Genomic DNA, 57671 nt, shown 5'->3' with positions numbered 1-57671 from the left:
ACGAAGGAACCTGTCGTTGAAAAAAAGACGGTACCCGCTCCGACTGGATTACAAGCATCTTACGATGAAGACACAAAGAGCGGTGAACTGACTTGGAACTATAATGATGCTGCGCTTCGTGCCAATGGCTATGATGATGTATCGTTCGAAGTGACGATGACAGATGCTGACGGCGAAACATCAACGATTGGTACGAGTACGACGAATCGAATCGCCATCAATGGATTGAAGCCAGGACGATCGACGTTCCAAGTCGTAGCAAAAGCTTCTGGAGAAGAATCAGGTCCGGTCTCGACAACGGTCACGGTCACGGATCCTGAAGCAGAAGAACCGACAACGGATGAACCGACAACGGACGAACCAGCGACGGATGAACCAGCGACGGATGAGCCAACGACGGACGAACCAGCGACGGATGAGCCAACGACGGACGAACCGACGACGGACGAACCAACGACGGATGAGCCGACAACGGACGAACCGACAACGGACGAACCGACAACGGACGAACCGACAACGGATGAGCCGGTAACAGACGAACCGACGACGGACGAACCAGCAACAGATGAACCGAATTCAAATGATGGCGCAAATACGCAAAACAATTCGAATGGTTCGACGGAACGAAATAACAACAATAATTCGAATAACAGTGGAGATGACTCTGAAGATTAATAAAGGAGCATCACTTGTAAAGTAGACAAGACCAAAGGCGAGTAGTTCGTTCTTTGGTCTTGCCTCTTTTTTTGTATAATGAGAAGTGGAAGGAAGTGAAGGTATGCAAGCGAAACAAACGCTCGTTGCATTTCTCGAAGAACTGAAACAGGACCGCTCGTTCATGGAGCGGATTACGTATATGAAAACGATGGAAGCGACAGCTGGACGCTACGTCGATTTTCCAGAACAACTACCGGAACGTTTGCGGCAAGCGCTACGTACACGTGGAATAAACCAGTTATACCGTCATCAAGGGCTAGCGTATGAACGTGTACAAGCGGGAGAGTCGACGGTCATCGTCACGCCGACCGCTTCAGGAAAGACCTATTGTTTTAATTTACCGGTCTTATCACATTTGCTAGAGCATCCGAACGCGCGAGCGTTGTATCTTTACCCGACAAAAGCTCTCGCACAAGATCAAAATAGTGAGTTACTGGAACTGATTGATCAATTAGAAGCGCCAATCCGTTGTTTTACTTATGATGGCGACACATCTCCCACGATTCGGACAAAAGTGCGAAAAGCAGGAAACATCGTCATTACGAATCCGGATATGCTACATTCCGGCATTTTGCCACACCATACAAAATGGATCGAACTATTTGAGAACTTAAAATATATCGTCATTGATGAGCTTCACACGTACCGGGGTGTCTTCGGCAGTCATGTCGCGAATGTCATTCGGCGCTTACGACGGATTTGTCGTTATTACGGCAGTGACCCGGTCTTTATCATGACGAGTGCGACGATTGCCAATCCAAAGGAGTTAGCAGAGCGGTTAACAGAAAAATCAGTCGGTCTGATTGATGACAACGGTGCACCGACTGGTCGTAAACATTTTCTCGTTTATCAACCGCCAATCGTCAATGCACAACTCGGGATACGACGTTCAGCGACACTCGAGACGAAACAATTAGCGATGCGTTTCATCAAAAAAAAGTTCCAAACAATCGTCTTTGCGCGCTCCCGCGTCCGCGTCGAAGTCTTACTGACGTATTTGCGAAGCATATACCCACGTGAACTTGGTCCACGATCAATCGAAGGATATCGAGGAGGCTATTTGCCAAGTGAACGTCGCGATATCGAACGTCGGTTACGCCAAGGAGAAATCACGGGTATCGTCTCGACGAATGCTCTCGAACTTGGTGTTGATATTGGTCAACTGCAAGTCTGTATCATGAACGGTTATCCGGGAACGATTGCTTCACTCTGGCAACAAGCAGGACGAGCGGGGCGCCGCCAAGATGATGCGTTGATCATTCTTGTCGCTTCTTCCGGGATGCTCGATCAATACGTCGCAGAACGTCCAGAACTGTTCTTGAACCAGTCACCTGAAGCAGCACGACTTGACCCGGATAACCTGATCATTGCTGTCGATCATGTCAAATGTGCAGCGTTCGAACTCCCCTTTACAAAAGGAGAATCATTCGGGTCGCTTGAGACGGAGGATATCCTTGAATACTTAGTCGAGGAACGCGTCTTGCACGAACGAGGCGATCGCTTTTATTGGATGAACGATGCGTTCCCAGCACACGGGATTTCGCTTCGATCGAGTGATCAAGAGAACGTCATCATCGTCGATCAGACCGAAGTACCGAATCGGGTCATCGGTGAGATGGATACGTTCAGTGCAATGACGTTGTTGCATGACGAGGCGATCTATTTGCATGGAGCCGATCAATATCAAGTCGAACATTTGGATTTTGAAGAGAAAAAAGCCTTCGTCCGTGCTGTAGACGTCGATTATTATACAGATGCTAATTTTTCAGTCGACCTTTCCGTACTCGAAGAAGATGAACGATACGCAGAGGGAGAATATAGTGTTGCCCGTGGCGATGTCAGCGTTCGTGGGATGGCGACGATGTTCAAGAAAATTAAGTTCGGAACTCATGAGAATATCGGATCGGGTCCGATTCACCTACCGGAACGAGAAATTCATACGACGGGTGTCTGGTTCACTTTACCCGATCATGCACGCTCCTCGACGGAACTCGAGCAAGTGTTAGAGGGCGTCGCGAATAGTCTACGGCGTGTCGCACCGCTTTATTTGATGTGTGATGCTAGTGATGTCTTCGTCGTGCCGCAAGTCAAAGCGACACACACACAACAACCTACCGTCTATCTGTATGATCGTTACCCTGGTGGAGTTGGACTTGCGCAGTCGATCTACAAGCAACGCGGTGTCATGTTACGTGCAGCACGGGATTCGATCGTCACGTGTCCTTGTCAGGACGGCTGTCCTGCTTGCATCGGTATGGTAGGTGTCGCAGATGAAAAAGAACGAACGATTCAGTTATTAGCAGAAATGGAGAAGGAACTATCATGAAAAATCGTCTTAGACGAATGCTGAAATCTACATCAGACATCGCACCAGATGCTCCTGCGTCCTCCGCTTCTGAAGCGGAAATAGCGGAGACCACAGTCGGATGGACCGACGAGCAGCAGGCTTGGATTGATCGAGGGGCCGACATCTTGACGTTTGAAGAAGAGTGGATTGTTCGGATCGACAAACGGTATGCGTTAACGGACCGACATGGAGACCGAAGCTTTGCTGAAGTGTATGAGTCCTTACAGCTTCCTCATCCGCCACTTGCACTGGATGTTCCGCTTGAGCAAGTCATTTTCTTTGATACGGAAACGACAGGATTACGAGGAACCGGAACGACGATCTTTTTACTCGGGTTCGCGCGCTTTGAGCAGGGTGGATTGCTGATGCGGCAATATTTCTTACCGCATCCGCACTTTGAAGCTGCCTTTTACCATCACTTCCTGCATGATATCGGAGATGATGTCCGCTTCGTGACCTATAACGGGAAAAGCTTTGATTGGCCGCAAATCAAGACACGTCATGTCTTCGTTCGGGAACGTGTTCCTCGTTTGCCGAAAGTCGGTCATCTTGATTTACTTCATGTTGCGCGACGGATCTTTAAAGGAATGTATGATTCCTATCGGTTGACAGCGATGGAAGAGCGGATCGGATTCGAACGGGAAGGGGATTTACCTGGATTTTTGGCACCCATGCATTACTTCCAGTACGTCGAACACCAGCATCCGGATATCATGACAGGGGTCTTGCAACATCATCTGGATGATTGTTTGACGCTTGTCGGACTCTATGATGCATGCAACCGACTCGTCACACATCGAGCGGAGGCACCTTCTCCGATTCAAGAAAACATCGCGATTTGGCTGGCAGATCTCGGAATTCATGAAGGATCACACGCTCATTTTCAACAAGTCAAAGAACTATCCGCAGAAGGATGGTTGCGCCAAGGTTATTTGCATAAAAAAATGAAGAACTATGAACTAGCTCGAGATTGTTTCTTGAAGAGCAACAGTTATTTAGGGTATGTCGAACTTGCGAAGTGGGCAGAGCACATTGCAAAAGATCCAGTGCTTGCTTATGATTATACGGAACGAGCACGACAACACGTCGAGCGACATCATTGGTTGATTACTAAAAAAGAACGAATCTTGGCAGAGCTAGATCATCGAGGACGTCGGTTAAAAAGGAAGTGTGACGCGTGAAAGTTATCGCCATCACAGGTTACAAACCCAATGAACTAGGTATCTTTGATCAAAAACATCCTGGTATCCGGGTCTTAAAGGCAGCATATCGAGAGCGGATGATTCGCTTGATTGAGGATCGAGGTACAGAGTGGTTTATCACGAATGCCTCACCGGGTTGCGAAATCTGGGCATGCGAGGTCGTGCTTGAATTAAAGGAAGAGTATCCACATATTCGTCTCGGTATTCTTTTGCCGTTCTTGGAACAGGAAGCACGCTGGAAAGAGCCAGTTCAAGCGCAGTACCTCTCCATTCTTGAACAAGCGGACTTCGTCGAAGCAATCAGTCAGAAACCGTATACGGATCCATCGCAGTTACGCAATAAAACCGAGTTCATGATTCAAAAAAGCCAAGGATTATTGTCGGTTTTTGATGAAGAACATGGAGGATCGGCGAAATTTTTAGTAGAGCGTGCTAGAATAGAAATGGAACAATCCGATTATCAGTTGTTTTTAATTACACAAGATGATTTATCTTGGCTCGAACAAGAATTACAATACAATGATCAGTGGGAGTGAAGAGGATGTATAAGCCATTGTTGACAGCGGACGATATTTACAAAAAGGAATTCAAAACCGGCCTCCGTGGCTATGTCATCGAGGATGTCGATGGATACTTGGATCAAATCATTAAAGATTATGAAGGATTCGAACGTGAGATCGAACGTCTGAAGAAAGAGAACGAGGCGTTAAAACAAGCACCAGCACAACCGGTAAAACGTGAAGAACGCCGCGTCGAACAAGCGGAGCCACAAGTATCAAGTTCATCGAACTATGACATGTTACGTCGTATTTCGAATCTAGAGAAGGCCGTTTTCGGACGTCCGCACCAAGATTGACGCATCAAAAAAGACATTTCTGTCAAATCAGAAGTGTCTTTTTTATTTCCTTCTTTTTGAAAGAATCGTCATCTGAACGAAAACGGTGTTAAGATAACTAATAATACATACTACAAAGGATGATGAACCATGTTACAAGTCATGACTGCTTCTGTTCCTGAACCACCGCGCCGTCGTTTTTTTGCAAATAAACAAGTGAGTACGACGACGAGTGAAACGGATGCACTCTGTAATGAAATCCGTCATGTTTGTCGTTTTGATTGGATGTTGTTTGATCGGATTCGTCTTTCTGACACGATTGTCATTCCTTTTGCACTGATTGGTCCAAAAGGATTGTTCCTCGTGTTACAAAACGATGCGGTCGTAGAATGGATGACGGAGGAATCTTGTCATATCATGGATTCTGAGCATGGAAGAAAAGTGTTTGAACCTCATCCAATCAATCAGTCGAAAAAAATCGTTCAAGCGGTTCGAAAAACGCTAAAAGAACAAGGGATCATCATTCCGATTCATGGCATCACACTTTTTCCGAATGCACCACAGATGCGAACGGAACGAATTAAATTCCCGACGGGGCATAGCTTCAAGGATGTGCGGGCGTTCATCGTCTCAAAAAAATCCTCCCCTGTTCTAGAGCAAGAACGAAAACAAGTTGCATTTTATCTTGCACAGCAGCAGGAATGAACAAAGGCAGTGAAGCGCTCGCTTCACTGCCTTTTCGTTTGAATTCATCGTCTTGGTCGAGAAGCAAGAATGTCTTCAGCTTGATCCAAGTCTTCTTTCAAGACATACACCGCTACGCGATCATCCAAGTCTTTACTGAAACGCCGGAATAAAAACGAAGTCTTGACGCCGCGTTCGACTCGAATGTCTAAGTCAGCTGCTTCAAGTCGAGCAGCATCCTTTAATAAATCTTCTCCTTTTTCACCAAATGCTTCCCCGATCAGTGACCATCGAAGATTTTCCTTAGTTCGTCTGCTGACGATGACGAGAAATGCAATGACTAAAAGAATGATTAAAACCGTTCGAACTAGCTGTATATCCATCTTTACCTTCACCTCACCTACTATCATACCGAGTTAACGCGCATAAAGTAAACGTTCAACATACCGGGCGAATGATTTACTTTTCAAACCTTGTTGGCGATACGCAATATAACCGTCAGGGCGAATCAAATATAATCCGGATTGCTTGATGCCAAAGCGTCGTGCAAGTTCACCGCCTTGATCGACGACACCATCCTCTTTAAGGGATTGATGGATCGGTACCGTCTCAAATAGATCGGGATAGGTATAGGCGAGTTCCTTGAATGGCTCAAGAAGATCATCGGTTGCGTTTTTTGGTAAGAACAGCAGCAATAAGAAATTCCGATCGGCACGACGTAACAATAGTTCGTTCTTTTTCGTCCGCGGGTGGACGACTTCACTGTAAGGCATCGGTTCACCTGGTTTTGGTGTCAATGGACTAAAGTGTCCTTGTGTGACGAAGGTCGAACTCGCTGGGTAGTGGCTGTTGAGCTGAGCAATCCGGTTTGTCACGAAATGATGTAAGGGTGCGATTTTGAGACTATTCCGAATTACTTTTTCCTGCAAGGGTAATAAAAAGGGAATGTTGATTTGCAAGAGTTCCGTCGCAAGGTTTGTTGATCGTAAGATACCTTGTGCCGCTTCTCGACGTTCGACGCTGTAAGAATCAAGTAACGGAAAACTCGCCTTGAACTGATGGACACACCATAGTTTCCAAGCGAGGTTCATCGCATCAGCAATTCCGGTGTTCATTCCTTGACCACCGACGGGTGAATTGATGTGTGCGGCATCCCCAATCAAATAAATCCGATGGTGACCAAATTTCTCGATAATCCGGTTATGGACACGGAACATCGAATACCAATGGACTTTTTTTAGCTCAAACGGTACTTTGGCTCGATTTTGTAAAAAATCATCAATCGCTTTATGGTCGGTCGGAACAGGTCCGCTCGTTAGATTACCAGTAATACGGAACAAGTTCGACTGGAGAGGAAACGACTCGATGACGCCATGATCAGAGAAGAAGATATGAACCTCTTCTGAAGAGAGCGGCCAGTCGACCTCGATGTCAGCCAGCGCCCACGATTCTTTAAACGACTTCCCGCTGAATGGAAGCCCGAGCTCACGACGAACGAAACTGTTCGCACCATCTGCTCCGATGATGAAGGAAGCATCGACCGTCTCTGTTTCCCCTTTATGTTGTAAGGAAGCAGTAACAAAAGTCGGGAATTGAGCAAACCCCGTCAATTCCGTCTCTCGTTCCACTGCATGACCGTAAGTGGCGAGTTGCGCTTCAAGAATCCGTTCTGTCTCACTTTGAGGTAACAGCGTGACGAACGGAAAGGGTGTATTCAAATCAGTAAAATCAAGTTTTGCCTGCCATGCACCATTGACATAGAGGTTTCCTTGATTGATTTTAATCGCATTCTCCATCAAGTCTTCTGCGACACCAAGCCTTGCGAACAACTCTAGAGAACGCGCTTGAATCCCGATTGCTTTTGAGACGACGGATGGTCCGCTTGCACGTTCGACGATGCGAAAGGATAATCCATAGCGCGAGAGTGCGAGTGCGAGTGTTAAACCGGTTGGTCCGGCACCGATAATGAGGACATCTAATTTTTTATTCACGGATAACCCCCCTTAATTTACATCTTAGCCAAAACTCGGTACCATTAAACTATTGATGACACGCTGGACGTGTGAAAGGATGAAACTTGTGAACGAACAACTTTTTACGACAGAACGATTGATTGCGAATTTTAAGGAATATATCCGGCAGAATGAAGCGCATTTAACAAAAAGACATGCGTTAAACGCCTATTACAAGACGGTAGCAGGATCGATTTTATCGGACCGGATTGCTAAGAATGCGGATCTCATCGTCCGTATGCGCCATCTGGAAGAGGCGTACCATCACGTTGCACAAGAAGGGCGATGAAACAGGTGAACTTAGCCGATATCCGAAAGCAATACGTAGATTCTGAAGAACGTTTACCTCGTCATGCGGCAGCCGTACTCGTTCCGTTAGTCGAGCAGAATGGCGAAGTGTACCTGTTATTTCAAGTGAGAGCCAAAACACTACGTTCGCAACCAGGTGAAATCGCTTTTCCGGGTGGTCGGATCGATGCGGGTGAATTACCGAAAGCAGCAGCTGTTCGCGAAACGGTCGAAGAATTAAATGTCAATGCTTCTGAGATCGAAGTGATTGGAACACTTGAACCACTCGTGACACCGAACCGGTCGATCATTTACCCGTATCTTGGCATTCTCCATGCGACGGACTTTAATCCTTCACCAGCAGAAGTCGATCATGTGTTTCTCGTGTCATTAACGGAATTGATGACTTCGAAGCCGATTAAAGGAGATATGGAGTGGCGGATTCGCCCTGGCAAGGAAGTGCCGACCGAACGAATGGCGAATCGAGAAGCATATCTGGATCGTACGTATACGGTCACGGAGCATTTTTATGAGCACGGGGATTATCTGATTTGGGGATTAACCGCTAAAATCTTGCGCCAGTTCTTAGCTCAATTGACGCGTGACTAGCTTTTTCGGTCGTTATTTTATATGATTAACTGTAATTGAACGTGTCAGGAGATGAGTCAAATGGAAGAAACAGAAGAGTTATTCGATTATATCGTTGGCGATATGGTGAAAACAAAAGAAGGTTGGGTTGCGGAAGTAACGGCTGTATTGACAAATACGGTCGTCGGTGATGTATCCCACACGAAAAACTTTGAGTCACTCGGCTTAGAGTTTGAAAAACAAGTCTTATTAAAGTCAGAGATCGAATTGTTAGAACGTAAAACAAAATAATACATGAAAGCACACCAAATAATTGGTTTGCTCAGACTTAAGACAAAGCGTAATTTTTCTCTTAACGAGAAAGATTGCGTTTTTTTTGTTCATCTCGAATCGTTTTCCTGGGACAAGCATCGCGCCGCTTCACTTCGTTGCAGGGTCGCTCCTGCTTGTTTTTCCCTAGGAAGCGATTTCGATTGAACAAAACGCTTCTCGCCTCTTTCTTTCGGTATAAAAAAGTAGAAACGAAGAAGGAGGAAGACTTTCAATGATAGGTAAGAGAGATCACCATCATATTGGAACAACTGGTTCCGCAGGACCATCTTGTTTGCAAACTCAGCACACCACATAATTGGTGTGTTTTTTATGTTCATTCAGAGATCTGAATAATAATAAAATCCTATATTCTTATATTCTTTGAAGAATTGGATAAAATAACTGAAAACATCGAAAAGATACATTTATTACAAAAGAGTAACAAGAACTAATTCGTAACAGAACGGTTACAAAATATAAAAACGTTGATACACAACAATTGAGAGCGTTTTTTGTAAGCGTGTAACCATTTCGTTACTTTTTGACAGATATATTTCAATTCATAGTGTTCGCTTTTCAAACTATTTGTCACCGTGATACGTTGTGCGGGTCGTAAAACGGCGAGAAAGGTTGGCATCAACATGAAACGAACATCATTCCTTTTATCCCTATGTTTAGCGGGATTCATATTTATTCTTTTGCCGCATCATGAAGCGTCGGCAGCACAAATCGGGATCGGTACGGAGAAAACAATCGTACAAAATCCATTAGAGATGAAACGTCAAGCTGCTCAAGAGAAGCGTGAACAAGCAGAGGCGAAAAAGCAAGCGCGTCTAAAAGCCTTGGCTAAGCAAAAAGCAGAAGCAGAGCAAAAAGCAAAAGCAGCGCAAGAAGCCAAAAAGGAAGCACAACAGGTAAAGAAACAAAGTCGAACACAAGCAAACGCTGACCGTTCCACAAAGCGTACGGAAACATTTGAGACGACAGCGTATACGACGAATCCAGAAAACAATGGAAGCCGCTTGTATAATGGTCGTGCCTTAACGGCATCAGGTTATGACGTCACAAACACGATTACATACGAAGGACGTCGCATTGTTGCTGTCGATCCATCGGTCGTACCGCTTGGAACTAAGGTACATGTAGAAGGTTTCGGCGATGCGATTGCGCTCGATACAGGTGGTGCGATTCGCGGAAAAATCATGGATCTTCTTGTCGGTTCAAAACAAGAAGCCTTAGAATGGGGTCGCCGTCAAGTCACGGTGACGTTCGAATAAGAGAAGTATACGATTAGGCGGTGGATAGTTTCCATCGTCTTTTTTGTTTTGATAAAGAATTAAAAACTTGCCTGTTCGATAATGGATTCAGAAAACAGGGAAAAGAGTGGATGGAATAGGTTTTGGAATGTCCAAGAAAGGGGAATTTTACAAAGATAATAAACCGGGAAACGAGGGATGGTTCGTGATTGAATTCAAGGATGTCGGCAAAACGTATGCAGACGGAACAAAGGCAGTGCAACATGTGAATTTTACAGTTGAACAAGGCGAGATTTTTTGTTTGATTGGTCCTTCAGGATGCGGTAAAACTACAACGATGAAAATGGTCAATCGATTGATTGATCATACGGAAGGGCAAATTTGGATTGATGGTGAACCGATCATGTCGATCAATGAACATGAACTGCGTCGGCGAATTGGCTATGTCTTACAACAGATTGCCCTTTTTCCACACATGACGATTGAGGAAAATGTTAGCGTCGTACCTGAGTTATTAAAGTGGGATAAAGAGAAAGTAGTACAACGAGTCGATGAATTATTTCGGTTAACTGGGTTGAACACCTCACTTAAGAAAAAATATCCAAGCGAACTCTCTGGGGGACAACAACAACGGGTCGGGGTTATGCGGGCACTCGCAGCAGAACAAGACGTCATCTTGATGGATGAACCATTTTCTGCTCTTGATCCCATTTCACGTGAACAATTACAAAATGATTTGTTGCATCTAAACGAAGAGCTTGGTAAAACAATTTTGTTCGTCACGCACGATATGAACGAAGCGTTGAAACTAGGCAGTCGCATCTGTCTGATGAACGCTGGAGAGATCGCTTTCATCGGTACGAAGGAAGAGGTACTAGCAAGTAACGACCCGTTCGTTCAAGAATTCATGCGTCAAGTCAGGGGGAATATCGAATGAACGGATTGCTTGAGACGTATCAGGACCGAAAAAGCGAACTGCTTCAAGCGTTGATCGAACATATCCAATTATCTGTCATCTCCTTGCTCATTGCATGTGTTATCGCTATTCCGCTTGGGATTTACTTATCACGTAACAAACGTCTGAGTGAGTGGTCGATTGGTGTGACCTCAGTCATCCAAACGATTCCATCACTCGCATTACTTGGTTTGATGATACCGCTTGTCGGGATTGGTACAGTACCGTCGATCATTGCACTTGTCTTGTATTCTTTATTACCAATCGTTCGAAACACTTATACAGGGCTTGCCGAAGTCGATCCCTCGATTAAGGAAGCGGCACGCGCATGTGGGATGACTCCGATGCAAAGCCTTTGGAAAGTCGAACTCCCGCTAGCCTTACCTGTCATGATGGCAGGGATTCGGACCGCGATGGTACTGATCATTGGTACAGCAACGATTGCGGCCTTGATTGGTGCTGGAGGATTAGGCTCCATCATTCTCCTTGGAATCGACCGTAACGATAACTATCTACTGTTGCTTGGTGCGATTCCAGCAGCACTACTCGCCCTTCTATTTGATGGCTTATTACGTCAAACGGAAGTCGCGACTCGTAAACGACAAACAGCCCGTCTCGTAACAGCAGTCGTATTGATGGTCGCAATTGTCGCCGCACCTTTTGCCTTTGGTCGCAGTGAACGACCGGATCTCGTCGTTGCTGGAAAATTAGGTGTAGAACCTGAAATCCTGATGAATATGTATAAAATCGTCATTGAAGATGAAACAGATTTGACAGTTCAAGTTAAACCAAACTTTGGTAAGACGACATTCGTCTACAAGGCACTCGAGTCAGGTGATATCGACGCGTATCCTGAATTTACGGGAACGGTACTTGCTAGTTTGACGAATGAAAAACCGAAGTCAAACGATGCAAAAGAAGTGTATGAACAAGCGAAAGCCGGTCTTGAAAAACAAGAATTAGCCTTGCTACCACCTATGAACTATAACAACACTTATGCTGTAGCCGTTCCGAAGAAATTAGCTGAACGATATGATCTGAAGACGATTTCTGACTTGAAACAGGTCGCGAATCAGTTAACAGCCGGCTTCACGTTAGAATTCAAGGATCGCCAAGATGGGTATAAAGGCATTCAAGAAAAATATGACGTCAATTTCAAAGAAGTCGTTACGATGGAACCGAAGTTGCGCTATAAAGCAATCGAATCAGGTGAAATCGATGTCATTGATGCTTACTCAACGGATCCAGAAATCGCGAAATACGACATGGTGGTCCTAAAAGACGACCAGCAATTATTCCCGCCGTACGAAGGGGCTCCTCTTCTGCGTCAAGAGACGATTGAAGAATATCCAGAAGTAAAACAGGCACTCGAACAATTATCAGGTAAAATTTCTGATGAAGAGATGTCCAAAATGAATGAAGCGGTCGCATATGGTGGGAAAACAGCGAATGAAGTCGCTCGTGATTATCTGAAGAAAGAAGGCATCATTCAATGAAGCTATTACTGATCAGTAATCCAACAGCGGGCACGAATGGTATGGGATTACTTGGAGAAGTCATCGAACCGTTAAGTACATTGTTCGATGAAATCGTCATTAAAAATACGAAACAAGCCGGCGATGCGATGCATTTTGCGGAAGAATCATCTTCGTTTGATGCCGTCGTCGTCATTGGTGGAGATGGAACGGTCTTTGAAACAATCAACGGCGTCGCAAAACTAGACGAGCGACCAATTCTTGGGATCATTCCTGGAGGTACTTGTAATGATTTCGCACGAACACTCGGGTTGCCGATGGCGCCACGCCTTGCCGCGGAAGCGATTGCGATGCAACATGTCGTTCAAGTTGATCTCGGACAAGTCGAAGATAGCTATTTCTTGAATTTCCTTGGCGTTGGTCTTGTCGCAGAAGCATCAATTGGAATCGATACGGAAGAAAAAGCACGTCTTGGTAAGATGGGTTATTATCTATCGACGATTCGTTCGAGTCTAGAAGCAAAACCATTTGAATATGAATTAATCTTAGACGAAGGTCGTCATATGACAGGCGAAGCGGTACTAATCCTTGCGGCAAATGGAGAATCGCTCGGTGGAATCGAAACAAACTTGTCAGATGGAGCATATAACGATGGGAAACTTGATTTAGTCATCGTCGATGAAGTAAACTTGACGACTATTCGTGATGTGATCCTTCAAAAAATCGGTCTTGCCAATGATCCTTCCTTTACGCATATCCTGACAAGCGGTTTTCAGTTGAAAACGAAAGATGCAAAAGTCATTGATACAGATGGTGAAAAAGCGATTCATACACCAGTGACAGTCAAAGTATTACCAGAGTTTCTCCGAATGTATGGAGGCACTCTATAATAAAATTGGAAGGAAGAGAAGGTCGTAAAAGTATACGATCTTCTCTTTTTTGATGCTTATTCAACACGCGTATGCGGTTATGCTTTGACGCTTTAAAGAAAATATTTGATAAAGGATGACTTTCACGGATTCTTTCTGTACAATGAAAAAGTATTTTGAAAAGGAGGTGGAGCACCATGAAAGGAAACGCATGGGCTTCAAAAGTTGGATTTATTTTAGCAGCAGCGGGATCCGCCATTGGTCTGGGGGCCATTTGGAAATTTCCGTACACGACTGGAACGAACGGAGGAGGCGCGTTTTTACTCTTATTCCTCGTGTTTACCTTACTGCTGGGACTGCCTGTCTTGATTGCCGAATTTTTAATCGGTCGAACGAGCGGGAAAACAGCACTTCGAGCATTCTCGGAGCTTGGCCATAAGAAGTTCACGTTCATTGGTGTCCTTGGTGTCATCGCATGTTTCTTGTTGCTCTCTTTCTACAGCGTCATTGGTGGATGGGTATTGATTTATACCATTCTAGGGTTTACTGGTCGTTTAACGACGATGGACAGTGGTGCGCTTGGTGAACTGTTCGGCACGATTTCTGCCTCACCGCTCTATGTCATTTCAGGACAATTGATTTTCCTCGCATTGACGTGTTGGATCGTCTTACGCGGAGTTCAATCTGGTATTGAAAAAATGAGTAAAATCATGATGCCTTTATTATTTGTTTGTTTCATTGTTCTTGTTGTCCGTTCTTTGACACTCGATGGTGCAATGGAAGGTGTTAAATTCTTCATACAGCCTGATTTCTCGGTCCTGAATCGAACATCAGTGCTCAGTGCACTCGGTCAAGCGTTCTTCTCACTATCGCTCGGTGTATCAGCGATGCTGACATACGCTTCCTATATGAAGGAACGTGGAGAGATTAATCGTTCTGCAGCTTGGATCGTTACAATGAATGTCGCTGTCTCGTTACTCGCAGGATTTGCGATTTTCCCAGCAGTATTTGCTTCAGGTCTTGATCCAGCAGAAGGACCAGCGTTACTCTTTATCGTCTTACCAACAGTCTTCAGCCAAATTCAGTTTGGTTCAGTCTTCTTGACGTTGTTTTTCCTTTTATTCGCTTTCGCATCGATCACGTCATCGATCGCGATGCTTGAAGTCGTTGTTGCTTCCTTAACGGATCGTAAAGAAAACGCGACGATGCGTGATAAAAAACGGACGACATGGCTTGCGACACTAGCGATTGCAATCGTCGGGATTCCGTCCGCGCTTTCGTTCGGAATCTTAGGTGATGCACAGCTCATGGGAAAAACGTTCTTTGATAGCGTTGATTTCCTAGTCTCGAATATTTTAATGCCAATCGGTGCATTATTAATTTCGATTTTTGCTGGCTTTAAGTTAGACCGTGCACTTGTCGAACAAGAATTGGTGACTAGCCCAATGATGAAAAAAATGGTTCCAATCTGGCGACTGAGTGTATGTTACCTAAGTCCAATCGCGATTCTCATTATTCTTGTCTGGCCATTGTTCGGATAACAAATCAAGTATTTTCCATAAGGTAGTCGATCAATACGGTCGACTACCTTATTTGTTGTGAGGTGATACCAAGAAGGAAAGTAAGAACAGTTCATTCTTCGGTCGGATGTCATTCGTTAAAAAGTATGGTGAAATATGAATACATGAGGCGTAACATTTCGCAAAAACGGGAAACTTTTTGTTAGACCATACGTAATGTTAAAATAAAGACACGTAAACCTGATAGAAGAATCAGCACGAAGGAAGAGGGGATGACATGAAGTCTTCATGGTGGATATTTGGTTCCATCGGTATGATGTTCGTATTTCTACAATTAGCCGATACGTTCAACTTCTCGGGAATCTTCATCGCTCTTGGTTTGTGGTTCATTTGGAGCGGTTACCGGACAAAACCAGGTCGACGATATCGGACAGAACGGAAGTCGACTGAAATCAAGCGGAAAAATGTGAAAAAGAAATTACTTCTTGACGATGAAGAGGAATTCGTCGGAAGTGTCATTTTAAAACCAGAACGGGCGACACGCCGTTTTGAAGAGACGGATGATTTGGAGCTTCAAGTATTGCAGCGGACAATCGAAGAAGGATTTGCGAAAATCCAGACGTACGATCAAATCGTTCCGTCCATTCGAGATAGCGAAATTAGAAGCGAGATGCGAATCGTCTCTCGTGAAGCGCATGTATTGTTCGAGGAATTATATGAAAGTCCACGCGACGTCAAAAAAGTTCGGGACTTCTTTACATTCTACTTGGATTCCTTATTGTCGATTTCAGAAAAATATGCCGATTTGGAACGCCGTGGTGCCCAAGTTCAATTGGATACGAAAAATCAATTGATTTCGAACTTAAAGATGATCGGTCAAAAGCTGAAACAGCAACAAACCTTGTTGCTTGAAGGAGACACCGTTGATTTAGAACGGGAACTTTTGACGATTGAAAAGGTACTGGCGCAAGAGACTGAACAACGAAAACAGGAGGAGAGTTACCGACATGACCCATTCTGATAAAGATACATGGCAACAATGGCCTGATGAGCAAGAGCAACCGACGATTTCTGATCCATCGGTCGATCTGAATGAAGCAGAGACACCACCTAAAATGTCGGCACGTCCGGTCGAAGAGATGATTCCTTCAGATGTTCCGTCAGAACAACGACAAAAGATCGAACGTCTACTACAGGTGATTGATCTTCAAAAAACGGATGCCGTCATGCAATTTGGCGCGCCTGTTCAACGTGAGTTATCCCAATTCTCTGATCAAGTCTTAAGTGAAGTGAAGATGAAGGATGGCGGCGAAGCGGGAAAATTGTTGAGTGATTTAATGCAACGTGTCCGCCAAATGGATCCAGACACGCTCCAAGAAAAAAAGAGTTTCTGGTCGAACGTACCGGTCATTGGTCGGGCGAAGAAAAAAGCGGAAACGTACTTCTTGCAATACGAGAAAATGAGTGCGTATCTGGAAGAAGTCGTACACAATCTTGATCGATCGAAATTTGGTTTAATGAAGGATATTACGCTACTTGATCAAATGTATCAAAAGAACAAGCGTTATTTCGAAGAATTGAACGTCTATATTGCAGCCGGCGAAACGAAAATTGCTCACGTTCGTCAACATGAAATCGAACCGTTACGAACAGAAGTCGAGGTATCGCGGGATCAAACGAAGTTACAGGAATTAAATGACTTGATTCAATTGACGGATCGTTTTGAAAAGAAAATCCATGATTTAAAATTATCTCGAACGATTAGCTTGCAGATGGCACCGCAAATTCGTGTCATTCAACAAAACAACCAAATTCTAGCGGAAAAAATTGAATCAGCCGTCGTCAATACGATTCCACTTTGGAAGAACCAAGTTGTCCTATCTTTGAGTCTGTCGCGTCAAAAGGCAGCGCTTGAAATGCAGAAGGATGTCACCAATACGACGAACCAGTTACTTGAGCAAAATTCGAAGCTGTTGAAGGAATCGTCAATTGAAATTGCGGAAGAAAACGAAAAAGGTATCGTATCTGTTGAATCGTTAAAGGTTGCACATCAAAACTTGATTGAGACACTCGATGAAACATTACGCATCCAACAAGAAGGAAAACAAAAGCGTCGTGATGCGGAGCATGAGTTAGAACGAATGGAAAACGAACTGAAACAAAAAGTCATCGAAGTCGCTTCAAAAAGCAGAGAATTACCGAATCGACCATACTAAGGAACACGATTTTTCGTGTTCCTTTCCTTCATGAAAGGAAGGATTAGGAATGAAAAGTGAAGAGAAACAGCTGCAATGGGATACGACATGGTTATTATTCGCACGGATGATGGCAGATCGTCATTCTAAATGTGCCTCGAAATCTGTTGCCTGTGTCATCGTCAAAGATGAAAAGCCGATTTCGATCGGAATAAACGGAACACCTAGTCAGCATGTGAATTGCAACGAAATTTACTTAAAGCAAGAGGGTATTCTCTATACATCACGACCTGACCACCCGGTGGTTGAAGAATCGATTGAACGAAACGGGATTCTTTTTTATCGGTGCGAAAATCAAGAAGAACACCATGAATGGTCGAAACAACACGAGATTCATGCTGAAATCAACGCGCTCGGTAAGCTGGCAGCCGATTCGACGAGTGCGCGTCATGCGACCGCTTATGTCACCCATAGTCCGTGTCATGCATGTAGTTTGGCGCTGATTGCCTCTAAAATCGATCGGGTCGTCTATTCGACAGGTTATGAATACGGGGACGGGTTGAACCTGATGAGGCAGAGTGGGATCGAAGTCATTCACTTGCCACTCGCAAACGAATATTTTCTTGAAAAAATTTAACGGAAAAGGGTTGTAAACGCTTCCATTGCATTGTATGATGAAATCAAGCATTGCCATGGTAATTATTCACTCTTCCATTCGGACTGATTTTCAATCGAAAATCGGTCCACTTTTTTTTAGAAAAGAATTGACAGGAATTGAATAGTTTGTCATGATGACTATAGAATATGACGAAGCGGAACGCCGCATTTTCATACAAAACCAATCAAGGAGCTGGAATGCCAGGTCGTTGAATGAAAAAATCCTGACTCACATGAGTCAGGATTTTTTTTATGGATGAACAAGTGTCGCTTCCTTGAAGCGTTTAGCACGGATTGCGCATTTCGTGGCGACCGCACCTGAAAGAATCGTCATGAATCGCTGACAAAGGATGTCTGGTTGCGATTGATGTAAAAACAGTTGATGCAATAGTCGATTAAAGGCAGCGTCTAGCGAGGACAAGTGTCGTTTGATTGCAGTGGGAGACATATCTTGAATTTCTTCTGCTTGATAGCCCGCATCACTTTGGAAGGCAGAGAGAATGAGAAGCTCTGTTTGCGCATCAGCCAACGTTAGCCCTTGTTCTTGGACATGCTGACAGGCCTCACGCAATTCATGAATCAACAATTGTTCCAAAGCATACGACGTATGCATTTGATATGGATCGTACAACTGAACAGCTTGCCGAATTTGATCGCGTGTCACGATTTCGGATACCGTCCATTGATCGAGTGTGCCAACAGCTTCACTGTATAGTTGAGTAAGTGGTCGAATCATCGTTTCTCCTCCTTAAGCATAAAATGGACTTCCAATTTCATCATAATTCATTTAGAAAACGCTTACAATATCTGCTTAATAGTAGTCGTGATGAAATCGTGTCTGCTATGATATGAATGAAGAAAAAGGAGTGAGATGACGTGATTCAATTATTTAAGGCACTTCCAGAAGTGACGATGCCTCCTTATGAAAATGTTGATTTTTCCATTAATCAGTCGAATCAACCGATTGGATTTTCGATTGATACATGTGCTCCCGGTGAACGAGTGGAAGAGGTCCTACTTGTTGCCTCTGGTGAAATCCGTACTGGTCAAACCGGACGAGAATGGTTACAATTCACGTTCAATTCGCCCGCTGGATCTTGTAAGGGAAAACAATGGATCAATCAAGGAACGGCAGAAGAAGCACTTCGTCCCTATCTCGAAACACGAATCGTTCGGGTCGAGGCAAAGGTAGAGGAATATCCGCCGCAATCCGGAAACAAATCATTGACCGTTCAGCGTGTCACTCCGATTCATGATGCCTCACCGACGCAGTTCTTGCCACAGTTACCTGCAGGTGAATCGCTTGAAACATACCGTGATCAGTTGCTTGGATTAGTCGGTCAGCTTGATTCTCCTCATCAAGAAATCGCGCTCTCGATTTTGCGACAGTACTGGGCAGATTTTTCGACACGACCGGCTGCTCTTTTTCATCACCATGCCTATATCGGTGGGTTGCTGAAACACACTGCTTGTATGATGACGATTGGTCGAGGAATTTGTGATAGTGAACAACCATACTTGACGCTACTCAAATGTATTCAAGAAGCAGAAGCCGATCATAAAAATGAACTATTCCAAGCAGCTGAACGAGAGATACGTCAATTTTCTTGGGATGATAGTTTTGATGCTCTCTATCAAGCGGCAAAAGGGATTGCACTGTTAGATCAACGTCCAAATCCGAACGAATTGTTACTCGGCATTTTATTGCATGACATCGGAAAGCTATGGGAGTATACACATGCAGGGGCTTCGGCAGATCGTTTTTCAAGACTGCTGCACGTAACAGAGGAAGAGGAAGAACTGGCGGGCATTGCGCTTGATCTGGACGGCGTGTTGATGGGGCATATGCCATATGGATGTTTTGTTCTCGAACAAACACTTCGAGAAGAAGATATCCGATTACCGCGTGCTGTTTATCACCGTCTCATGCATATGGTATTATCACACCATGGTAAACGCGAGTGGGGATCAAGTGTTACGCCGCAAACGACAGATGCTTGGTATCTCCATGCGATCGATCTACTCGATGCACGAAAAGAAAAATGGCGTCAGCAACAAGGACGCTAAGGAGTGAAATCATGCAAGACAAAATACGTACGACTGTCATTACTGGTTTTTTAGGTGCCGGTAAAACTACGCTACTCAATCATCTCGTTTCTCAACCGACAGAAAAGTTTGCGTTGCTCGTCAATGAAGTAGGTTCTGTTCATATTGATGAAGCATTGATTGAACGAAGTGACGAAGAGATGATCGAATTGACGAATGGCTGCATTTGTTGTTCGATTCGCGGTGATTTACGGGATGCGTTGCTACGGATCGCAAAACGCCGTCGAGATGGGGAGCTATCGTTTGATCGATTATTGATTGAGACGACAGGCGTCGCTGATCCAGGACCGATTCTACAGACATTCTATTTTGAGCCGGCTGTTGAACAGTCCTATCAGATTTCCAGTGTCGTCACAGTCATCGATGCATATCATTTAGAACGTCAACTGACGTTCCAAGAAAATGTGAAACAAATCGGTTTTGCTGATGTCCTTATCTTAAATAAGATGGATTTAGTTGATGTATCAGAGCGCGAAACGTTGACCGCTTTACTGCGCGAACGAAATCCTTCTGCAGCCATCATTGAAACGGAACAAGGTCAACTCGAATCAGATCGACTGTTTGAAACGTTCCATTTTCCAAAAGAAGAGCAAGTACGACTTAGTCAACAAACGGATCAGATTCATCAATCGGTTGAGGATTTCACGGCATTGACGATTGTCGAGGAACGACCGTTGAACCGGAATCGATTCGGAATGGTCCTACGTGAGGTGTTAGAGGCGTATGCGGAAGACCTCTATCGCTATAAAGGGATCATTCATTTTGCAGATACGGATCGAAAGGTCATTTTACAAGGTACTGGCATGATTTACGGAACAGCGATTAGAGAACCATTTAGCGAACAACCAAAGACGACGCTCGTCTTCATTGGGAAAGGTCTAGATGAACAAGCGATACGAAAAGGAATCGAGGCGGCAATTGAACATGGTTGAACTTTATTTTGACGGTACGGTCCGTCCTTCGAATGATGAAGCGGCGGTTGGAGTTTTTAGTAAAAATTCCGAGGGCGAAGTCACGGAAAAAATGTATCAAATTCAAGCAATCAATAATCATGAGGCAGAATTTATTGCTTTTTCGAAAGCTGTCGAGTGGGCGCACGAACTCATCGCACAAGGCGAGAGTGTCATTTCGTTTCGGACGGATTCAGAAGCAGTTGCACTCGCGGTCGAACGCGAATTCGTCAAGAATAAACGAACGCAGACGATCTTTGATCCTGCCTTTGCGCGTTATCAACTCTTACCACTCGCTTTTGTGAAGTGGATTCCACGGTCGGAGAATAAAGCAGATCGTGTCGCACGAGAGGCGTTACGATTATACGAAGCATGATTGACGACAAACACCCCTATCCTCATGAACTGAACCAAAAAAGTTAGACAATAAATAATTTGTCAGGCGACCTTGAGGACCTGAGTCCGGTATTCCACCGGGCTCAGGTTTTTTAGTCGTCTCTTGATACGACGATGGTTATAGTACTCGATGTAACGCTCGAGCTCACATTTGAAGTGGTCCATGTCATCGAACTCCTTGAGATACAGGAGCTCTGACTTGAGCACAGCGAAGAAGCTTTCGATGGCTGCGTTGTCGAGGCAGTTGCCCTTACGGGACATGCTTTGCGTAATGCCGTGCTCGTGAAGCGTACCGACGAACGCTCGATATTGATAATGCCACCCTTGGTCGGAATGCAGAATCGGTCGGGCTTTCCCGTCGAGCTTCCCGATTGCCTGATCCAACATTTCACCAACGAATTGATAGGTAGGGCGGTCCGATAGGGTATAAGCAATGATCTCACGATTTCCCAAGTCCATCATCGGCGAGAGGTAGAGTTTCTCCCCGAACAGGTGAAACTCAGTGACGTCAGTCACCCATTTCTGGTTCAGGCCGGTGGCCTTGAAGTCACGTTGGAGAAGATTCGGTGCGACCTTTCCGACCCGTCCTTTATAGGAGCGGTATCGCTTCATACGGACAAGACATTTTAGACCGAGCTCATTCATGAGACGGCGTACGGTCTTCGGATCGTGCCGGAAGCCTTGGCGTTCGAGAAGTGCGTGGATGCGACGATAGCCACATCGTCCCTCGTGTTCGTGGAAGAGAGTATGGATAGCTGTCTTCACCTCCGCATACTTGTCCTCGCCCGTCAGGCGCGTCCGCCAATAGTAATAGACGCTTCGTGCCATACCGAGCACGCGAAGGAGTCCCGGAACGGGATAGACTGACCGCAATTCGTCGATTACTTGTGCCTTGATCCGGTTCGTCGCGCATTCTCTTCTTGAACCAAGGCTTTCAATTTTTTTAACGCAGCGTTCTCCATCTCGAGATACTCGATCCGCTCTTTGAGCTTCTCGACTTCTGTCATCTCTTCAAATTCCTTCTTCTTGCGTCTCGCCATCGGGGCACGTCCTTTCGGTCTGGCGACCAGACCTGCGGTCCCTTCCCGTTCATACGTCGATCGCCATCTCGAGATCGTCCCTGGGGAAGAAATTCGGTACTTTACGGCCGCCTCTATATTGGACAGCCTGTTGGTCACCATGTCGTTTAATACCTCCAGTTTAAATGCCAGCGAGTGGCTTGTATAGGAAGGATCGAAGATCGTTTTCCCCCAACGCTCATAGAGACGCGACCACTCGCGGATCAGTTCACGTGCTATCCCGAATTCTATCGCTACACCTCGGTATCCGTCTCGTCCTGTCAGATAACGCTCAGCGACTTGGACTTTAAACGCCTTTGTATATTTGACCATAAAAAACACCCCATAAAAGTTGGATTTTTATGTCCAACTTTTATGGGGCAGTTCACTCACGGTAGGGGTGTTTGTTTATGTTCGATGCGCTCAATCAAAATTTGGTCGACGCGTCGTCCGTCTAAATCGACGACTTCAAACCGATACGGTCCAATTTCGACAGTACTCCCACGGGAGGGTACATCACCTAACGTATATAAAATTAAACCAGCAACCGTATGATAGGCGTTCAACTGTTCTCCAGGTAAGTCATCTGTATAACCGAGCGTTCGTTTCAAATCATCGATGTGCAATAATCCATCAGCGAGGAACGACCCATCTTTCCGCATGACGAGTTCCGGTTCTTCCTCGACGCTTGAAATCTCACCGACAAATGCTTCGAGAATATCAAATAAAGTAATCATACCGAGGAACCCCCCGTACTCGTCTAAAACGAAAGCAATTGATACAGTTTCCTTCCGCATCCGTTCGAGTAAAACGGTTGCTTTTAATTGACGGGGAACAATCAGCGGTGACTGAATCAGTCGTTCCAGTTCCTGGACAGGTCGTTCCGTTGATAGCACTTCTTTCGCATCAATGAAACCGACGAAGTGATCCAAGTCACCATGACCAACCGGTAAGTTTCGATGTCGCGCTTGCCGAAGCTCTTGTAAGATCGTGTCGGAGTCATCCGCTAAGTCAATCCATTCGGTAACGGTACGCGGCTCCATCAGTTCGTAAGCGTACAAATCATGAAAATCAAACACACGAGAGACTTGCTCCGCTTCAGACCGGTTGAAGGTTCCCTCTTGCGTACCACGAATCAGTAATTGCCGGACTTCGTCTTCCGTCTCGTCTTCTGTCTGTAGGCGATCCAAACCAATCAAACGGAAGATGGAACTCGTCGACTTACTTAGAACCCAAATGAATGGTCGAAGCACGATTGAGAAAAAACGCATCGGTGGGGCAAGCCACATCGTAACCCGTTCTGGACTGACAAGGGCGATACGCTTAGGAACAAGTTCACCGATGACAAGCGAAATATAGGTAATGATCGTTACGACGAGAATATAGCCAATTGTACTGGCATAAGGAGCCATCCATTCAAATTGAGCGAGCCAGTTGATGACAGGACCAGATAATGCGGCACCACCAAATGCACCATTGACGATTCCGATCAACGTGATGCCGACTTGTACGGTCGATAACAGATCGGTCGGGCGATCGAGTAACTCTAACGCGACATGGGCTGACTTCTTACCATTATTCGCTGCTTTTTCCAATTTCGAACGTTTTGAGGAAAGCAAAGCGAGTTCGGTCATCGCAAAAATGCCGTTTGCCAGAATCAATAACAAAACAATCATTAAATTTATCAACCACATAAAATCTTCACTCCTTTTTCGATAATAAACTATTCCCCAAAACTGTCTCCCTCATTCCCATTCCGCAAGCTTTCCGGTAAACTAGAAGAGAAGTAATCAAAAGGGGGAATTTGTTTATGGAATACCGTGTAGAACGTGACACGATGGGGGAAATTCGTGTACCAGAAGCGCAGGAATGGGGCGCACAAACACAACGTAGTCTAGAAAACTTTAAGATCGGAACGGAAAAAATGCCGATTGAAGTCATTCGTGCCTTTGCAGTCCTGAAAAAAGGAGCAGCACTTGCGAACCGTGACTTAGGCGTGCTTGAGGCAGAAAAAGCGGGTGTCATCGCTGAAGTATGTGACGAAATCATCGCGGGGAAATTCGATGATGAGTTTCCGCTTGTCGTTTGGCAAACGGGTTCAGGTACACAATCCAATATGAACGTCAACGAAGTGATCGCTCGGGTCGCGACACGCAAGTTAAAAGAACAAGGTAGTGAGACGACAATTCATCCGAATGATGACGTCAACAAATCACAAAGTTCAAATGATACATATCCGACAGCAATGCATTTAGCGGCAAAAACAGTCTTGCTGGAATCACTATTCCCAGCGATTGATGCTCTGCATGCGACACTTGACGAAAAAGCGAACGCGTTTGCGGATATCGTCAAAATTGGACGGACACACTTGCAAGATGCTACACCGATCACACTCGGTCAAGAAATCAGTGGTTGGGTCCGGATGCTTGCACTTTCGAAGCAAATGATCGAACGGACGCTTGATCCGTTAACGGAATTAGCAATCGGCGGTACGGCAGTCGGAACCGGCATCAACGCTCATCCTGAGTTCGGTGATTTGGCTGCGAAAAAGATGAGTGAAGAAACGGGATATGAATTCACAAGCGCGGAAAACAAATTCCATGCCTTAACGAGCCACGATCAACTCGTCTTCACACATGGAGCGGTCAAAGCGCTAGCGATGGACGCGATGAAGATCGCGAACGATGTCCGCTGGCTCGCATCAGGTCCACGAGCAGGAATCGGTGAAATCACGATTCCAGAAAATGAGCCGGGAAGCTCAATCATGCCGGGGAAAGTCAATCCGACTCAAAGTGAAGCGTTGACGATGGTCGCAGCGCAAGTTCTTGGAAACGATGCAACGATTGGTTTTGCTGCAAGTCAAGGGAATTTCGAACTAAACGTCTTTAAACCGGTCATCATGTATAACTTCATTCAATCCGTTCGTTTATTGACAGACGCCTTGCATTCGTTCAATGACCATTGTGCGATCGGAATCGAACCAGAACAGTCCGTCATCGCTGAAAACGTCGAACGTTCGTTGATGCTCGTCACTGCACTCAACCCGCACATCGGATATGAGAATGCGGCGAAAATTGCGAAAGCGGCGCATCAGTCAGGATCCACTCTAAAAGAAGCAGCACTTGCGACAGGTTTATTAACAGAAGAACAATATGATCAATGGATCGTACCAGCAGATATGGTCCGTCCGAACTTAAAAGCGTGAGTTGAAAAAGCGGGGGAATTCCCTCGCTTTCTCTTTATCCGAGGACGGTTCTTCGGATCTATAGAAAGAGAGGGGATTGGATGGAACGGAGTCGAAAACGGGCAGAAAAACAACTGCAACAAACGATTGTCATGGTAGAGACATTACTTCGAATGCCGAACGTACCACGGACAGAATTGCTAGCTTTAGCCAGCTGGCTCGAAGGACTCGGGAGAGAAGAGCTCTTTAAGGGACTCGCTGATCAAGTCAGCCGTGAAAAAGTGACGTGGGAACAAATGGACGCTGTCATTTCGCAGTCAAGCGTCAAAGAATTGCTGCAACCCATCGTCGATCAGTTGTCGGAACGCTCACGCGCCAATCGAATTCGAAAAGAATTGGTGGTCACTGTGACAAGACGTTTTCTTGAAAATATCAAATGGAAGAAATCGCTCGAACAGGAGCGCTATATGTCACGATTCTTCAGTTCGGTGGAAGACACGTTGTCGATATCACATGATATTGCGATGGATGCCGTCATCATCGACCATGCATCTATCGTGGATTCATTAGAGTTGTTTAAAAAACTGATCAAACAAATGGAGTCGGCATTCGTTCCCGTCATCATCGTAGGTCCGAACCGGTCTGAAATTCGTCAAGTCAGCTATGAGATGGGAGCCGATGACTACTGGGATGAAACAGTGCCGAATGAAGAACGGCATGTTCGTCTAGCGAGACTCTTACGAAAATTAAGGGTCGTATCTTCGACGATCTTGGTCGATGAATTGACGGGAGCTTATAATCGGAAATATCTCCAAAATGCTTTTGATCGTCGCGTAGCACGTCTCGAACGTGAACAGCGGACATTTGGGCTAGCGATTTTTGATATCGATCATTTTAAGCGGATCAATGATTTACATGGACATCCAACAGGGGATTTGGTCCTTTCCGAATTAGCTACCGTCGTTCAACAAGCTGCTCGTCTCGACGATGAATTCATTCGTTTTGGTGGTGAGGAATTCATCTTATTGTTTTCAGCAGAAACATTACCGCAAGCAGTTGCGAGTATGAATAAAATTCGCGAGCGCGTCGAGCGCCATATTTTTGCGAACGGATTAAGAGTAACGATTTCGATTGGTCTATCCTTTTCTTTTGATCTCCACACATCCCTGGCGCAAGCAACAGCGGAGGCAGATGAAGCTTTGTATCAAGCGAAACGTAACGGCCGTAATCAAGTGGTGTCCTATTCGACAGCGATATCCATCGAAAAAATACCGGTCTATATCCGTGTCGAGCAAGGATTGCTCAAACAGGTACATACTCTTGATATGCCGGATCATCCGAAATACCATATTGAGGTGATTCCGCTAGACGATCGACGGACGACGCAATTACAATTGGCGATTCTTTCACTTGATCAAGTAGTAAGAGAGAACTTTGTACGATTAGAAGAGTGGAGACAACAACGGGAATCGATCATTGATATTTTGGTCGTGACGGATCAAGAAGACGATCGTTTAGCCAATGCGCTATCATGCGGTGCGACAGACTATATCATGACCTCACAGATCGATTCTGATATGGAGGAATGGATTACTGAATGGATCATGCAAATTCCATAGAAAACCAGCCACATTCGTCCGTTACACGGAGCAATGTGGCTGGTTTTTGGTTACTGATCATATCGACGAATGATGAACGGATAATCGTTTCCCTCGACCGCATCATAATGTATTTCGGAAGTAATCTGAAATGAAGACGGGATTTCGGGATAATGTACATCTCCAGAAAGAACCGCATCAATTTCGGTGACATACAAGCGGCGAGCAAGAGGAAGCGTTTGAGCAAACAACTCTCCACCACCAATTAAAAAGACTTCTTCTTCTGAATCGACGTATGGTTGTAAAGCAGATAGATCATGCCATACCGTTACACCTTCGGCTGCAAACGTCTGATCGCGCGTAATGACGATGTTCTCTCGACCGGGCAACGGTCTTCCGATGGATTCGAACGTCTTTCGTCCCATGATGATCGGTTTGCCAATCGTCGTACGTTTGAAGTGAGCCAAATCAGCTGGAAGATGCCAAGGCATCGCATTGTCACGACCGATGACATGATTTTTTGTATACGCTACGATATGTGTGATCATACGGCTACCACACCTTTAATGTGAGGATCAGGATCATAGCCTTCAATGATGATGTCTTCGAAGCGGAAGTCTTCGATACGATCGACTGTTCGAGCAAAGCGCAGCGTCGGTAATTTTTTAGGGGTACGTGTCAACTGAAGATTGACTTGTTCCACATGGTTCGAATAGATATGAGCGTCACCGAGCGTATGAACGAAGTCTCCGACTTCAAGTCCACACACATGAGCAATCATATGTGTCAGTAACGCATAAGATGCAATATTGAATGGTACGCCTAAGAAAACATCAGCTGAACGTTGATACAATTGGCATGATAGTTTTCCGTCAGCGACATAAAATTGGAACAAGAGATGACAGGGCGGTAAAGCCATCTCATCGACTTGTCCAGGATTCCAAGCACTGACGATCAAACGACGAGAATCCGGATTCGTCTTGATCTGTTCAATGACTTGTGCCAGCTGATCAACCGTCGTGCCATCTGGACGTGGAAAAGAGCGCCATTGTGCTCCGTAAACAGGACCTAGATCTCCGTTCTCATCTGCCCATTCGTTCCAAATCCGCACACCATTTTCCTGTAGATAACGAATATTCGTATCACCCGAGATGAACCAAATCAACTCATGGATGATCGACTTCATATGTAACTTTTTCGTCGTAATGAGAGGAAAGCCATCTTGAAGGGAGAAGCGCATTTGGTGACCAAACACGCTGAGCGTTCCCGTTCCCGTCCGGTCTTCCTTTTTTGTTCCGTGTTCCAAAATGTGTTCGCAAAGTGCATGATATTGTTCCATCGGATGACAGCTCCTTTTCAAAAAATCCAAATTTCATTGTACCATAAATTAAGATTTTGAGGATGTCGGTAAATGTCTTGCGAATAGATAGCGGAATAAACCAAAGAGCGGAATCACGTCTTGCCACTTTAATGACTGTGCATTCCGAAGACGAATGCGCCGGAGCAAATAGACTTGTAGAATGTAGAATAATAACAAATCGACGGTCATCGTTCGAACGAATTGATTGGTCTCAAAGTAGATGCGGAATATACTCCAATCAGACCGAGCAAGAGCAATCCACAGCAATAATGTCGTCACGACGCTAAGTAAGGCGACGACGGTCGGAATCCATCCTCGACGACGAAAAGGAAGAAAAGTTTTCCTAGGAATAGCGAGAGCGACATAAGGCATCAACACGAAGGCACCTAAGAAGAAGGATCCAATACTTGCGACGAGCGGTCCGGGTCGCATGAATCGTTTCTCATCTAGAAATAGTAAAAAGAAAGCGAACGGATAAATACCGAGTAAGGCAAATAAACTTAAAGCAGAAGTATCAAATTGACTTTGGTCGAAACGTAAAAACGAAATCAAGAAACCTTCCGGAAAGACACGATTATTTCCAAATAATAAGATGAAGACAATAGCAATCGCCCAGACAAGGAAGAGCAAATATCGACGATACATTTATCCACACTCCTTTCTCATACCTTTCTTTCCCATCATCTTGGATGTAGTAAACACCTGTATTTCATATTTCATGATATCAAATATGTAGAGGTTCTTGCTTGAGCACCTCTCATGGACATGTTAAGATGACGTTGTGAGAATTGAAAGCGCTTTTACAAATTGATGCAATCGTTTGCTCAATATTGTAGCACGTTACGTACATAAAAGAGGAGAGTGTTGAGGATGGAACGTAAATGGTGGCATGATAGTGTCGTGTATCAAATTTACCCACGTAGTTACAATGATTCAAATGGGGATGGAATCGGTGACTTGAATGGGATCATCGAAAAGTTGGATTATTTGAAGACGCTTGGTATCGACGTCATCTGGCTAAGTCCTGTCTACGATTCACCGAACGACGATAATGGCTATGACATCCGTGATTATGAAGCCATCATGAAGGAATTCGGAACGATGGATGATTTTGATCGTCTTCTAGATGAGGCACATGCACGAGATATCAAAATCGTCATGGACCTCGTCATCAATCATTCGTCAGATGAACATCAGTGGTTCGCGGAATCGCGTCAAAGCAAGGACAATCCGTATCGGGATTATTACATGTGGCGCCCAGCAAATCCGGACGGTTCGCTACCTAACAACTGGGGATCGATTTTCTCTGGACCTGCCTGGGAATATGATGAAACAACGAATGAATACTATCTTCACTTATTCTCGAAGAAGCAGCCTGACTTGAACTGGGAAAATGAACAGATGCGTCACGATGTGTACGGGATGATTCGTCGGTGGTTGGATCGAGGGATTGACGGTTTCCGAATGGACGTCATCAACTTGATTTCGAAGACACCTGGACTACCAGATGCGACGGTCCATCCAGGAGCATTGTATGGAGATGGTGGAGAACATTATATCAATGGACCACGTGTTCATGAATTTTTACACGAAATGAATGAAGCCTCTTTCGGTAAATACGATGTCCTGACAGTCGGTGAGATGCCAGGAGCGACGACGGATGATGCCATTCTATATACAGATCCGGCACGTAAAGAGGTCAACATGGTCTTTACGTTCGAACATATGGATCTCGATTCAGGTCCGAATGGGAAGTGGGACGTCATTCCGTTTGATTTACTTAAACTCAAGCAAAATTTCACCAAGTGGCAGACGGCGTTACATGAGACGGGCTGGAACTCGCTCTATTGGAACAACCACGATCAACCCCGTGTCGTCAGTCGATTCGGTAATGACACGACGTACCGCGTCGAGTCAGCTAAGATGCTTGCTACATTGTTGCATTTGTTAAAAGGGACGCCATATATCTATCAAGGCGAGGAAATCGGCATGACGAACGTCGCTTTTGAAGACATCGCGGACTATGAAGATATCGAAATTCGAAACATGTGGAAAGAACGTACGGAACAAGGCGCATCACCGGCCGAACTGTTACGCTCGATTCATATTAAAGGACGTGACAACGCTCGAACTCCGATGCAGTGGGATGCGTCGGAGAACGCTGGTTTCTCGACGGGAACACCATGGTTGAAGGTCAATCCAAACTATCCGGAAATCAACGTCGAACAGGCGCTTGCAGATGAGCAGTCCATCTTTTATTACTATCAACAGTTGATTCGTCTACGACATGATCATGAACTCGTTGTGTATGGTCGCTATCAACTCTTACTCGAAGATCATCCGGAAGTATACGCCTACTCACGGACGCTTGAAGGGGAGACATGGTATGTTTACTGTTCGTTTGCGGATCATGATGTGAACATTCCGTCTACGCATGATACGTCAGACCGGGTCATCGGAAACTATGATGGGTCCGCTGTTACCGACGAACTCACGCTTCGACCTTACGAAGCCGTCGTCTTCCGTACGTTTGAAGGATGATTCATCTAGGCACAAAACAGAGGGCTGACTCAAAAAAAGAATGACGCGTCTTTTCACGCCCTTTCCTCAGGCGAGACACAAGCCGGTTTTCCTGCTTCATTCAAGCAGGAAAGCGGGTCTTGTTTGTCTTTGAAGCGCATAAATGCGCTTATTCCTGTAAGAGTTGCGTGTGACGCGTCATTTTTTTACGAGAAAAGGGTGGCAGATCATCATTCTGCCACCCTTTCCTTTGTAGAGACTGACTTTTGAGTCAGCTAAATAAATTATCGTTCCAATTGAGCAACTTGTTTAACCTGAGCGATGATCGTATCGCGATCAGTCGTTGACGGATTGAGGCGGATGCCATACAGTCTCTCGGGACCCACTGGCTTCTCATGCAATAACTGACCTTCGATGCATAAAGGTTCTTGACCCTCGATCAATGAGAACTCAACAACGATTTTCATTGATTTGTGAAGTGGAAGTTTTAGTTCTGTGCTGATTGCTAGTCCGTTCGGTGAGATATTATGAATTTTCATCAGTCCATTGGGAGTACGCTGGTTATTTTTCAATAAATGAAATTCACCTGTTATTGGTTTTTTCAGCGTATATCGAAATGGTTCATTCCGTTTGATTTTCATGTAGGCACCTCCACTCACATTATCCGACAATTTCGTCAAGTCTTCTAGTTTTTTTTAGGTCATGCAGCAGCGTCTGTCGATTGTTTCGTTGGGTGGATACGTTTTGCTAAATACATGAATGGTGTCGCGAACCAAGCGACGACGAATTTCGCAAGATACGTCGTAATGAAGATTTGCCACCAGATGGAGAAGGGCATATCGTGAAAGGCAATCGCACAAAACGTCAACGTATCAAGCAATTGACTTAATACGGTTGACCCTGTCGTCCGTAACCAAAGCTTACGTTCGCCTGTCTTCTGACGGATCTTTGAATAGATAAAGACATCGAATAGTTGCGAGACGAGATAAGCGGCAAGACTACCAACAGCAATCCATGGTAAGAGTCCAAACAATAAATGCAAGGAATCGGATGTTTCGAGTGCAGCCTTATCAGCAAGTGGTGTATACAAGAGACTGAACTGCATGAGGACGGTCGTCGTGATCAGGGAGAAGAACCCCATATAGACGCCTTTACGAGCGACCTGTTTTCCGTATTTTTCATTGAGGATGTCTGTCGCTAGATAACAACTGCCATACACGACGTTTCCTAACGTGAAGACGAAACCAAAAATATCGACGGTTTGTGTAACTTGGATGTTTGCAATGATTGTTGCGATGGCAATCCACATCAACAATCCTGTCTTACCAAATAAATAATAACTGAAAATCAATAATCCCATCGTTAAAAAAATGGAAGGGATCCATAACCATTCGTTCATGAGATGTACTCCTTTCTGTTCATACAGATGAAAATTGTACGCTGAAATTCATCAACTGTCAAAGGTGACGAAGAGATGAGGGGCATTAAAAAAAGACCATGAGTTTCATGGTCTTTCGGACGGTCTTTAGCCCATTCGTTGCAGAGAGTACCGACGACGTCTTCCTTTGACGTAATAGTTCTCTGTCGACGTAAAATCATTCGCTTCCAAAATGCGTTTTGCAAACGAAGCGTGTGGTGATTGTTCAAGGACACGCGCGCGTACTTCGTGACGATCTAGTACCCCAGAATACGTCAATGCTTCGGCAACTGCTTGAGTAGCTAGACCCCGACGCGTATAGGGATCAAACACCATGAAGTCGAGTTGGAAGTAGTGACCCATTTTTAAGAGCAGAACCCGCCCTAGGATCGTATCCGCTTCAACGATATCAAAGTAATAATCTTCAGGATAGCTGTGCTCGACGGAATCAAAAGCCCGCTCTTCTCCAAGCTCATGGTCATACCCTTTGATTTCTTGCGGAGTCAGTCCATATGCTTGCTCGCCATACTTCAAGAAATGATCGTACTCAGCTTGATCGACATGACGTAATGTTCGACGTCTTAATTCCATCACAAAATCCTCCCTCATCCCAATTGATGCTTCGTTTACATTATAGCGATACCCTTCGTGCAATTGCAAAAATTAACTGGAATCGATCCGCAGGAAGAAATCTGAAAAAAGTCATTCTGTAATCATCTTGTGATTGTTTTAATTACCTCGGAATATGGTAAAGTAATGATGTAGACAACTGCATACTGGAAGGGGCTGGAAAACGTGTTCACAGAACGTGACGGAATCAAATTGCGTCTAGAGCAAATCGAACGATTGTATTCGGACTTGAATCGTGAAGCGAAACAATTGACGGAACGCTTACGCCAATTAGATGAACAAGGGGATGAAGTTCAACATGATCTTTCCCTTAATAAAGAAGACCGCGATCATTTGAAGTCAAGCATCGATGAGACGCTACAAGCACTCATGAAGCGGACGACGGTCGATGCAAAAGTCGAACAGGAAAAGCAAGAAGATCTGATTTCGAAAAAAGCATTGATTGAAGACATCGAAGGATTATTGAAGAAAAAGAAATGAGCTAGCTCCGGCTAGCTTATTTTTTTATGGAGGAACACATTATGAAACCAACCATTGGACTGACGACATGTCTTCGTCCGACTGACGACGTACATCATCGTGTGAAGCAGTTGTTAGCGGATGAAACGATACATTTTATCTACGTCGTGCGTCAGAAAAAAAGCATAGAACACTTGCAACAGGAGACAGGGTTACCGGTGCTTGTCGTCGATAAACAGCGGCTTGATTTATATCCACTAGGCGAGACGACATCGTTCTTTTTCCATCCTTCAAGTGCGGTGTTTCGCATCAAACAAATTGATGCAGGTGGAGGAGATCCACTAGTTTCAATCGGACGCTTATCGGAAGGGATGCATGTGTTAGATTGTACGCTTGGACTCGGGGCAGATGCGATCGTCATGAGTCATGCCATCGGAGAGCGGGGGCGGATCATCGGTTTAGAGAGCCGGATTGAGACAGCATTTGTCGTCAAGAACGGATTAAAACGGTGGGAAGAATCCTACGAACCGATCAATCAAGCAATGCGACGAATTGAAGTGAAAGTCAAACACCATCTTGCCTATTTGAAAGAATGTCCGGATCATTCTTTTGATGTCATCTACTTTGACCCCATGTTCGAACAGACCGTCGAAGAATCGACGCACCTCGACGCTTTACGAACGCTTGCGAATTATGAAGCCTTATCCGAAGAAGCGATGATGGAGGCGAAGCGTGTGGCACGTCAGCGCATCGTTTTAAAAGCACATTATGAGAGCCCATTATTTGAACGGTTTGGGTTCGAACGAACAAAGCGGAAGTCGTCGAAGTTGCATTATGGTGTGATTGAACTGTAAGTCAAAAAAGACCTCTGCCGATTTTCCGGCAGAGGTCTTACTCGTTATTCGCTGATTATTGAACAGCGTCTTTTAATTCGTCTTCCATCTCTTCAAACGTTTCCTGAACGGCATTGACCGGTTGTTTCGTCATCAAGCTGACAACGACCGTAAAGATCAAGCTTGTGAAGAATCCAGGTACCATTTCGTAAAGCGTCGTACTAAGTCCGAGTTGAACCCAGATGATGACTGTCAAGGCACCTGAGATGATACCAGCCAGTGCACCTTGTTTCGTCATTCGTTTCCAGTAGAGAGAAAGCAAGATGATCGGACCAAAGGCAGAACCGAATCCAGCCCATGCATAACCGACAAGTGCAAGAATCGTCGCTGATGGATTCCAAGCGAGTACACTTGCGATGATCGCAACGACAAGAACGGCAATTCGACCTGTTAAGACGAGTTCTTTATCTGATGCATCTTTTTTCAAGAACGTCTTATAAAAATCTTCTGTCAACGCACTTGAAGTAACAAGCAATTGTGATGAAATCGTCGACATGATTGCTGCAAGAATCGCAGCCATTAAGAATCCTGTGATATACGGGTGGAATAGTACATCCGAGAAACGAATGAAGACTGTTTCCGGATCACCCAGTCCATTGCCTTGTCCTTCGAAATAGGCAATCCCAACAAGACCAGTCATCATCGCACCGATGATTGAGACGAACATCCAACCGATCCCGATACGACGGGCACTTTTTAAATCTTTAACGGAACGAATCGCCATAAAGCGGACGATGATGTGTGGTTGACCGAAGTAACCAAGTCCCCAGGCAAGGAATCCGATGATTCCAAGTGCAGTTGTTCCTTTGAGTGGATCAAACAACGAAGGGTCTAATTTTTCAGCATAGTTGTATGCACCATCGATTCCACCGACGTCCGTTAATGCGACAATCGGTACAAGAACGAGTGCGATGAACATGATACAGCCCTGGACGAAATCGGTCCAACTAACTGCGAGAAAACCGCCAAATAACGTGTAGGCGATTACGACCGCAATCGTCAAGAGCATACCATAGTGGTAATCAAATCCGAATGAACTGACGAACAATTTTCCGCCAGATACGATTCCAGCTGATGTGTAGAACGTGAAGAAAATGATGATGACGAGTGCTGATACAGTACGAAGCACGCGTGATTTGTCTTCAAAACGATTCTCTAAGAAATCAGGAATCGTAATCGAGTCGTTCGCCATTTCCGTATAGAGACGGAAACGTGGTGCGAGTACGATATAGTTTACGTAACATCCAATCAATAAACCGAGTGCGAGCCAAAGGGCTGATACACCTGTTGCATACATGGCGCCGGGAAGTCCCATGAGCATCCATCCACTCATATCCGATGCACCAGCAGAAAGTGCTGTGACACCTGGACCGAGATCGCGTCCGCCTAACATGTAATCTTCTGTATTCGTCGTTCGCTTGTAGGCAAAATAACCGATTGCCAACATGAGAACAAGATACAGGATGATCGAAATCCATTCTTGCGTCATAAAGTTAAATCCTCCAAATGCAATAGTTTTTTCAGCGATCAAGTACGTATTAACCAGTTCGCCAAATGATATGTTCCCCACCTTACAGGGGATAAAACGACTTTGCAAGTCACGTCAATTTCATAAAAAGTGCCGCCACGCCTAGTGCCTTAAGGGGTTGGGACGGTTTTAGTCCCTGTCGAAGTTCATCAATTTAAAATATTCAGAATAATTCAACAAAAAATAAATGACCCTAATGAATTAGGATCATTCGTGTCATGTTAATTTGTCCAAAACCGTTGGTATGCAGCGCTTAAGCGGTCTAGTGCCTGATCTAATTGTGCACGAGGACACCCGATATTTAAACGTTCAAATGTTTCTCCACCAGATCCGAACGAAGAACCATGCGTTAGGGCAATTTTGACCTCCTTGACGAGCCAATCTGCTCGTGTTTTACTATCTAGTTTGAGTGCTTTGAAGTCGATCCACAACAGGAAAGTTGCTTCTGGAATGACAACGTCTAATTTTGGCATCTCTTGGCGAATCCGACGAATGGCGTGGTCACGATTTCCTTCTAAATAAACAAGTAATTGTGAAAGCCATTGTTCACTCGCAACATCACCATACGCTGCTGTAATCGCAGTCGAAGCTAATGCATTCGGGTGAACGAAATGACGTTGCTGGATACGCTCGATCTGTTGTCGAATCGAAATGTCAGATACGATCAAATACGACGCGTATAGACCCGGAATATTGAACGTTTTGGATGGTGCACTCACTAAAATGAGTTTTTCATAATCCAAACCAAGAATAGGCGTGTGGACGGAACCTGTATAGACGAGGTCCGCATGAATCTCATCGGATACAAGGTAAACATCATGGCGCTTCGCGAGTTCGACGATTTGTTGTAATTCTTCTTTCGGATAGACTTTACCACTTGGATTATGCGGGCTACAGAGAATCATCATACGTGCTGTTCGCATTTGTCGTTCGAGAAGTGGAAAGTCGGTCTGGTACGTCTCACCGTCTAAAAGAAGCGGACTTTCAATGAGTTGTCGTTGATTAGACTGAATGATTTGATGAAATGGAGGATAGACCGGTGTTTGGATGATGATTTCATCACTTGGTTCAGTCAATGCTAGGACAGTATGCGCAAGTCCAGGAACGACACCGCTTGAATAAAGAATGGAATCAGTAGTGATTGATACGTCATACCGCTTTTGAAACCAATGCTGAATCGCTCGTTTTGCTTCGTCTTCAAACATCGAGTAACCGAAATGACCTGTAGCTGCACGTCTTGTCAATCGTTCTGTCAAATGGTGTGGTGGACGGACGTCCATGTCGGCAACCCACATCGGAATCAGCTCATCTGATCCATACAGCGAAGGGAGCCCGTCCCACTTGACGGATCCTGTATTTCGTTTCTCGATCGTTTCATCGAAATTGATTTGTTCCATCAGACTTCACTCCTGTTCTTCAATAATTGAATGACTCCATTTCACCATAGCGGATAGGGAGAGAGTGGGGCAAGTCGAAAAAATAAAGGTTTAACTTTTATTCGATAAGGAAATTACTAAACTCGAACCTACCATAACGGAACGGAGTGATGATCATGTTGCATTCTAAAGTAGTCGTCGGGCGATCGCCTGAAGAATTAGAGGAAAGACTAAATGACTTTTTTGAAAATAATGGGGTCGGATCGAACGCCATCATTACATTAAAATTTTCAACATTCGTTGCGTCTAAAGCGGATGAACATTATTCAGTTTTAGTCGTTTATGATAACTCGCTAACGAAAACTACATTGTAAATTAGTGACAAGAAGTTGAGCTGAAAAAGCATCGACTTCTTGTTTTGTCTTTTTCTATAAGTTATACTAGAATCAGGTTTTGCAAGCTTCCGTAGGTTAATGGCAGACCTCAGCAATGGTAATGCTGCAGTGCGAGTTCGATTCTCGCCGGAAGCATAGTCACGTCTTCCGTCTCAAGTGATATATACTTGAAACGGAAGACTTTTTTCATGAGTTCGATATTTTTGATTTGAGGAGTGACCTCCATGCATCCAGTCATTCAATCTGTTGGTGATAAGATCAAGCAAGAACGAAAAAAACAAGGAATGACACAAAAAGCACTTTGTGAGGGAATTTGTAGTCAGGCTGAAATCAGTAAAATCGAAAATGGTCGAAATTCCCCAACGATTGATTTGTTACAGCAGATTTGTCGAAGACTACGCATCCCGATTTCATTGTTTTTTGAAGATGAAATCGTCTCGCAAAAATTAAATGAAATAGACCAACGAATGATTCGGCATTTACGTGAAAAAACTTACTCAGATATGGCAAAAGACTTAGCGATATATGAGAAAGTCAACAATGCGGTCGAAACTCAAATTTTAATTCGCTACCATCAAGAATTACTAGAATATGAAAGAGGAAATATTGATTTTCGGACATGTATCGCTTCCTTATTACAAGTTGTCAGACAGGAACAGGTCAAAGAAAAATCATTTCTTCTCTATACACGAATTCAGATGGTGATTGCTGTTCTGTATACGAACCACGAAGAATATAGTCGTGCCCATCAAATTTATAAGGAACTATTAGACTTACCTTATCAAACAAGAGAGTATAAAAAAATCCGAATGAAAATCATGTATAATTTTATACGTAATTTAGTAGAGTTTGAACGATTCGAAGAAGGGCTTCAGGAAGTTGAGAAGGTCATTGAAGAGACAAAACAATTACAGGATTTAACGTATCTTGGACAGTTTTATTTTCAAAAAGGAATTTTATTAGAGGCGTTACAAGCATCTGAATCAGAAACAAAGGAAGCATATACGACCGCTTATTCCTTTTTCATTGCTACTCAGAATCACTCTTATCTAAAAATCCTTGAAACCTATTTTTCCGAACACCTCTTATTTCCGATTAATGAAAGTGAGTGAATAAACGATGGAGATGAATACTTTAACTTCATCGATTGGCACAAAAATTAAACAATTTCGTATCGAAAAGCAAATGACCCAAAAAGAACTATGCGCTGATTTATGTAGCCAAGCTGAAATCAGTAAAATCGAGAACGGCTTAAATTCACCGACCGTTGATTTATTACAGCAACTGGCTATAAGACTGCAAGTTCCCATTTCTCTGTTGTTTCAAGAACATAGCGATGAGGAAAAGTTCTTTCAACTAGATCGATTCTTATCTGATTTGCTTCGAGAAGAGAAATATAAAGAGGCGTTAGAGCGAATTCACCAGCAAGAAAAGGTTAGCATCGTCGAAATCGACATTTTAAAAAGCTATATCAAAACGATCATTGAACTAAAGAAAAATCAAATCGATTTTCGAACAGCTGCAAGTCTGCTCAGCAACTTGTTGATTGAAAAGGAAGTGCAATTTCAGTCTATTGATTTGTTCATTCGAATCAAAATGGCGATTGCGAATATGTATTCAGAACAGGATCTATTTCATTTGACGGAATTCGTGTATCAGGAATTAGAAAATGAAATCGAAGTTTTTCAGTCAACTACTCATCTAAATGCACTCTTGAAAATTTACTTTAATCATTGTCAGATTCTTGAGTATCAAGGGAAGTCTAAGGAAAGTATCGTCATCGCCAAAAAAGGATATGAGTTATGCTTGAAATATAATCATACATTTCTATTCGGTCATTTTTATTATCAACTCGCTCACTATGATGAATATTCAGGTGAGAAAAAAAAGTCACTCCAAAAACAGTATTCAGTCGCCTATGCACTATTTCATGCATTTGAGCACGACGTGAGGAAAGAGATGATTCTTCGCATGAAGGAACCGTATATGTTGTTCACCTTTGAGTATTAATAAAAAGGATACGTGACCTTCTTGGTAAACAAGAAGGTTTTTTCATGAAAAGTACAACTCGTTTATTTTAAAGAGGTGATTAGATGAAGGACGAACATCCAATTGGTAAAAAACTAAAATTTTTTCGCCAATTGAATGGCTTATCGCAAAAAGAACTGAGTGCAGGGATTTGTAGTCAAGCTGAAATTAGTAAGATCGAGAACGGGAAGACGATGCCGACTGTGGAATTATTACAACTCATCGCAACAGTACTTCGTGTTCCTATATCAGAACTATTAAAGAGCGATTCTGAACATCAATTGGAGCAGGTAAATATCCTTGATCAAAAACTTAGTACCTTACTACGCGAGAATGCTTTTGATGAATGTTTTCATGAAATGAAAAAAATCTCAGTAAGTGAGTCTTCTGATGAAATAAGACGATTAATGATCTACTATGAAATTGTGATTGCATATCGAAAAAAACAAGTTGATTATCGAACGACCTCCGTTTTATTTACGCGATGGATGGACCAAGAGGATTTATGGGTGAAAGATCCGGTGCTTTACTTTCGAATCAAGATGGCATTATCCATTTTATATGCGGAATGTGGACAGTACCAACAGGCAGAAAAAATATATGATGACGTGCTGCGCATCACTACAGAAATCAGCGGTCTAAAGAGTGAACGACTAAAGATCCTTTATAACTATGCAAAATTATTATATAAAATGAATCAGTTTCAAAAGGGTCTTCGTATCATCGAGGAAGGCATACAGCTCAGTCGACAATTGAGACAGACTTCCTATTTAGCGCACTTGTATTATCAACGTGGCGAGTTTCATGAACGGATGGATACGGATTTTATGCAGATGAAACAGGATTATACGATGGCGTATGAATTATTTTCTGCTTTTCAGATGAAACAATACGCTACCATCGTTCTAAGGACGAAACGTTCTTTTCTACAATCTGTACTGGACTAAGATTACTACAAAAAAATACAAGAAAGGGGAAGGAAGGTTGCGTATCGAGTCATTTGGTAAACAAATAAAACAACTACGAATCGAAAAAAATTTAACACAAAAAGAATTGGCAAAAGATGTATGTAGCCAGGCGGAGTTAAGTAAGATTGAAAATGGAAAAATAATTCCAAACATCGATCTTGTTCAAGGTTTGTCTCAAAAATTACATATTTCAATGGGACAAATCTTCATCGATTCAAATGAAGTAAAGCTATTTCATGACTATGACGTACAACTGTCGGACTTTTCTAGGCAACGTCGTTATGATGAAATGCTAGAATTTATGAAACGTTTACCACCTAGTCTTCCTCCTTCCGTTCAATTATTGATTCATTATTTTGAATGGGTTGCTCGCGAAGGTAAAAAAGATATCGATTACCGGACATGTATCTCCCAATTGCTTCGCTTATCGGATGAACATCAAATGGAAATAGAGTATCCTGTTCTTTATTTACGTATTCGAATGTCGGTCGCGAACTATTATTACTTGAACGGTCAATATCCATATGCGCGAAAAATATATGAAGGGTTATTATCGTATGATTATTCGACACATGCACTTAAAAAATTACAGTGTAAAATCATATATAATCATGCGCAACAGTTGTATTTTCAAAATGACTTTAAAACAGGACTACAGGTTGCTGAACAAGGGATTTGTTTATCCATCGAACGAAAAGATATAGCGATGTTAGGACATTTCTTTTATCAAAGAGGATGTTTCTATGAAGAATTGAATTATCGAAAGTGTGATATCCGTGATGCGTTTACTCATGCCTATTCTCTTTTTACTGCCTTTGGCAATGAGAATCATGCCGCGTTAGTCTTGAAAGGTAAAAAACAATTTCTCCACTTTCAAATGTGATGATGGAAGTGAAAGAAAGGAAGATATAATGGATCACTTACCCGTCTCGATTGGTTATGAAATCAAGAGAATTCGAAAAGAAAAAAAGATTACACAATCAGAATTGTGTGAAGGTATTTGTAGCCAAGCTGAAATTAGTAAAATCGAAAATGGTAAAAACTCACCCACCATCGATTTGCTACAACAAGTCGCAAAACGATTAAAGGTACCATTGTCGATGTTGTTTCAAGATCATTTACGAAGTGATGTTTTTCAATCGTATGACAAGCAATTAGGAGAACTATTGCGCACTATTCAATACGTCGATGCTTTAAAGATGATCGAACATATTCTTTCAACAGTAGATTTTGAGGAAGTTCGTGACTTAGCAGCATATTATCAAGTCATCGTTCAAGAAAAAAGTGGCCAACTTCACTACCAAAAAGCCATTCAATCGCTCGAACGATTACTCAAGAAAGAACACCTTTGGTTTGAATCAGCTACTCTGTATTTAAGAATTCAGATGGCGATAGCAAATTTGTATGTTGAACATGGTGACTTCGATTTAGCGGAGGCTATCTTTCAAACATTGATTCATTCGAATTATCCATCCGTTGAATTGAAAAAAGTTCGAATCAAGATTTTATATAATTATGGACAACAACTATTAATGCAAAAAAAATACCTTGCCGGTCTAAAAATCACCGAACAAGGTATTCAAGAGAGTCTTCAAATAGAAGATGGTCATTTTTTAGGTCACTTTTATTATCAGCGAGGATATTTCACTCAACAACTGAATGGCGATCTTTCAGCTATCCAACGCGATTTTACGATGGCCTATTCCGTCTTTCGAGCATTTAATATGCCACTTCATGAAAAAATACTTCTGGAAGAACATGCAGAGTACGTTCTCTTCCCCACTTAAAACTCACGACCGAATTGTCGGCACTCTTGAAGCGCTTGATTGATTAATTCAGAGGCACGTTCCGGGTATTGCTGATGTCCTTCGAGAATGACAGTCGATACATCTTCAATGCCAAAGAATGCTAATAAATCGAGCATGTAGCGAACAGAATGCTCACTCGATGCTTTCTCTTTCGTCGAATAATCACCACCACGTGAATGAATCAACAGCACTTGTTTGTCTTCAACAAGCCCAATCGAACCTTCTGCCGTATAACGAAACGTTTGACCAGCTTGGGCAAGGTAATCCATATAATTGTGCAGTGGTGCCGGAACCGTCAAGTTCCACATCGGAAATGAGAAGACGACCTTATCGGCGTCTAAAAACCCGTTTAAATACTCTTGAAGTCGCTGAGCATGAGTCGCATCCTCTCCAGTCAATTCTTCGCCTTTAAAGAGACGACCTGCTGCGCTCGCAAGTTTCAAATCGAAAAAGGGAAGACGTTCTTCAAATAAATTCAAAACCGTAACTGCATCATCCGGATGTGATTCGCGATACGCGTTCAAAAAGGCATCGTTCAATTCAGAGCTAATGCCTTTTTTTTGATGTGTGCTATCGTTCGCTTCAATGAATAGTAAGTGTGACATAAACATTACTCCTTTCTATACTTATCTATTCCCATTCCGCTCAAAATCATGACTTCCCATTATTTTATTATTTTTAGAAAATTCAGGTTTTATTTTGGTTCTGATAAGGAAAATAAACGACAGGAACTAGAAAGAGGGGATGGCGGTGAATACACAGCGACGTTCTTCCAATAGTCTGCAATATCATCGAGAAATTCGGGCAAATTATCAGTTGTTCGGGATGATCATTTTTGTGTTGACGAGTTGTGGTGCCGTTTTATACATCGTGGCGAATACATTTAGTCGCTCCGGTTTAGATGGTGACGATTGGGTGCGAGCGACCGTCATTGCAAGTGCTGGAATCGCGCAGTATTTCATCGGTAAAAGCTCGTTGTCAGATCGTTTAAAACCCCATATGATGTCGAGTATTTTTTATTGATTCCTTATATTTATTATCCATTCATTGATCGAGGTGTTCAGTCCGTTTGGGCATGCGCATTACTGTTTATTTTAGCGTCTCTCGTCGTTATTAACCGAACGATGTTGTTATACGCGACGAGCATCACGACGCTCTCTCTCCTCTATATTTGGTATCAGACTCCCTCACTAGAGGGTGTTACGCTGTTTGCATCCGATCATATTGCGCGAATTGGACTTATCTTGATTGCGACGATCATAAGTTTATTGATCCATAATCAATACGTCACTCGTCTTGAGCGTAATATTGACTACTTAGCCCGTTTACAAGAACAAGCATTTACGGATTCTGTGACAGGTTTGTCAAACCGTTCTTCTTTTGTCATAGAAGTGGACAAGAAGAAGCGAGAAGGCGACATGATTTGTCTGGTTGATCTGGATGATTTTAAAACCGTCAATGATGCTTTTGGTTACCGGACAGGTGACCGCACTTTGCATATCATTGGTCGTCGGTTGATGAATCGCTTTCCGGATTGTACGATTGCGAAAGCGAGTGGAAGTGCTTTTTTACTACATGCACCAAACCATTACGATGCGCGAACTCTTTGTGACGATATATTATCGAGTGTATCAGAGCGCGTCCAAATTGATTTTAAACAGATTAACGTCACTGCAAGTATCGGTGTTTCCTATGTGAATGACGAAACGACGGACCATGTCATTAATGATGCGGAGATTGCCTTGTTAACTGCTAAATCTAATCGGAAAAATACGTATGCGATTACAGATTTAGCGACACAAAATGAACGAAAGCGGGCGCTTCAGTTAACACGCGACTTGTACGATGCAGAACTGGATCGCGACTTTTTTATTTTATTTCAACCTCAGGTCAATGCACGAACTCGTCAAATTACAGGAGTCGAAGCATTAATTCGATGGAATCATCCGGAATATGGTCTTGTTCCACCAAACGAGTTCATTCCACTCGCGGAGCGGACACGTTTCATTGAGACATTAGGAGTTTGGGTCATGCGTCAAGCTTGTTTCCAAGGAAAAGCATGGTTGGAAGAAGGCAAGGAGCCGTTAACAATTTCTGTGAATGTCTCGCCGTGGGAATTACGCCAATCTGATTTTACGGATCGCGTATTGGCGATCTTAAAACAGTCTGGCTTTCCTCCGTCATTACTCGAAATCGAAATGACAGAACACATCTTCATTGAAGGAACAGAGCAAATCATCGAGACATTAAACGCACTCCATTTGTATGGGATCCGGATTGCGCTCGATGACTTCGGAACGGGCTTTTCATCGATGCAATCCTTAGTGGAGTTACCGTTCGATCAATTGAAGATTCCAAAAGAAATCGTTCAAGAAGCCATTCATTCTGAGAAGAAACGAGCGATGATCGAAACGATCATTCAGTTAGGGAAGCGATTAGATATGACAATCGTAGCTGAAGGGATTGAATTAGAAGAAGAGGCGGCATTGCTCGAGAGATTAGGGTGTCATACATTGCAAGGATATCTCTTCCATCGCCCGTTACAACCAAGACAATTAGAACACTTTTTAACGATGTATCGAGAAGGCTGACGATATGATATATCAAAAAAGAAAGTAAACAGGCGGTGGACTATGTCCATCGCCTGTTCGTATAACTGTTTATTAATGAATCACAGATACCGCGCAAAACGTCGTTCGAGAATCTCTTGAATGACTGCGATACAAGAACAGATACCCCAGTAAATGAACGCAACAACAAAATACACGGTCATATAATCGAATTCGCGCCCACCAACAATTTTTGCTTTTTGAAAAATCTCAGGAACTGTAATCATGGCAGCAAGCGATGAAGCTTTAACCAGATCAAGCAAGACGTTTGAAAGCGGTGGGATAGCAATTCGAATCGCTTGTGGCAAAATGATGCCAACAAATGTCCGGTATCTGGATAAACCGAGTGACGCCGCCGCCTCTTCCTGACCACGATCAATCGATAGCAAGGAAGAACGAATGATCTCCGCCATGTACGCAGCACTGTTCAAACTAAAACCGGTAATTGCTGCGGTTAACGCGTTCAATTGAATATTGATGACCGGCAGCCCAAAATACAACATGAACAGCAATACGAGAATCGGGACACCTCGCATGAACGAGATGTAGGCGCTAGCTCCGATACGTAAAAGTCGAAGGCGAGACAGACGACAAAGGGCAAGGATTAACCCGATTCCGAGACCGATGGCCATGCTAAGCAAGGAAATCCATAACGTCTGCCCTAGTCCACTCAAAATATAAGGAAACGATTCGACCGCCAATTCCGGATTGAAGACGGACCGCCAATCAATCGAAGACATCGTTACTTCACATCGACGATCGTCGTTTTGACGTCAGGCATTTGGGAGACATCTTTTCCGGCATAGAATTGCTTGGAAATTTCCTTTAACGTGCCGTCTTCCTTCATCTTATCGAGTTGTTCGTTAATATTGGATTGAAGTTCCTTGTTATCTAAATCCATGATTAAACCAACCTGACTTGGATTATAAGCGATATCAGGATGAATCGTAATATCAAAGTCCTTGAAGAAATCGACAGCGAGTGTTTGCAAGTAATAATCATTCAAGATGACGTCTGTGCGACCATTTGAGACATCTCGAAGATATTGATCGTTCGTCGCGTTATCGTAAGTGACTTCTTTTGCACCGTATTTTTTAGCAATCTGCATATACGTCGTTGTTGCTTCTCCGGCAGCTTTTTTTCCTTTTAGATCTTCGAGAGATTTGATGCCTGACAAATCACTTTTACGGACGATTGCCGTACCATACGTATATTTATATGGTTTTGAGAACGCAAATTTTTCTTTACGATCATCGGTGATCGTAATGTCGTTAGCGGCAAGATCGACTTGACCTGTATTGACGCTTGTCAACATACCGTCGAATGACATCTCTTTGAATTTCACTTTCAAATCAAGGCGTTTTGCTACTTCTTTAACGACTTCGACGTCAAATCCAGTCAACTTATTGTTCTTCTCTTCATGATAAGATGTCGGATAAAGTGTACCAGCTGTAGCGACGACGATCGTTCCTTCTTTTTGAATCTTGTCATATGCGGTTGCTTTTTCCTCTTGCTGACCACATGCGCTTAATAAGATCGAGCTTCCTGCGATCAAGAGACCCGTAAATTGCATTGTTTTTTTCATCGTATTATTCCTCTCTTTATTTCCATGATCAAATAACTCTATTCATAGTTAAAAATACCACGGAATCATATGTTCGGGCAAAGTAATACGCGCACAAAGTGTAGAAATCAGCCAAAAAAAATATTGAATGAATATCCAAGTTTGTGTAAGCGTTATCAATGTTGATATATGGTAATTATGGCTTCAGAGGTTGCGCGAAATGGTGATTATGCATAGTAGCGAATAAACATAAAAGAGTGTAAAGTATAATTTAACTGAATATACAGAAAATTAAGAAGGCAAGGAGAGTGCTACTATGACATTTCATCAATACCCTGAACAGCAGGGATTATACGACCCTCGTATGGAACATGATGCGTGCGGGATCGGGGTTTACGCACATCAAACAGGACGAGCGAGTCATGAAATCGTTGAACATGCATTGGCCATGCTTTGTCAAATGGAACACCGTGGTGGACAAGGAAGCGATGCGAAGACGGGAGACGGAGCGGGTATTTTAACGCAATTACCAGATCGGTTGTTTCGTGAAACAGTTCGTCACATTTCCTTCCCTAAAAAAGGGGATTATGGCGTTTTCATGATGTTCTTACCACGTGAGGAACGGGAACGGATGCGACTCGAGCGAACGTTAGAGTCAATCATTTTGACGGAAGGACAAGACGTATTGGGATGGCGAACCGTACCTGTTCAGTCCGAAGTGCTTGGATCGGGTGCACGCAGCACGGAGCCAGTCATTCGTCAATGCTTCATTGGTGCACAGGCGATGGAAGGATTGACATTCGAACGAACGCTCTTTTTGATTCGACGAGCGTTTGAGCGTGAATCAGAACAACTCGGTCTTGAACAATACGTCCTCAGTAGCTCAAGTGAAACAATCGTTTACAAAGGACTTGTGACGACGGATCAATTGCGCGCGTATTTCGATGACTTACGAGACGAGCGCTATCAATCAGGATTTGGTATCGTGCATTCGCGTTTTAGTACGAATACGTTCCCAAGCTGGAAACGTGCCCATCCGAACCGTTATTTGATTCACAATGGCGAAATCAATACATTACAAGGGAACATCCGGGCAATGCGCGGTCGCGAACGTCGACTGGCTGAGACGACATACGGCAATCGGGCAGAAGAAGTGTTACCGATTCTAGATGAGACGGGTAGCGACTCATCTATGCTTGATAATGCGTTTGAGTTTCTTCATCTGTCAGGTCTATCGCTTGCTGAGACAGCACTGATGCTCGTACCGGAACCATTCGAACATGCCGAAATCAGACCGGCGAAGCGCGCGTATTATGAGTACCACAGCAGCATGATGGAACCATGGGATGGTCCGTCTGCCATCGTCTTTACGAACGGGAAACAGATTGGTGCGACGCTTGACCGAAATGGTCTACGCCCGGCGCGATATGTTCTATTACGCGATGGTCACTTCATGTTGTCGTCAGAAGCAGGAGTACTCCCTCTTCGTGAACAAGACATTCTGTACAAAAAACGATTAGCACCGGGTGAACTGCTTTTACTCGATTTTGCGTCCGGTCAGTTGATTGCAGATGAAGAAATCAAGCGGGAGCTAGCGACACGGCACCCCTACGCGGAGTGGCTCGCTCAAGAAGTCGTGTCCCTCTCAAGTAACGACTTTAAGGAAACGCTCGTCGATCTTGGTACGAAACAACGACACTTCGGGTATACCCGTGAAGATATCGATCAATACCTGATACCGCTCGTCGAAGAACAAAAGGATCCGTTAGGCGCGATGGGGACGGATATACCGCTAGCAGTCTTAAGTGAACGCCCTCAATCCTTGTTCCGTTATTTCAAACAGCTGTTCGCTCAAGTCACGAATCCACCGATCGACGCGTTACGCGAAGAGATCGTCACCTCGACGCTAACATGGTTAGGTCGACAAGGGGAGCTGCTGACGCCGAACCGTGCGAACTGTCGTCGTGTTCGCTTAGAGACGCCGATTCTAAGACCAGACGAAGCCCATGCGCTCAAACATTGTGGGCTCAAGCAAAAAACGATTTCGGCGACGTTCACCGATTCACTTGAAGAAGCGCTTGGCATGATCGTTGATGAGGCTGTAACCGCTGCACGAAACGGATATGAATTATTGACGTTATCGGATCGCCTCGTACGCCCTGGCACATTGCCGATGCCAATCCTCTTAGTGACGAGTGCGATTCATCATGCTCTGATCCGTAAGGGATTACGTACAAATCTCAGCTTAATCGTTGAAGGTGGAGAAATTCGTGAAGTCCACCATGTCGCGACGTTGATCGGATACGGAGCGGATGCGATTTATCCGTACCTGGCGTATGCGACGCTTGAAGAAGCGGTAGGGGATCGTTTTATGGATGTAGACAAACGTTACCAAAAAGCAGTTACGGAAGGCGTCGTCAAAGTCATGTCGAAGATGGGCATTTCGACGGTCTTCAGCTACCGGGGGGCGCAAATCTTTGAAGCAGTCGGAATCGACCGCGCCGTCATCGAGCAGCATTTCACTGGTACGGTCTCTCAATTGAGCGGGATGACGCTTGAACTGATGGAAGAAGAAGTCCGACGAGCACAACTGATTGCTGGCGATCGAATTCATCTGGAGTCCGGCAGTGTCTTCCGGTATCGTCAAGCAGGAGAACATCATGCCTTTAACCCAGCAACGATTCATTTGTTGCAACACGCATGCCGGACGAATGATTACCGACTCTATCAAAAGTATGCACAACGCATTCAGGAGGAACCGGCAACGGTGCTACGACATCTGTTGACATTCAAGGAGACGACGGCAATCCCAATCGAAGAAGTCGAGCCTGTCAGCGAAATCGTCAAGTACTTTAAGACGGGTGCGATGTCATACGGCTCTTTATCAAAAGAAGCGCACGAGACGCTTGCGATCGCGATGAACCGCTTAGGTGGTAAAAGTAATAGTGGTGAAGGCGGTGAAGAGGAGGAACGATACGAGCGCGATGAAAATGGTGACTTCCGGATGAGTCGGATCAAACAGATCGCTTCTGGTCGTTTTGGGGTGACGAGTCATTACCTCGTTCACGCGGACGAATTACAAATCAAGGTGGCACAAGGTGCGAAACCTGGTGAAGGCGGTCAATTACCTGGTGAAAAGGTCTATCCGTGGATCGCGCGAGTGCGTGCATCGACACCGGGTGTTGGATTGATTTCCCCACCTCCACATCACGATATCTATTCGATTGAAGATTTGGCACAGTTGATTCATGACTTAAAACGTGCGAACGATCAAGCTCGGATTAGCGTCAAACTTGTCGCAAAAGGTGGCGTTGGAACGATTGCGGCTGGAGTTGCGAAGGGGCTTGCAGATGTCATCGTCATCAGTGGACATGACGGAGGTACAGGCGCCTCGCCGAAGACGAGTATTCAACATGCCGGACTACCATGGGAACTTGGTCTAGCTGAGACCCATCAAACCTTGACATTAAACGGGTTACGCGAGCGTGTCGTTCTTGAAACCGATGGAAAGCTATTGACCGGTCGCGACGTCATCCTCGCTGCGATGTTAGGAGCGAATGAGTATGGTTTTGCGACAGCACCGCTCATTGCCGTCGGATGTATCATGATGCGTGCGTGTCATCTCGATACGTGTCCTGTTGGTGTTGCGACACAGGATCCAGAGCTCCGTAAGAAATTCACAGGATCTGCCGATGACGTCGTCCATTTCATGACGTTCATCGCTGAGGAAGTACGAGAACATTTAGCGAAACTCGGTGTAAGACGACTGCAAGATCTTGTAGGTCGGACGGATTTACTCGAACCATCGGAGCGACAACGGACGCATTGGAAAGCGAAGAGTCTTGATTTTTCGCGTCTCCTCGTCCATGTGACACACGGTCCGGCTGAACAACAACAGCATCATGTCGAGCGTTCCTTTGACGCTCGTGAAATCTCGCCGTATTTAGAGGCGGCAGATTTCAGTCAGCCTCAGACGCTACGGTTAACGATTCAAAATACAGACCGGGCGATCGGAACGCAGACAGGTGCTATGCTGACCAGACGGTTTGGGGCACTGGGTCTTCCGACGGATCGATTGAAACTCGAACTAAATGGATCTGCCGGACAAAGTTTAGGCGCTTATTTACCACGTGGCATAACGCTTGATGTTACGGGAGAAGCGAATGATTACGTTGGGAAAGGATTGTCCGGAGGTATCATCGCCGTTCATCCGCCACGTTCGATTTCGTTCGTTTCGTCCGATCAAGCGATCATCGGTAACGTTGCGCTTTACGGAGCGACGAGTGGAGAACTCTATGTTAACGGTCAAGCAGGTGAGCGATTTGCCGTTCGAAATAGTGGAGCCGTCGCCGTCGTTGAAGGAATCGGCAACCATGGACTCGAGTATATGACCGGTGGATCCGTCGTCGTCCTTGGAGATGTCGGGAAAAACTTTGCTGCTGGTATGTCAGGTGGTGTCGCCTATGTCTTGCCGCGTAATCCTGAACAATTTTTACAGCGCGTCAACCGCGAACTCGTCACGACGGGACCTGTCACGCATGTCGAAGAGATTGCGCGACTGAAGACGTTCATCGAACGTCACGTCGCACGGACGGGAAGTGAACAGGGCGATGCGATTCTGGCGAACTGGGATCATGTCATTCATTCGTTCATCCGCGTCATTCCTTCGACGTATGAGAAAGTGACGACGTTGATGGCTGATTTCGCAAAACAAGGACACAACACCGAAGAAGCGATGTTGCTCGCATTCGAGACACATCTAGGGCGCAGAACAGGAGGGGTACGATGAAACGACGCGATCAATTCATGACAGTTGCTCGTTCGGGTGGGACGGAACGACATCCAAACGAACGGGTGGGTGATTATAAAGAATATAAGACGGCTTTGACGGAAGCAGAAGCGAGTCAACAAGCAAGTCGATGTATGGATTGTGGCACCCCGTTTTGCCATGTAGGGGAAGTATTTGATCAAGTGAAGATTGGTTGTCCAGTCTATAACTTGATTCCAGAATGGAACTTGCTCGTAGAAGAAGGACGTTTTCAAGAGGCACTGGATCGCCTTCTTGAGACTAACAATTTCCCGGAATTCACGGGTCGCGTCTGCCCAGCGCCATGTGAAGGATCGTGTACGTTGTCGATTCATGAACCCGCGGTCGCGATCAAAGATATCGAACGGACGATCATCGACATCGGCTTTGAAAAAGGATGGGTCGTGCCCCGAATTCCAGCAAGACGATCGACACGCTCGATTGCCATCGTTGGATCTGGTCCTGCCGGTCTTGCGGCTGCCGATCAGCTGAATCAAGCCGGTCACCAAGTGACGGTCTTTGAGCGGGAAGATCGGATTGGCGGATTACTCACGTACGGTATACCAGCCATGAAACTCGATAAAGAGGTCGTACAGCGCCGTGTTGATTTGCTTGAAGCGGAAGGGATTCACTTCCGGACGAACGTCACGATCGGCGCAGATATCACTCTCGAGACACTTGAAGCGGAGTATGACGCGGTGATCTTATGTGTCGGTGCGACGGAACCGCGCAAATTAACGGAAGCGCCAACGCGTGGAGTCGGTTATGCGATGGATTATTTGACAGGGGTGACACGTCACGTGCTCTCGCAAGAACCGTTGTCTCCTGATCACGATGCAAAAGATAAAGATATTCTCGTCATCGGTGGAGGCGATACAGGAGCGGACTGTGTGGCAACAGCACTCCGTCAACGCTGTCGCTCCGTCGTCCAATTCGGTAAACATGAACAACCAGGTACGACGCGTGCGACAGGAAATATGTGGCCGGATACACCGTCACTCTACTCAATCGATTATGGGTATGCAGAAGCTTTTCAACAATTCGGTCGGGATCCTCGTGAATACTTGATCGCCATCAAGCGATTCACAACAAGTGAATCGGGTCAAGTCACCGGTGTCTGGACGATTCAGACGACGAAAACAAAAAATGAATCGGGTGCAGTGATCTTTGAGGAAATCGAAGGGAGCGATCGTTACTTCCCAGTCGATCAAGTCTGGATCGCCATTGGATTCAGTGGTGTCGAAGAGAATGTACTCGAACATTTAGCGGTCGCCTCGGAACGCGGGAAAATCAAGACGACGCGTTACGCGACGAACCGACCAGGCGTATTTGCTGCAGGTGACGCAAGACGTGGTCAATCATTGATCGTCTGGGCGATTCGCGAAGGTCGTGAAGTAGCGGAAGCTGTCGGACACTATTTAAAAGCAATGCAACAAACAGGCTAAATCACATCGTCTGGATTTCTGGCATCATCAGAAATCCAGGCTTTTTTGTGTTTGGCAAAGAAATCTGCCAGTTCAAAAATAACTATTGATTTTGTTTCAAGGTGAAACACCGAAAATATTTCTGCTATTCTTATAAAATGAAGAGGAGATATGACAGATGAATTCAGAAATCATCTATTTCGTATGCGAGAGTGGAATGGCGAGTAGTGTCATGGGTGCTACGATTTTAAGAAAGCGCTTACTTGAATTCGGTATTACGACAGACGTTAAGACATGTCGGATCGCAGAACTACCTGATCAGGCATCTTTTATCGTCGGAGAAGCACAACTCGTCCATCGACATGTATGGAAAGCACATTGTTCTGTTCATCCCGTCGATCGGATTCTTGATCCGACTGCATATGACGTCGTCCTCGAATCTTGGCAGAAAAGAGTGAGGCTGCATGACTGAATTCACACCACGGGAACATGATATCTTATTTTTCCTCTTATCACGCGAAGAACCTGTTCAAATACAAGAGATCGCCGAAACGCTCGAGACGTCGGAACGAACGATTCAGCGGGAACGTGATCGTCTTGCCCAGTCTTTAGAAGATCATGATTTGCGTTTGACATATGTCCGCGGTAGAGGTCTGTTAATTGAAGGAACAGACGAATCCAAACACGCATTACGGGACCAATTACTGTTGTCACATAAACAATTACCGAACGCTGAAGATCGCCAAGTCGAGTTAGCGTATCGGCTACTGCAAGAAAACGGGATGGTCAAATTACAGGCAATCGCCCATGCGATGTATGTGGCACCGAGCACGGTCAGCCAGGATTTAGAGCGAATCGATGAGTGGTTTCTGCAATATGACCTTGAAATCAAACGCAAAAAAGGCATTGGTGCCGAAATAATCGGTGAAGAGATCAACAAACGACGCTTATTGATCTCATTGATCTTTACGCAATGGGATGTTCTCGCTTTCTATCGATTGTTACAAGGAGACGCCGATCAGTTACCCCATCTGTTACGCATGAACCGAACATCCTGGCTTGAGATGATCAATCAAGCGTACGCGGTCATTGCGCCATTGACGAAAGAAGGGCGTCTCAATGATCGACAAATCATGCGCGCGACACTCAGCTTAGCTTTACAAGCGTTGCGCAAAGATCCGTTTCCAATGCGATATGAGTTAAAAGCGTATCCGGTCGAAATCCTCAAATGGGTGGAACGCGTCGAAGAGCGATTACCTGAAACATTGTCGATTTCCGAACGTCAATGGTTATCAGAAGAGTTGCGCGCGTTCTTTCAATCGGACGCAGGAGATACGGAGGAACTCGTCACACGCCTTCGTGTAAAACGATTGATTGAACATGTCTCCTTATTATACGGAACGAACTTTACGAAGGACCTTGCGCTAGAACGCGGACTCGTCTCGCATATTCAATCGTATACGCGTCAAAATAGCGTCAATCCGTCCTATGTCATCAAACAAATTGAACGGGAATATCCACGTTTGTTTGATGCGGTCAAACAAGCAGCGCTATCGATCTTCACCGATGCGACATTTGAAGACGTCGATTTAGCATTTTGGGTCATGCATTTCGGGGCCGTTCTCAGCAAACCGACACCGAAACTACCTTATCGCGTATTAGTCGTCTGCTCTGCTGGACTTGGTTCCTCAAAGTTACTGATGAATCGGTTGCGTCAAGAATTCGCTGAACTCGAGCATATCGATAACTCGTCGCTGTTTGGTATCGAACGATTACCGATCGACTCGTACGACTTCGTTTTGTCGACTGTACCGTTACCTGACATCCGCCCACCACATCTTCTTGTCAACCCGTTGCTTCCTCAGGATGAGGTCGAACGGATCCGGAAATTAATTCTCGCCTTGCCTAAATCCTTTCAGCCGGCACCGCGAAAGACGAAAACGGAATGGCTTGATCTTGAGCAATTGCATCGGCTCGTTGCGTCGTCCATTCAAGTATCGGACGGATTCCGAATGGAACGGTTAGAGCGAGTAGGCGATGGGATTGAATCGCTATTGTTTGAGATCAGTACGCGCATGGTCGACCAAGGATTAGCGAAATCAGCAGTATCACTCTCGACACAATTGTTGCGTCGTCATGAGATGTCAGGTCTCGGTATTCCGGGAACACGGCTTGCGCTGTTTCACGGACGCGATGCGACGATCCAACGAGGGGGATTCCTCATCTTTGAATTGCCTGAACCGATCGACTTACTCGGAATGGATCAACAGTCACAATCCGTCGAACGGCTCCTCGTCTTGGTCGCACCGGAAGAGACCTCGAATGAACTGCTTGAATTACTCAGTTCGATCAGTGCCGCAATCATCGAGAGCCCTGAACAAATGGATCAATTCGAGTTCGGGGAGGAACAGACGATTCGTCTGCTTATAAATCGGACGTTTCGAACGGTCATTGATCAATTCCTTGGTCACACTTGAAAAATCCCTGTCACTCCATTCCTGAAGTGACAGGGATTTTTTTCACGTCAGGCAGGCTTCTTTCCGATCTGTCCAACTTCTTGGACAAAGACTGAACTAGGAAAGATTGAGTAAGCGCTTGCAGTGCTCTTACAATAAGGGCATAGCAACGCAATCATCATATCAACTCATACACGAAATGGAGGCTAACGCAATGGCGACAGCTCAAAATGGAGCACGGGGCATCCGTGTTCAAGTTCAACGGTTCGGAAGCTTTTTAAGCGGTATGGTCATGCCGAACATCGGTGCATTCATCGCATGGGGGATCATCACGGCACTGTTCATCCCGACTGGGTGGGCACCGAACAAGGAACTCGGTGAACTCGTCGGTCCGACGATCACCTATCTCTTACCGTTGCTGATCGGATACACAGGCGGAAAGTTAATGCATGACGTCAGAGGGGGCGTCGTCGGGACGCTCGCGACGATGGGGGTCATCGTCGGAACAGAGATTCCGATGTTCCTTGGTGCTATGATCATGGGACCACTTGGCGGATACGTCATCAAAAAGTTTGATCATCTCATCGAAGGAAAAGTCAAACCAGGTCTCGAGATGCTCGTCAATAACTTCTCGGTCGGAATCATCGGTGGCTTGTTGATGCTCGGTGGATTCAAAGTATTCGGACCACTCATGACAGGTCTTGACGACATCATGGCGGCAGCAGTTGGTGCAATCGTCAGTGCACATTTGCTACCACTAGCCAGTTTGTTCATTGAACCAGCAAAAATCTTGTTCTTAAACAATGCAATCAACCACGGTATCTTAAGTCCGCTTGGTCTCGACCAAGTGAATGAAGCAGGGAAATCGGTACTGTTCTTACTCGAAGCCAACCCGGGTCCGGGTCTCGGATTGTTACTCGCTTACTCGTTCTTCGGTTCTGGTGCAGCGAAGAAAACAGCACCGGGCGCTGCGTTCATTCAATTCATTGGTGGGATTCACGAAATCTACTTCCCGTATGTCTTGATGAAGCCGGTCTTATTGCTTGCGATGATCGCAGGTGGTATGAGTGGAATCCTCACATTCGTCTTATTTGATGTTGGTTTAGTCGCACCTGCTTCACCAGGTAGTATCATCGCTGTCCTTGCGATGGCATCCCGCGGCTCTTACATCGGATTGATCGCCGGTGTCCTTGTGTCAGCGTCCGTGACATTCGTTGTATCGACTGTCCTGCTGAAGACAAGCAAAGCAAAAGAGACATCACTCGAAGAAGCAAGCGCGAACGTCAGTGCGATGAAAGGAAAACAATCGATTGCTTCGACACTCGTTTCAGCTGATGCCAAACCACTTGCGGAAGTCGAACATATCATTTTCGCTTGTGACGCTGGTATGGGATCGAGTGCGATGGGAGCATCCGTCCTTCGCAATAAAATCAATAAGGCGGGGTTACCGATCAAGGTAACGAATACGTCGATCAGCCAACTGCCGCAAAACGCTGAACTGATCATTACGCATCGTGATTTGACGGAGCGGGCGATGGAACAGGTACCAACGGCAGAACATCGGTCAGTCGATAACTTCCTGAATGCCGGTTATTATGACCAACTCGTCCATGAGATCGAAACAGCACGGAATAAAATTTCTTAAAGATAAAGATAGAGACACTCAAGGAGGAATAAACATGACAACGACAATGAACCTTTCACCGGAACTCGTATTACTTGACCAACAATTCGCAGACGAGACGGCAGCCATTACGGCTGCCGGTCAACTCCTCGTCGATCACGGATATGTCGAAGCCGGTTACATCGACTCAATGCAGGAGCGTCATGCTTTATCGACGGTCTATATTGGCAACCATGTCGCGATTCCCCACGGAACAGAGTTAGCTAAATCGCAGGTCAAGAAGACAGGACTTTCGATTCTACAAGTACCGCAAGGCGTAGCGTTCGGAACGGAACAAGCACGACTCGTCATCGGCATCGCTGGTGTCGGTGACGAACACCTCGAGTTGCTATCGAATATCGCGGTCATTTGCTCTGATGAGGAGAACGTCGAGCGTATTGTGAAAGCGACATCCAAAGAAGAAATCATCGCCTTATTGACAGCGGAGGTGTAAGCATGAAAGCCATTCATTTTGGTGCCGGTAACATCGGACGTGGGTTCATCGGCTTACAACTCGTTAAGACGGGTTACGAAGTCTGTTTCGTAGATGTCAATACGACGG

56 protein-coding genes and 1 tRNA gene (2 of these 57 only partly in view) are annotated in these 57671 nt (G+C 44.8%); 40 read left to right on the top strand and 17 right to left on the bottom strand.

The genetic code is table 11. The features are described from left to right. The 6 genes from L985_RS10210 to L985_RS10185 all read left to right on the top strand — a co-directional run. Positions 1-675, top strand: partial view of a PBP1A family penicillin-binding protein gene (locus tag L985_RS10210; protein ID WP_047393913.1) — the final stretch only. Its footprint begins 1989 nt before the window's first position; the window shows 675 of its 2664 coding nt (coding positions 1990-2664); its start codon lies off the left edge, out of view; it ends in the stop codon at positions 673-675. A gap of 103 nt (positions 676-778) precedes the next feature. Continuing rightward, positions 779-3043, top strand: a complete 2265-nt coding sequence (locus L985_RS10205; protein ID WP_047393918.1) for a DEAD/DEAH box helicase — start codon at positions 779-781, stop codon at positions 3041-3043. Beyond that, positions 3040-4245, top strand: coding sequence for a ribonuclease H-like domain-containing protein (locus tag L985_RS10200; RefSeq protein WP_047393922.1), 1206 nt, complete (start codon positions 3040-3042; stop codon positions 4243-4245). Before L985_RS10205 ends, L985_RS10200 begins: the two co-directional genes overlap by 4 nt. Next, on the top strand, positions 4242-4802 hold the full coding sequence (locus tag L985_RS10195; protein WP_029341984.1) for an SLOG family protein: 561 nt from the start codon (positions 4242-4244) through the stop codon (positions 4800-4802). Before L985_RS10200 ends, L985_RS10195 begins: the two co-directional genes overlap by 4 nt. A gap of 5 nt (positions 4803-4807) precedes the next feature. Further along, positions 4808-5122, top strand: coding sequence for a cell division regulator GpsB (gene gpsB / locus L985_RS10190; RefSeq protein ID WP_023468607.1), 315 nt, complete (start codon positions 4808-4810; stop codon positions 5120-5122). Positions 5123-5251: 129 nt separating this feature from the next. Next, positions 5252-5806, top strand: a complete 555-nt coding sequence (locus tag L985_RS10185) for a nuclease-related domain-containing protein (protein ID WP_029341983.1) — start codon at positions 5252-5254, stop codon at positions 5804-5806. Positions 5807-5850: 44 nt separating this feature from the next. Here L985_RS10185 and L985_RS10180 read toward each other — a convergent pair whose 3' ends face one another. Together L985_RS10180 and L985_RS10175 are read right to left on the bottom strand one after the other, a co-directional pair. Beyond that, positions 5851-6168, bottom strand: a complete 318-nt coding sequence (locus L985_RS10180) for a hypothetical protein (protein WP_029341982.1) — start codon at positions 6166-6168, stop codon at positions 5851-5853. Between the two features lie 33 nt (positions 6169-6201). Further along, positions 6202-7776 (bottom strand): FAD-dependent monooxygenase, encoded by a 1575-nt coding sequence (locus tag L985_RS10175; RefSeq protein WP_029341981.1) that lies wholly within the window; start codon positions 7774-7776, stop codon positions 6202-6204. Between the two features lie 88 nt (positions 7777-7864). Between L985_RS10175 and yvfG the strand changes: the two genes are divergently transcribed. The 11 genes from yvfG (at position 7865) to L985_RS10115 (ending at position 17892) form a co-directional block, all read left to right on the top strand. Then, on the top strand, positions 7865-8086 hold the full coding sequence (gene yvfG / locus L985_RS10170) for a protein YvfG (RefSeq protein WP_029341980.1): 222 nt from the start codon (positions 7865-7867) through the stop codon (positions 8084-8086). After that, on the top strand, positions 8083-8694 hold the full coding sequence (locus L985_RS10165) for an NUDIX hydrolase (protein ID WP_029341979.1): 612 nt from the start codon (positions 8083-8085) through the stop codon (positions 8692-8694). Before yvfG ends, L985_RS10165 begins: the two co-directional genes overlap by 4 nt. Positions 8695-8754: 60 nt before the next feature. Beyond that, the gene (locus L985_RS10160; protein ID WP_029341978.1) at positions 8755-8964 is read left to right on the top strand and encodes a hypothetical protein; all 210 of its coding nucleotides are present in this window, start codon (positions 8755-8757) and stop codon (positions 8962-8964) included. Between the two features lie 662 nt (positions 8965-9626). Then, a complete protein-coding gene (locus L985_RS10150; protein WP_029341976.1) occupies positions 9627-10262 on the top strand; it encodes a 3D domain-containing protein in 636 nt (211 codons plus the stop codon). 184 nt (positions 10263-10446) lie between these two features. Continuing rightward, positions 10447-11178, top strand: coding sequence for an ABC transporter ATP-binding protein (locus tag L985_RS10145; RefSeq protein ID WP_029341975.1), 732 nt, complete (start codon positions 10447-10449; stop codon positions 11176-11178). Continuing rightward, positions 11175-12692 (top strand): ABC transporter permease/substrate-binding protein, encoded by a 1518-nt coding sequence (locus L985_RS10140; protein ID WP_029341974.1) that lies wholly within the window; start codon positions 11175-11177, stop codon positions 12690-12692. The genes L985_RS10145 and L985_RS10140 overlap by 4 nt, the downstream gene beginning before the upstream one ends. Continuing rightward, positions 12689-13561 (top strand): diacylglycerol/lipid kinase family protein, encoded by an 873-nt coding sequence (locus L985_RS10135; RefSeq protein WP_029341973.1) that lies wholly within the window; start codon positions 12689-12691, stop codon positions 13559-13561. Before L985_RS10140 ends, L985_RS10135 begins: the two co-directional genes overlap by 4 nt. Before the next feature lie 176 nt (positions 13562-13737). Further along, positions 13738-15081 carry a sodium-dependent transporter gene (locus L985_RS10130; RefSeq protein ID WP_029341972.1) on the top strand — a complete coding sequence of 448 codons (1344 nt, stop codon included), beginning with the start codon at positions 13738-13740 and terminating at the stop codon, positions 15079-15081. A 256-nt stretch (positions 15082-15337) separates the two neighbouring features. Continuing rightward, positions 15338-16081, top strand: coding sequence for a 5-bromo-4-chloroindolyl phosphate hydrolysis family protein (locus tag L985_RS10125; RefSeq protein WP_029341971.1), 744 nt, complete (start codon positions 15338-15340; stop codon positions 16079-16081). Further along, a complete protein-coding gene (locus L985_RS10120) occupies positions 16068-17276 on the top strand; it encodes a toxic anion resistance protein (RefSeq protein WP_047393927.1) in 1209 nt (402 codons plus the stop codon). The genes L985_RS10125 and L985_RS10120 overlap by 14 nt, the downstream gene beginning before the upstream one ends. A 49-nt stretch (positions 17277-17325) precedes the next feature. After that, positions 17326-17892, top strand: a complete 567-nt coding sequence (locus L985_RS10115; RefSeq protein ID WP_029341969.1) for a deoxycytidylate deaminase — start codon at positions 17326-17328, stop codon at positions 17890-17892. 270 nt (positions 17893-18162) lie between these two features. Here L985_RS10115 and L985_RS10110 read toward each other — a convergent pair whose 3' ends face one another. Next, positions 18163-18648 (bottom strand): hypothetical protein, encoded by a 486-nt coding sequence (locus tag L985_RS10110; RefSeq protein ID WP_029341968.1) that lies wholly within the window; start codon positions 18646-18648, stop codon positions 18163-18165. Positions 18649-18788: 140 nt separating this feature from the next. Here L985_RS10110 and L985_RS10105 point away from each other — a divergent pair, with 140 nt between their 5' ends. From L985_RS10105 to L985_RS10095, 3 genes are read left to right on the top strand one after another with little or no spacing between them, the layout of a single operon-like run. Continuing rightward, positions 18789-19979 carry an HD domain-containing protein gene (locus L985_RS10105; RefSeq protein ID WP_051656283.1) on the top strand — a complete coding sequence of 397 codons (1191 nt, stop codon included), beginning with the start codon at positions 18789-18791 and terminating at the stop codon, positions 19977-19979. Positions 19980-19990: 11 nt separating this feature from the next. Further along, positions 19991-20950: a CobW family GTP-binding protein gene (locus tag L985_RS10100; protein ID WP_047393931.1), complete on the top strand. Its 960-nt coding sequence runs from the start codon at positions 19991-19993 to the stop codon at positions 20948-20950. Further along, positions 20943-21344, top strand: coding sequence for a reverse transcriptase-like protein (locus tag L985_RS10095; RefSeq protein ID WP_029341965.1), 402 nt, complete (start codon positions 20943-20945; stop codon positions 21342-21344). Before L985_RS10100 ends, L985_RS10095 begins: the two co-directional genes overlap by 8 nt. Before the next feature lie 62 nt (positions 21345-21406). On the opposite strand, the gene L985_RS17275 is transcribed toward L985_RS10095, so the two are convergent. Genes L985_RS17275 through L985_RS10080 form a run of 3 tightly spaced genes read right to left on the bottom strand, consistent with a single transcriptional unit; the run spans position 21407 to position 24116 of the window. After that, complete coding sequence (locus L985_RS17275; protein ID WP_419718458.1) at positions 21407-22261, bottom strand: IS3 family transposase; 855 nt, start codon at positions 22259-22261, stop codon at positions 21407-21409. After that, positions 22246-22755, bottom strand: a complete 510-nt coding sequence (locus L985_RS17270) for a helix-turn-helix domain-containing protein (protein ID WP_071908816.1) — start codon at positions 22753-22755, stop codon at positions 22246-22248. Before L985_RS17270 ends, L985_RS17275 begins: the two co-directional genes overlap by 16 nt. Positions 22756-22811: 56 nt before the next feature. After that, a complete protein-coding gene (locus tag L985_RS10080; protein ID WP_047395515.1) occupies positions 22812-24116 on the bottom strand; it encodes a hemolysin family protein in 1305 nt (434 codons plus the stop codon). A gap of 116 nt (positions 24117-24232) precedes the next feature. Between L985_RS10080 and fumC the strand changes: the two genes are divergently transcribed. Then, a complete protein-coding gene (gene fumC / locus L985_RS10075) occupies positions 24233-25627 on the top strand; it encodes a class II fumarate hydratase (protein WP_029341963.1) in 1395 nt (464 codons plus the stop codon). Between the two features lie 80 nt (positions 25628-25707). Next, positions 25708-27225, top strand: coding sequence for a GGDEF domain-containing response regulator (locus tag L985_RS10070; RefSeq protein ID WP_047395518.1), 1518 nt, complete (start codon positions 25708-25710; stop codon positions 27223-27225). Between the two features lie 50 nt (positions 27226-27275). On the opposite strand, the gene L985_RS10065 is transcribed toward L985_RS10070, so the two are convergent. The 3 genes from L985_RS10065 to L985_RS10055 are packed head-to-tail and all read right to left on the bottom strand — an operon-like array spanning position 27276 to position 29209. After that, positions 27276-27752, bottom strand: coding sequence for a dihydrofolate reductase (locus tag L985_RS10065; protein ID WP_029341961.1), 477 nt, complete (start codon positions 27750-27752; stop codon positions 27276-27278). Continuing rightward, positions 27749-28543, bottom strand: a complete 795-nt coding sequence (locus L985_RS10060) for a thymidylate synthase (protein WP_029341960.1) — start codon at positions 28541-28543, stop codon at positions 27749-27751. Before L985_RS10060 ends, L985_RS10065 begins: the two co-directional genes overlap by 4 nt. Before the next feature lie 48 nt (positions 28544-28591). After that, positions 28592-29209, bottom strand: coding sequence for a hypothetical protein (locus tag L985_RS10055; RefSeq protein WP_047395521.1), 618 nt, complete (start codon positions 29207-29209; stop codon positions 28592-28594). Between the two features lie 225 nt (positions 29210-29434). On the opposite strand from L985_RS10055, the gene L985_RS10050 reads away from it, so the two are divergent. After that, complete coding sequence (locus L985_RS10050) at positions 29435-31105, top strand: glycoside hydrolase family 13 protein (protein WP_047395524.1); 1671 nt, start codon at positions 29435-29437, stop codon at positions 31103-31105. Positions 31106-31368: 263 nt separating this feature from the next. Here the strand turns inward: L985_RS10050 and L985_RS10045 are convergent, their stop codons facing one another. The 3 genes from L985_RS10045 to L985_RS10035 all read right to left on the bottom strand — a co-directional run bounded on the left by L985_RS10045 (position 31369) and on the right by L985_RS10035 (position 33092). After that, positions 31369-31725, bottom strand: a complete 357-nt coding sequence (locus L985_RS10045; protein ID WP_029341957.1) for a PilZ domain-containing protein — start codon at positions 31723-31725, stop codon at positions 31369-31371. Between the two features lie 59 nt (positions 31726-31784). Beyond that, a complete protein-coding gene (locus L985_RS10040; protein WP_029341956.1) occupies positions 31785-32483 on the bottom strand; it encodes a queuosine precursor transporter in 699 nt (232 codons plus the stop codon). A gap of 126 nt (positions 32484-32609) precedes the next feature. Next, positions 32610-33092, bottom strand: coding sequence for a GNAT family N-acetyltransferase (locus L985_RS10035; RefSeq protein ID WP_047395528.1), 483 nt, complete (start codon positions 33090-33092; stop codon positions 32610-32612). Positions 33093-33296: 204 nt separating this feature from the next. On the opposite strand from L985_RS10035, the gene L985_RS10030 reads away from it, so the two are divergent. Together L985_RS10030 and L985_RS10025 are read left to right on the top strand one after the other, a co-directional pair. Then, positions 33297-33611: a hypothetical protein gene (locus L985_RS10030; protein WP_023468579.1), complete on the top strand. Its 315-nt coding sequence runs from the start codon at positions 33297-33299 to the stop codon at positions 33609-33611. Positions 33612-33652: 41 nt separating this feature from the next. Continuing rightward, positions 33653-34444 carry a class I SAM-dependent methyltransferase gene (locus L985_RS10025; protein WP_231925629.1) on the top strand — a complete coding sequence of 264 codons (792 nt, stop codon included), beginning with the start codon at positions 33653-33655 and terminating at the stop codon, positions 34442-34444. 55 nt (positions 34445-34499) lie between these two features. Here L985_RS10025 and putP read toward each other — a convergent pair whose 3' ends face one another. Next, entirely contained in the window at positions 34500-35972 is a 1473-nt protein-coding gene (gene putP / locus L985_RS10020; protein WP_047395531.1) for a sodium/proline symporter PutP, read from the bottom strand. Positions 35973-36232: 260 nt separating this feature from the next. Then, entirely contained in the window at positions 36233-37408 is a 1176-nt protein-coding gene (locus tag L985_RS10015; protein WP_052169492.1) for a MalY/PatB family protein, read from the bottom strand. A gap of 438 nt (positions 37409-37846) precedes the next feature. On the opposite strand from L985_RS10015, the gene L985_RS10005 reads away from it, so the two are divergent. The 6 genes from L985_RS10005 (at position 37847) to L985_RS09980 (ending at position 42565) form a co-directional block, all read left to right on the top strand. Continuing rightward, positions 37847-37917, top strand: a tRNA-Thr gene (locus L985_RS10005). Positions 37918-38006: 89 nt separating this feature from the next. Next, positions 38007-38894 (top strand): helix-turn-helix domain-containing protein, encoded by an 888-nt coding sequence (locus tag L985_RS10000; RefSeq protein ID WP_047395535.1) that lies wholly within the window; start codon positions 38007-38009, stop codon positions 38892-38894. Between the two features lie 13 nt (positions 38895-38907). Next, positions 38908-39792, top strand: a complete 885-nt coding sequence (locus tag L985_RS09995; protein ID WP_158513347.1) for a helix-turn-helix domain-containing protein — start codon at positions 38908-38910, stop codon at positions 39790-39792. Positions 39793-39875: 83 nt separating this feature from the next. Continuing rightward, positions 39876-40757 (top strand): helix-turn-helix domain-containing protein, encoded by an 882-nt coding sequence (locus tag L985_RS09990; RefSeq protein ID WP_047395538.1) that lies wholly within the window; start codon positions 39876-39878, stop codon positions 40755-40757. Between the two features lie 37 nt (positions 40758-40794). Continuing rightward, a complete protein-coding gene (locus tag L985_RS09985) occupies positions 40795-41661 on the top strand; it encodes a helix-turn-helix domain-containing protein (protein ID WP_047395541.1) in 867 nt (288 codons plus the stop codon). Positions 41662-41689: 28 nt separating this feature from the next. Continuing rightward, positions 41690-42565 carry a helix-turn-helix domain-containing protein gene (locus L985_RS09980; protein ID WP_047395544.1) on the top strand — a complete coding sequence of 292 codons (876 nt, stop codon included), beginning with the start codon at positions 41690-41692 and terminating at the stop codon, positions 42563-42565. Here the strand turns inward: L985_RS09980 and L985_RS09975 are convergent. Further along, positions 42562-43191, bottom strand: coding sequence for an FMN-dependent NADH-azoreductase (locus tag L985_RS09975; protein WP_047395547.1), 630 nt, complete (start codon positions 43189-43191; stop codon positions 42562-42564). The genes L985_RS09980 and L985_RS09975 overlap by 4 nt on opposite strands. A gap of 145 nt (positions 43192-43336) precedes the next feature. On the opposite strand from L985_RS09975, the gene L985_RS17175 reads away from it, so the two are divergent. Then, positions 43337-43609: a hypothetical protein gene (locus L985_RS17175; protein WP_235609830.1), complete on the top strand. Its 273-nt coding sequence runs from the start codon at positions 43337-43339 to the stop codon at positions 43607-43609. Continuing rightward, on the top strand, positions 43606-45177 hold the full coding sequence (locus L985_RS09970; protein ID WP_235609829.1) for a putative bifunctional diguanylate cyclase/phosphodiesterase: 1572 nt from the start codon (positions 43606-43608) through the stop codon (positions 45175-45177). The genes L985_RS17175 and L985_RS09970 overlap by 4 nt, the downstream gene beginning before the upstream one ends. A gap of 80 nt (positions 45178-45257) precedes the next feature. On the opposite strand, the gene L985_RS09965 is transcribed toward L985_RS09970, so the two are convergent. Then, positions 45258-45935: an amino acid ABC transporter permease gene (locus L985_RS09965; RefSeq protein ID WP_029341944.1), complete on the bottom strand. Its 678-nt coding sequence runs from the start codon at positions 45933-45935 to the stop codon at positions 45258-45260. 2 nt (positions 45936-45937) lie between these two features. Beyond that, positions 45938-46780, bottom strand: coding sequence for a transporter substrate-binding domain-containing protein (locus L985_RS09960; protein WP_029341943.1), 843 nt, complete (start codon positions 46778-46780; stop codon positions 45938-45940). 295 nt (positions 46781-47075) lie between these two features. Here L985_RS09960 and gltB point away from each other — a divergent pair, with 295 nt between their 5' ends. The 7 genes from gltB to L985_RS09925 form a co-directional block, all read left to right on the top strand. After that, the gene (gltB, locus tag L985_RS09955; RefSeq protein ID WP_047395550.1) at positions 47076-51548 is read left to right on the top strand and encodes a glutamate synthase large subunit; all 4473 of its coding nucleotides are present in this window, start codon (positions 47076-47078) and stop codon (positions 51546-51548) included. Next, entirely contained in the window at positions 51545-53011 is a 1467-nt protein-coding gene (locus L985_RS09950) for a glutamate synthase subunit beta (RefSeq protein ID WP_047395553.1), read from the top strand. Before gltB ends, L985_RS09950 begins: the two co-directional genes overlap by 4 nt. A 157-nt stretch (positions 53012-53168) precedes the next feature. Continuing rightward, the gene (locus tag L985_RS09945) at positions 53169-53462 is read left to right on the top strand and encodes a PTS sugar transporter subunit IIB (RefSeq protein ID WP_047395556.1); all 294 of its coding nucleotides are present in this window, start codon (positions 53169-53171) and stop codon (positions 53460-53462) included. Next, positions 53455-55467 carry a BglG family transcription antiterminator gene (locus L985_RS09940; RefSeq protein ID WP_047395559.1) on the top strand — a complete coding sequence of 671 codons (2013 nt, stop codon included), beginning with the start codon at positions 53455-53457 and terminating at the stop codon, positions 55465-55467. Before L985_RS09945 ends, L985_RS09940 begins: the two co-directional genes overlap by 8 nt. A 193-nt stretch (positions 55468-55660) precedes the next feature. Then, complete coding sequence (locus L985_RS09935; protein WP_029341938.1) at positions 55661-57091, top strand: PTS mannitol transporter subunit IIBC; 1431 nt, start codon at positions 55661-55663, stop codon at positions 57089-57091. Positions 57092-57125: 34 nt separating this feature from the next. Continuing rightward, positions 57126-57563, top strand: a complete 438-nt coding sequence (locus L985_RS09930; RefSeq protein ID WP_235609828.1) for a PTS mannitol transporter subunit IIA — start codon at positions 57126-57128, stop codon at positions 57561-57563. A gap of 2 nt (positions 57564-57565) precedes the next feature. Next, a protein-coding gene (locus L985_RS09925) for a mannitol-1-phosphate 5-dehydrogenase (RefSeq protein ID WP_047395567.1) crosses the window boundary here: on the top strand, positions 57566-57671 show its 5' portion. It continues 1037 nt past the right edge of the window; 106 of the gene's 1143 nt are visible here — the first part of the coding sequence; it begins with the start codon at positions 57566-57568; its stop codon lies off the right edge, out of view.

The sequence above is a fragment of the Exiguobacterium sp. ZWU0009 genome, from assembly GCF_000798935.2.
Lineage (GTDB): Bacteria > Bacillota > Bacilli > Exiguobacteriales > Exiguobacteriaceae > Exiguobacterium_A > Exiguobacterium_A acetylicum.
The sequence above is the reverse complement of the archived record's forward strand: the minus strand, read 5'-3'. Positions and strand labels throughout refer to the sequence as shown.

Coding starts and splice junctions, on each gene's coding strand:
- L985_RS10000 (WP_047395535.1), top strand. CDS start 38,007: ATGCATCCAGTCATTCAATCTGTTGGTGATAAGATCAAGCAAGAACGA.
- L985_RS10015 (WP_052169492.1), bottom strand. CDS start 37,408: ATGGAACAAATCAATTTCGATGAAACGATCGAGAAACGAAATACAGGA.
- L985_RS10050 (WP_047395524.1), top strand. CDS start 29,435: ATGGAACGTAAATGGTGGCATGATAGTGTCGTGTATCAAATTTACCCA.
- L985_RS09960 (WP_029341943.1), bottom strand. CDS start 46,780: ATGAAAAAAACAATGCAATTTACGGGTCTCTTGATCGCAGGAAGCTCG.
- L985_RS09945 (WP_047395556.1), top strand. CDS start 53,169: ATGAATTCAGAAATCATCTATTTCGTATGCGAGAGTGGAATGGCGAGT.
- fumC (WP_029341963.1), top strand. CDS start 24,233: ATGGAATACCGTGTAGAACGTGACACGATGGGGGAAATTCGTGTACCA.
- L985_RS09930 (WP_235609828.1), top strand. CDS start 57,126: ATGACAACGACAATGAACCTTTCACCGGAACTCGTATTACTTGACCAA.
- L985_RS10165 (WP_029341979.1), top strand. CDS start 8,083: ATGAAACAGGTGAACTTAGCCGATATCCGAAAGCAATACGTAGATTCT.
- L985_RS17270 (WP_071908816.1), bottom strand. CDS start 22,755: ATGGTCAAATATACAAAGGCGTTTAAAGTCCAAGTCGCTGAGCGTTAT.
- L985_RS10080 (WP_047395515.1), bottom strand. CDS start 24,116: ATGTGGTTGATAAATTTAATGATTGTTTTGTTATTGATTCTGGCAAAC.
- L985_RS09975 (WP_047395547.1), bottom strand. CDS start 43,191: ATGTCACACTTACTATTCATTGAAGCGAACGATAGCACACATCAAAAA.
- L985_RS10060 (WP_029341960.1), bottom strand. CDS start 28,543: ATGGAACAATATCATGCACTTTGCGAACACATTTTGGAACACGGAACA.
- L985_RS09980 (WP_047395544.1), top strand. CDS start 41,690: ATGGATCACTTACCCGTCTCGATTGGTTATGAAATCAAGAGAATTCGA.
- L985_RS09940 (WP_047395559.1), top strand. CDS start 53,455: ATGACTGAATTCACACCACGGGAACATGATATCTTATTTTTCCTCTTA.
- L985_RS10025 (WP_231925629.1), top strand. CDS start 33,653: ATGAAACCAACCATTGGACTGACGACATGTCTTCGTCCGACTGACGAC.
- L985_RS10035 (WP_047395528.1), bottom strand. CDS start 33,092: ATGGAATTAAGACGTCGAACATTACGTCATGTCGATCAAGCTGAGTAC.
- gpsB (WP_023468607.1), top strand. CDS start 4,808: ATGTATAAGCCATTGTTGACAGCGGACGATATTTACAAAAAGGAATTC.
- L985_RS10140 (WP_029341974.1), top strand. CDS start 11,175: ATGAACGGATTGCTTGAGACGTATCAGGACCGAAAAAGCGAACTGCTT.
- L985_RS10055 (WP_047395521.1), bottom strand. CDS start 29,209: ATGTATCGTCGATATTTGCTCTTCCTTGTCTGGGCGATTGCTATTGTC.
- L985_RS10045 (WP_029341957.1), bottom strand. CDS start 31,725: ATGAAAATCAAACGGAATGAACCATTTCGATATACGCTGAAAAAACCA.
- L985_RS10160 (WP_029341978.1), top strand. CDS start 8,755: ATGGAAGAAACAGAAGAGTTATTCGATTATATCGTTGGCGATATGGTG.
- L985_RS09995 (WP_158513347.1), top strand. CDS start 38,908: ATGAATACTTTAACTTCATCGATTGGCACAAAAATTAAACAATTTCGT.
- L985_RS10100 (WP_047393931.1), top strand. CDS start 19,991: ATGCAAGACAAAATACGTACGACTGTCATTACTGGTTTTTTAGGTGCC.
- L985_RS09965 (WP_029341944.1), bottom strand. CDS start 45,935: ATGTCTTCGATTGATTGGCGGTCCGTCTTCAATCCGGAATTGGCGGTC.
- L985_RS10205 (WP_047393918.1), top strand. CDS start 779: ATGCAAGCGAAACAAACGCTCGTTGCATTTCTCGAAGAACTGAAACAG.
- L985_RS10150 (WP_029341976.1), top strand. CDS start 9,627: ATGAAACGAACATCATTCCTTTTATCCCTATGTTTAGCGGGATTCATA.
- L985_RS10110 (WP_029341968.1), bottom strand. CDS start 18,648: ATGATTCGACCACTTACTCAACTATACAGTGAAGCTGTTGGCACACTC.
- L985_RS10095 (WP_029341965.1), top strand. CDS start 20,943: ATGGTTGAACTTTATTTTGACGGTACGGTCCGTCCTTCGAATGATGAA.
- L985_RS10120 (WP_047393927.1), top strand. CDS start 16,068: ATGACCCATTCTGATAAAGATACATGGCAACAATGGCCTGATGAGCAA.
- L985_RS09950 (WP_047395553.1), top strand. CDS start 51,545: ATGAAACGACGCGATCAATTCATGACAGTTGCTCGTTCGGGTGGGACG.
- L985_RS10180 (WP_029341982.1), bottom strand. CDS start 6,168: ATGGATATACAGCTAGTTCGAACGGTTTTAATCATTCTTTTAGTCATT.
- L985_RS09935 (WP_029341938.1), top strand. CDS start 55,661: ATGGCGACAGCTCAAAATGGAGCACGGGGCATCCGTGTTCAAGTTCAA.
- L985_RS10040 (WP_029341956.1), bottom strand. CDS start 32,483: ATGAACGAATGGTTATGGATCCCTTCCATTTTTTTAACGATGGGATTA.
- L985_RS10070 (WP_047395518.1), top strand. CDS start 25,708: ATGGAACGGAGTCGAAAACGGGCAGAAAAACAACTGCAACAAACGATT.
- L985_RS10200 (WP_047393922.1), top strand. CDS start 3,040: ATGAAAAATCGTCTTAGACGAATGCTGAAATCTACATCAGACATCGCA.
- L985_RS10135 (WP_029341973.1), top strand. CDS start 12,689: ATGAAGCTATTACTGATCAGTAATCCAACAGCGGGCACGAATGGTATG.
- L985_RS09990 (WP_047395538.1), top strand. CDS start 39,876: ATGAAGGACGAACATCCAATTGGTAAAAAACTAAAATTTTTTCGCCAA.
- gltB (WP_047395550.1), top strand. CDS start 47,076: ATGACATTTCATCAATACCCTGAACAGCAGGGATTATACGACCCTCGT.
- L985_RS10125 (WP_029341971.1), top strand. CDS start 15,338: ATGAAGTCTTCATGGTGGATATTTGGTTCCATCGGTATGATGTTCGTA.
- L985_RS10130 (WP_029341972.1), top strand. CDS start 13,738: ATGAAAGGAAACGCATGGGCTTCAAAAGTTGGATTTATTTTAGCAGCA.
- L985_RS10185 (WP_029341983.1), top strand. CDS start 5,252: ATGTTACAAGTCATGACTGCTTCTGTTCCTGAACCACCGCGCCGTCGT.
- L985_RS10115 (WP_029341969.1), top strand. CDS start 17,326: ATGAAAAGTGAAGAGAAACAGCTGCAATGGGATACGACATGGTTATTA.
- L985_RS10065 (WP_029341961.1), bottom strand. CDS start 27,752: ATGATCACACATATCGTAGCGTATACAAAAAATCATGTCATCGGTCGT.
- putP (WP_047395531.1), bottom strand. CDS start 35,972: ATGACGCAAGAATGGATTTCGATCATCCTGTATCTTGTTCTCATGTTG.